Genomic DNA, 55986 nt, shown 5'->3' on the forward strand with positions numbered 1-55986 from the left:
CGAGCCCCGAACTCACCGACGACGCCCGACACGTCCTTCAGCGAGTGACACACTAAAGAGGTCCAAGTCAGGTTGAAGGAAGAACTCGACGTGGCCCTCGCGCCCGATGGCTACAACGTCGGCTTCAACGCGGGAGAGGCAGCAGGCCAGACCGTCTTTCACGCGCATATCCACGTGATCCCGCGGTTCGAGGGCGACGTAGAGAACCCTGTCGGTGGAGTACGGCATGCTGTCGTCGGGCGCGGACACTACGACGCTCGGTGACTGACCGTGACTTCTCCGTCGCCGGGGGCACGGCTGGTTGCCTGTTCGCCGCGCTAGTGCCCACATCGGACCGTTTATGGCGCACCCCCTAGGGCCGTGGGTCAGGGTGCCTCGAGAGCAAAGAACAGGAAACACACGAAGGCGGTTCGCTCACTCGCGTTGGGCGGCAGCAGGTCGGTGGGCGTGTCGGGCGACCACGGCGGCTCACTCACAGCGGCGATCCGAAAGCCTTCCTCGGTGAAAGCGTCCGTCATAGCGTGGAGTGGGCGATGCCAGTACGTGAGGGTGGCACTCTGCCCCGCGAACTCGAATTCCTCGGAGTACTGGGTGAGCGCGAAGTAGTCCCGCTCTTGGTAGTTGAACAGGTAAACCACGGGGTGGGGCACGGAAAGCACCAGCCGACCGCCAGGGCGCAGTACGCGCCGAAGTTCGGCCAGCGGGCCGGCCCAGTCCTTGAGGTAGTGCATCGTCAGCGAACAGACCACGATGTCGAACGCGTCATCGGCATAGGGCAGCTGCTCACCGAGGTCTGCCACCCGCAGGTCAGCATCATGGCCCAGCCGCTCGCGGGCCAAATCGACCATGACGGGACTGAGGTCGAATCCGCTCACAATGGCGCCACGGTCCCCCAATGCTGAGGCCAAGGGGCCAGACCCACAGCCAGCGTCGAGGACACGAAGCGCGTCCACCTCCCCCGCCAAGTTGAGCATCGCTGGTCGCTCATACCAAGCGTTCAGCAGATTGTCCTCGTTAGCACTGGAGTAGGCCTGCGCGAATCCTTCATAGTCAGTCAAATCTCTCGCCCTCCACTGTGAGATATCGGTCCCGCCTTACCGCGACAGTACCCAATGGCTCAGGCCAAGTTGGGACCGTTTATGGTTCACGCCCAAGTTGGCTATGCGCGGTGCGGCAGTCCCACGAGGCTCGTGAGAACGCGCGCAAGGAGGCGTGGTGGCGTCCGCAGGGGCACGCGCGTCGAGGGGCGCAGCCGAACCATGACGACGTCGTCGCGCAGCTGTGGGACTGCTGCACGAGTTGGCGACACCTCAAGTAGACACATCTGCCACATTGAGCACCACCCTGCGTGACAGCTACGGCACCGTAGGCTCCCCCGTCCCACAGGGTCCGAATCGGCAGTTTCGTGACAGATCTGCGCCGTGGGGTATACCCCAAAGTGTCGCGATCAGCTCTGCTTCGGCCCTCGGCTTCTTCATTCACTTGGAGGGAGCTCGTTTGGGTGCCTGAGCGCCCGTTCGATCTCAGGGGTTGTCCCGTTTGCGAGGTGTTGGCGGACTGCGGATGAGACCTCACTGATGGACCTTGGGGGGAGATATGCGGAGGCCCCGGCTGCCAGCATCCTCGCGACGGGGCCGCTGTAGTGGACGCCGGCCTCGTCATCGTCGATCTCCACGATGACGATTCGGGCTCGCTCGAACTGGCTTCGTAGAGCGGCGATGAGCTGGGGGCTCGCAGGTGGCACAAGAAGGACGTCAGCGGTGGGAGGTGCATCGGCGAGGTCCAGAACGACAAACCCCTCGCTGAGCTCTTCTGCGACTTTCGCGCGGGCCGCGTCCGATAGTTCCATGGCCGTGACGACAACCGTCACCCCATCCGATTGTCGATTTGGCGTCACGGGGGCAGTGCTAACTGGCAGGATCGCTCCATCTTGGACGAGACCCCTGAACTCGAGAGATCCAAGGGCAGTGCCGGAGCGCGTTACGGTGACGCGATGGCCCGCGACTGCTGCCTCTATGGCTGACCTGACGTGTGGCGGCAGCTGGTCCAAGTCGATCTGCAGTGTGCGTTTACGGGCCATCAGCTCGTCCAGCTAGGAGACTTCAGCTCTTCCAGGGCGGCCATTGTCCAGCGTGCAGGCTCTTCGTTCGGGGGAATCATCGCCGCTGAGTACCACAACACGAGGACGGGGAGCCAGCGCGCTTCTGCGGGTGTCAGGGGGCCGACAGACTCATAGCCTGCGAACAGATCGGCGCGTACTTCGCGAGTTACCGGGCCCCACTCGCGATACGCAGTGCCCAAAAGCACCGATGAACGCGCGATCTCGTCCACTCTCGGTCCGAGCCGGGCTTCGTCGAAGTCGAGTACCGCACTGATCTCGGATCCGGACCACAGGATGTTCGTTGAGCGAAAGTCTCCGTGAAGAAGCTGGACCGGAAGCTCGCAGTCGAGGAGGCTTATCGCGCTCTGTAGCTCGGAGAGCACTGCGTCCGGCACGTGGGGGCGATCAGCGTCCATCCAGTTCCGGATGGTGCCTAAGAGAGGCCCTGGCTGTGGGCCCATGCAGGTGATTGCGTGGGAATCCGGATAGGTCGCGAGCTCGGCGTGCATGCGAGCAAGCGTTGCGCCTGCCGCGCGCACCTGATCGGGGGACTCAGGGTCGAGGATCTCCCCCCGGATCGCCCGTTGCATGGCCAGCGAGAGGCCATCCGCTTCGATCTGCACCTCACCGTCCGTCGCGGGAATCGGCGCTGACACCGCCACGCCGCGTTGCCCCAGCCATGCCACGACCCGGGCGAGCGCATCCAGCCGTTCGAACTTCTCCTCAGCGGCCGACCATTTAGCGACCACCGACCCGGAGGGCCCATCGAGCCAAGCCAACGCATTGCGATCACTGATCGCAACCCGTTCGCACGACTGCACGTCCAGGCCCCATCGCAGCCGCGTGAGCTCGAGGATCCAGTCGCTCGCCTCTCGAGCGCTCGCAAAACCGAAGCGAGACATGAGCGCGTCACCGGGCTCGACGTCCTCCCAGAGCATCTCTACCGCGGGCGCGTCTGCCATATCCATGCATCAAGAACACCACACCGGAAGGTGGTTCCCGGGCATGCGCGCCCATCGAGGCCAAGGCGCAGCGGGCTGCTGAAGTACCCCGCCCACCCCAACTGCACAGTTCCGCCAAAGTGAGACCCACCCTGCGTGACAGCTACGGCACCGTAGGCTCCCCCGTCCCACAGGGTCCAAAACAGCAGTTCCGGGACAGATCTGCGCCGTGGGGTATAGCCCATAGTGACACTTGGGATCAAGCAGTGCGGACGTACATCAGCGGGAAGCTCGATTGTCACAGTCTGGTCACAGATCCAGTCGCTACGACGGCGAGATGATACCTTTCCCTAATCGAGACCAGGGGGGGGGCATGGAAACACATATCTGGAAGCTTGAAACTTCACGCAACCGTATTCTGTCCAAGGTTGTCGCCATAATGTGCGTGCTTGCATTCGCGATTGGTGGCGCCTCGGCGGCAAATGCCGACTATTTTGCGGGAGGTATGGCTTCTAAGAAGAACTCCGTAAAGTATGTTGGAGTCAACTCGACGTACGTCAACCATTTCGACAACGCGCGCTTTCGGTGGAACGCACTGTCGGGAGTTACGTTTGGCAAGTCGAATGCTGCAAAGAACACCATGACCGCCGCGCGATACTCCAGCTCATGGTACGGACTATACACCTCGAAGGGGCCACGGGATCGTTCGCGAACGTTCACTATTCAGGTGAACGCCCGCTCCATCCAGGAGGCCTCGGGTAGAAATATGTCAAAGTGGATTGCAAGCACGTCCACTCACGAGCTGGGCCATGCCCTCAGCCTGGACGACAATCCGAAGACCTCAAAGGCTTCGTTGATGAAGTACTCCCGGAACCGGTCAACGGTAATCAGCCCTCTGCCGTACGATGTATCTGAAGTGAAGAGGATCTACCGATGAGTACTCGTCGCGCACTAACTATACTTAGCACCGCCTCGACGGTGGTGCTACTCGGAGCCGCCTGTGCTGGTCAGCCGACCACCGAGGACCCTTCGAGCGAGTCGGTCGTCCATGTGTCAGCGGACTATCCAGATTACGGAAGCACCGAAGCCGCGCTCGAGGCGGCTGACGTCGTCCTTGTCGGCACCGTAGAGTCATCTCGCGAACGGGTCGAATATCCGGAAGTCGATGACTCTGGGACCGGTTTGGAGAACCCGCAGTCTGGAGTCGACATTTCCGACGAGGATCTCGAAGAAATGGGAGTTGTTACCACGGTGACAACAATCAAGGTTACCGAGGTGATCTCGGGAGATGTCGAGGTTGGCGATTCCGTCGAGGTATCCCAAGTGGGTGGAACAATCGATGGCGTGACTTACATTGAGGATAGCACCACATTCATCGAAGAGGTCGACTCGCCCGAACTCCTTCTCCTTCTGAACGATTTCGGGGATGGCGATTACGACCTAGTGAATCCCGTCGAAGGTGTTTACGAAGTCTCAGATGGCGAAGTCGAAGCGCTTCCCGGATCCGGCGTGCAGCCAGAAGTGAGTTCGCTTGAAGAGGTCCGCGAACTCACCGAGTGATCAACACTCCTTCGACGGGGAGGGTTCGCTGAGCTCCCCGGAATCGGGAGCCACGGCCTAGTCACTTTGGGTTGCTCTTGCGCCTCAAACGAGAAGGAGCCCGCGAGGCGTGGGCTCCTTCTCTTTGCCCGATAACCTCGTAGGTGCTGTTAAACGGTGTGCGAGTCGCCACTCGGCCAGGAACGACAGCGCCAGGTACTCCCACCACAAGCACGCCACCTACCGACAAGGTCCACGTGCCAGGCTCCCGCGTTTATACGGAGACACCACCTTCCCGCCGTGCAGGTAGCTCGCGGCGTAGCAGTTTCTAGACTGGCGGAACGCTCCTGACTTAGGACATCGTTAGTGCCCCATCTCGGGGTTGATGGCGGTGATGATGTGCTGGGCGTCGGCAGTGATCTCGGGTGGGAAGTCCTGGGTGGCGCCGTTGATCGCGATGCGTGCGGTCCGGAGGGGCCGCAGGGTCTGGATGATCTTCTTCAAGCTCAACCCGGTCGCGTTTTGCATGTAGCGCGCGATGGCGAGAGCGGTGAACACGATGGTCAGGTGTGCTTCGATGGCGTCGCGTTGGTGGTGGAACATGGGGCGGGCCTGCAGGTCTGTTTTGCTCATCCGGAACGACTGCTCCACGTGCCACAGGTCATGGTAACTGGAGATCACCTCGCCCGTGTCCCGTGTCAAGTTGTTGGCAGGATTATGGGGCCAGCAAAGTTGGGGGTGTCGGGGCTGGCGTGCCCCGGGGCGCGAAAACCAGATGCCCGCCGACCGGAGAGGTCCATAGTCTCAGCGCCGTGCCGCGCTCCAGCGCACCACGCCCCGTGCCCGTGGAGGACCACCATGCCCAACGATCTGCTCACCCTGCCCCTGACCGGCGCTGCCGCCCGAGAGTTGCCGGAGTCCCCCATCGACCTGCGCCCCCTGGAAGCGGCCGATATCGACTCTCTCGCCGCGCTGTACCTGGCCGCCTACCCGCCCGGTGTCGCCGCCGCGGATCTGGCCGAGGCGCGTACCGAGATGGAGGAGAGCTTCGCAGGCGACTACGGGATCCTGCGGCCCGATGCGTGCGCCACCGCGTGGATCGAGGGTGAGGCAGTCGGCGCGATCATCGTGGTGGAGCGCTCGATCTGGGACGAAGACCTCGTCGGCCCCTTCATCATCGACCTGTTCGCCTCCCCCGCTGCACGCGGGCATGGGGTCGGGACGGCGCTCGTCGCCCACGCCGTGCGCGCGTGCGCAGCGGCCGGAGCCCCCGCGCTCAGCCTGCGGATCGGCGAAGGCACCTCCGCGGCGGCGCTGCACATCTACCAGCGCCACGGCTTCACGCCCCGCGAGACGAGCTGACGATTCTGATGCGCTGGTGACCGATGCGCCGCCCCACATCGGTCACCGCCGCATCACAATCGTGGGGAGTCAGGGGTTGGGCAGAGCGGCGCGGGGGCAGAGGGAACGGCGGCGTGCGCCCGCCTCACTCCCCCAGCATCGCCCGCCGCTGCCAGAAGACGACGGCGCTGGCCGCGGCGACGTTGAGGGAATCCACTCCCCCGGCCATCGGGATCACCACGTGCTCATCCACCGCCGTGAGCGTCGCGGGCTTCAGCCCGTGCCCCTCCGCGCCCAGCACCAGTGCGACTTTCCGGTCCGGTCCCAGGTCCGCCTGGTCCAGCGGCACCGCGCCGTCGGTGAGGGCGAGGGCGAGCACGTCGAAGCCGGCGTCGTGCAGCAGGTCCACGCCATCGGCCGACGAGCCCGTCCCGCTCTCCCCCGTCGCGCGTGGGGCGTGCGGCCAGGCGTCGAAACGGGTCCACGGCACCTGGAACACCGTTCCCATCGACACCCGGATCGAGCGGCGGTACAGCGGATCGGCGCACTGCGGGGTCACGAGCACGGCATCGACCCCGAGCGCCGCAGCGGAGCGGAACATGGCGCCGACGTTCGTGTGGTCCACGATGTCCTCGAGCACCGCGACGGTCCGCGCGCCCGCGAGCAGATCCCGCACCGACGGCAGCTCGGGCCGCTGCATGGCCGCGAGCGCCCCGCGGTGCAGATGGAAGCCGGTCAGCTCCTCGAGCAGCCCCTCAGCGCCCACATACACGGGCGCCTCGGGGAAGCGCTCATACAGCGGCGCGAACTTCGCGAGCCACTTCTCGCTCATGAGGAAGGAGCGCGGGCGCATCCCGGCGTCGATCGCCCGGGAGATCACCTCGAAGCTCTCGGCCATGAACAGGCCGCGCTCCACCTCCACGCGCGAACGCAGACGCACATCGGTCATTCTCAGGTAGTCATCCAGCGCCGGATCGGCCAGATCCTCCGCCGAACCCAGCCGACGCCGCTGACCGCCTTCTACAGCCTCCATGCGCTGTCAGTTCAAAGACAGCGAACGGGCAGTGTAGCGTTCGCCGCGCTGCTCGGCCACGAGCGGCAGCCCGAACGTCGCGGTGAGGTTCTGCGAGGTGAGGGTCTCCTGGATCGGGCCGGCGGCCACCAGCTGCCCGCGGCGCAGCAGCGCCGCATGGGTGTAGCCCGGCGGGATCTCCTCCACGTGATGCGTCACGAGCACGGTCACCGGGGTCGCGGGATCCTTCGCGAGCCGTCCCAGGGTGCGCACCAACGATTCTCGCCCGCCGAGGTCCAGGCCCGCGGCCGGCTCATCGAGCAGCAGCAGCTCCGGGTCGGTCATGAGCGCCCGGGCGGCCAGCACGCGCTTGCGCTCGCCGGTGGACAGGGTGCCGAACATGCGAGAGCCCAGCTCCCCCACCCCGAAGGCGGCGAGCAGCGTGCGGGCCCGCTCCAGATCCACCTCGTCGTACTGCTCGCGCCAGCGCCCCACCACGCCGTACCCGGCGGTGACCACGACGTTCTCGCAGGTCTCCTGCAGCGGGATGGTCTCGGCGAGCTCCTGGGAGGCTAGGCCGATCAACGGTCGCAGCTCGAAGATGTCGACCTTTCCCAGGCGCTCCCCGAACAGGTCCACGGTCCCAGCAGTGGGGTGCATGCGGGCGGCGAGCAGCTGGATCAGGGTTGATTTCCCGGCGCCGTTGGGGCCCAGGATCGCCCAGCGCTCCCCCTCTCCGATCGTGAGGGATACGTCGTCCAGGATCGTCGTCCCGGCGCGGCGGACGGTGACATCGGTGAGGGATGCTGCTGCGAAGGCCATGGCCAGAAGCCTACCCGCCGCGCCGGGTGACACCGGGGATCAGAAGCGCTGCCACACCCCCGCGTGCTCCACCTGGCCACGGCCGGGCTGGGAGTAGTCGCACACGCCCTCGGGGAAGGTCCGCTGCAGGCGCTCCCACTGCTCATCGGTGAACTCCACGGGGTAGTCCTCGCGCACCGGCGCCACGGTCGTGCAGGCGATGATGTCCGCCGCGATCGATTCCCCGGCCACCTCGCGCGGGAAGCTCGCCGAGGGGTAGAGCTGCTCGCACTCGGAGGCGGGATCCCGGTTCAGCTCCATCGGCAGGAACGTCGGTTCCTCCTCGCGCGTCATGCAGCCCTCCACCAGCGCTTCGGGACGGGCCGCGCCGATCTCCTCGAGGCTGGGGCGCTGGGTGTGATCATCGGGCGGCTCCAGCCCCGTCAGCCACGCATCCATCTGCTCGATGCCGTGCATCACCAGCGGGCTGTTGGTGCTGAGTCCGCCGTAGCGGTGATCCTCCAGCAGGCTCACGTGGTTGACCGCGGTGCCGTTGGCCTGGCGCATCCGCTCGCGCATGGAGTTGGTGTGGTAGCGCACGTGGATGTCGCCGTTCTCGAAGTCATCGGCATAGGCGCGATAGTCGATGACCGGGGTCGAGGCCAGTCCCTGCCCGCCATCGGTGAGACGGCCGGTGCGGTACGCAGCCTCGACAGCCGGCAGATCCGCCTCCGTGCGCTCGGCGATGAAGTTCGCGTCATGGTCGTAGCCTCCGATGCCCTCATTGAGATTCAGGAACTGCTCCACGCTGATGGTCCCGTCGGCCAGGGCCCCCAGGCCGTACTGGATGCCGATGTTGTCCAGCGGACGCAGGGCGAATCCGGTCTCTGGGTCGGTGCCGTAGATGTTCTTCGTGTGGTCGTAGACCGAGCAGCGCACGCCGTCAGGGTTCGTCTCCGGGTCGTAGCGCTCCTCCTCTGGCATCGTGGGCGGGCAGAACACCCGCGGGTCGATGCGCTGCGCCCCTTCGGCGACATTGTCCATGGTGGCGAGCGTCTCGAAGCCCGTGACCGCGCGCTTCTGCTCATCGGTCCAGGCGCCCTCGTCGGCGCCCTCGAAGTAGTGCTGCAGCAGGCGGGCGTCGGTGATCATGTGGATGGTGCCGAACCCGACCTCTGGGAAGGAGCAGCCCACCACGACGCCGTCGAACACCCCCGGATAGTTGTCGGCGGTCTGGTGGGCCTGGTACGAGCCGCCCGAGCAGCCGAAGCCGATCGTGAACTGGTCCCGGCCGTAGGTCTCGATGAACTTTTCCTTGGTCATCTGAGCGCTTTCGGAGGCCAGCAGATCGTTGCAGTTGAAGCCGAAGACGTTCAGCGACGAGGACGCCATGGCGTACCCCTGCCCGAGCAGGTTCGTATCGAGGGTGCCGCCGGTGCCCGGACCCTGCCGGTACCAGCCGCCGGTGCAGCCGCCGCCCAGGGTGTAGATGAGCTTGCCGTTCCAGCCGTCGGGGCGGTTCGTCGGCGTGACCTCGTCCTCGACCAACGGATCGTGCAGGGCGGTGTGCTGGTAGATGGAGCGGTTGGTGGTGCCGTGCGCCATGCGGATGATGAAGGGACGTTCTACCCCGTCGGCCGTGGTCGTGTACGCCATATCCGCGGGGTAGTCCGTTGCGTCGGCAGGGAACTCAGCCCAGCTGTCGTCGGTCGTGAAATAGATGTGGTCCACCCGATCGGCAACCGAGCAGTTCTCATCCAGCGGCGGTCCCAGCGGCTCCTCGAGGCCCGGGATGATGAACTCCTCGCTCTCGCAGGCGAAGGGGTTCTCATGCGGTCCGCTCAGCAGCGGCCCCTCCCCCGGATGGTTCGTGAGCGTCAGGCTCGCATCGGGCCGACCTTGCCGGGCACGGTCGCCTCCACGACGTGCTCGCCGGTGTCCATGCCCTCCACGAGGCCCACCAGCACATCCCGCTCGGCGTCATAGCCGAACGCATCGGTGACGTCCTGCCCGTCCAGCAGGACGGTCACCTGGTGGTGCGGGATCGTACGGTCCCAGGACACCTCCACGAGCGCGTCACCGCCGGTGACCAGATCGGGTGCACTCGAGAGCGTCGTGACCGACAGTCCCCCGTGCCCGCCGTCGTGGTTCGGGGCGGCGATCGCCGGAGCGGTGGTCAGCAGCAGCAGACCGGCCCCAGGGCGAGCGACTGGCGGACGCGCGTTCTCAGGGAGGGGCGAGGAGAGGAGGGCATGGGGGGATTCCTTCCAGGGGGTTGGGGAGAGGGAAGGGTGGTGCGACGCTAGACATGCTCGTGAGGCATGTCTCAAAAACGGCCGCATCCGTGACCATTCCGTGACCTCACGGTGAGGGGCCCGCGGAGCGCACCCGAGCTGGCCCGTCCCCCTACACTGGCCGCACCGTCGTGCCCCTCACCAGGAGGTCCCTGTGCTCCTTCGGCCCCTCACCCTGCAGGCCCCGCGCGGCTCCGTCGCCGCCGATGAGATTCGAGCGGGCATCGACGCACTGATCGCCGACCGCGCCGACGACATGCCCGTCGAGTTCCCGGCCGATGTCCTCGCCGCCGCTGAAGAGGCCGCCGGACGCGCCGCCGATGAGGATCGCGCAGATCGCACGGACATCCCCTTCATCACCCTGGACCCCGCCTCGTCCACGGACCTGGACCAGGCGATGCACCTCTCGCGCACGGATGGCGGCTATCGCGTCCTCTACGCCATCGCGGACGTGCCCTGGTTCGTGCCGCTTCACGGGCCGATCGATACGGAGGCGCGGCGCCGCGGGGAGACGGTGTACCTGCCGGATCGTCGCATCCCCCTGCACCCCGAGGTGCTCTCCGAGGGCGCTGCCTCCCTGCTGCCCGAGCAGCCCACGCCCGCCTTCGTGTGGGATCTGCAGCTCGATGAGCGTGGAGAGGTGCGGGAGGTCGGGCTCGAGCGCGCCATAGTCCGCTCGGTCGCGAAGCTCGCCTATGACGAGGTGCAGCAGCAGTTGGATGCCGGCACTGCTGACGAGATGATGCTCCTGCTGCAGGAGATCGGTCAGCTGCGCGCCCAGCTCGAATCCGAGCGCGGCGGGGCGAGCCTCAACGTTCCTGAGCAGGAGGTGGAGGCCGACGGGGACCATGTGCGCCTCACCTGGCGCCAGCCCAACCCGATCGAGGACGCCAACGCCCAGATCTCGCTGATGACCGGGATGGCTGCGGCGTCGGTGATGCTCGAGCACGGCGCCGGGATCCTGCGCACCATGCCTCCGGCGCAGGACCAGGCGGTGGCGCGTTTCCGCCGCCAGACGGAGGCTCTGGGCGAACCCTGGCCCACCGCGCAGCGGTACGGCGACTACCTGCGTTCGCTGGACTGGCGGAACCCCTCCCACCTTGCCCTGCTGAACCAGGCCACGTCCCTCTTCCGCGGTGCTGGCTACCACGCCTTCACGAGCGCCGAGCAGATCCCCGAGGATCCCGCCCAGGCGGCGATCGCGGCACCCTACGCGCACACCACCGCGCCGCTGCGCCGCCTGGTGGACCGCTTCGTGCTGCTGATCTGCCACCACCACCTCACCGGCACCACCCCGCCTGCCGAGCTCCTCGCTGCGCTCGCGGAGATCCCCGAAGCGATGCAGTCCGCCGGATCACGGGTCGGCCAGCTCGAGCGCGAGGCCATCGACCTGGTGGAGATGCTCGCCCTGCGCGCGTGGGTGGGCGAGACGTTCCCCGCGGCGGTGATCGAACGGCGCGAGGCCAGCACGAACTCGGACGGGAATGGCGGCGCCCCCACCCGCGTGGAGGTTCAGCTCATCGACCCGCCGGTGACCGCCTGGGTGCCGCTGGATGCGCAGATGGGGCAGGTCGTGCGGGTGCGGCTCGAGAATGTCGATGTCGCAGAGCGCAGCGTACGGTTCGTCGCCGCGGGCGAGTCGGAGCCGACGACCGAAGACGCAGAGCCGACGACCGAAGGCGAGGGGGCGCCGTGACCGCCCCGGATGCCGGACGCGATCTCGTCGCCCTGCCCCGGGCGGCGGTGCTCATGCTGTGGACCGCCCAGTACCTGCGCGGTGCCATCGGGCCCGATGACGCTGCGCAGCTGAGCTTCGGGGCGGACCGTTCCGGGCCCAGCGGGCACGGCGAGGACCTCTTCGACTGGATGGTGTCCCTCAAGCAGCTGCCGCTGGTGCAGCTGCGGCTTGTCCTGCCGGTGCCCGGGCGCCTCGCGGGCCTCGTCGGACCACCCGAGGTGGTGCCGGCCGCGCTCGAGGCCGAGCAGGCGATCGTGGTGACCGCCGCGGGCATCGCCGACCACACGCTCGTGCCGATCCTCTCCCCCGGCGAGCATCAGGGACGCCCCGTCACCGCCGTGACCTGGGCCCGCACCCCCGCCCCGGTCGGCGCGCAGATGGCCCCGCCGGCGTCGGGCGGAGCCCGTGAAGAGCTGCTGCACGCCCTGCGGCGCACCGCCGGGGGCAGCACCGACGTGGACCTGGTGCCGGAGGAGCCGGTGGAGCCCTCGCGCATCCCCGCCACCTGGATCGCGACCGGCCTGCCCAAAGACATCGACCTGCCGGCCGCGCATCTGCTCATCCTTGCCGCCCGCACCCTGCTGCTCTCGCGCGCCGAGATCGAGGAAGGGCACGGTCATACGGTGCACCTGGCCGAGGCGCTCACCCGACGGGGGCTGCTCGATGAGCTGCACGACGCCGCCCGCGTCGCCCTGGTGGAGGCGGTAGAGCAGCTCAGTGCGATCGACCCGGCCTGAGCTGGCCGTCCCGATCCCGCCGCTGGCAGTCCCGATCCCGCCGCAGCACGCTGCGTCGGATCCGCGCTGAGCCTGCCCACAGCGCATGGGGCGGGCATGCGGAGGATCAGCCGGCGAGCACCTGGCGGTACACCTCCAGGGTGCGCTCGGCGATCGAGGTCCACGAGAAATGCTCCGCAGCCCGACGCCGGGAGGCCTCGCCCATCTGCGCCGCCCGCTCGGGATCGGAGACCATGCGCACCAGTGCATCGCGCAGATCCGTCACGAAACGATCGGGGTCCACCGGCGTGCCGGTCCCATCGCTCAGCTGCTCGAGGGGCACCAGGTAGCCGGTCTCACCGTCGGCCACCACTTCGGGGATCCCTCCGGTGGCGGAGGCGACCACCGGGGTGCCGCAGGCCATCGCTTCGAGGTTCACAATCCCCAGCGGCTCGTACACGCTCGGGCACACGAACGTGGTCGCATGCGTGAGCATCTGGGTGAGCTCCTGGCGGGGCAGCATATCGGTGATCAGATGCAGGCCCTGCCGGCTGCTCTGCAGCTCGGTGACCAGCTCATCCACCTCGCGGGCGATCTCGGGCGTATCCGGGGCGCCGGCGCACAGCACCACCTGATAGTCCTCCGGCAGCTCCCGCACGGCGCGCAGGAAGTACGGCAGGCCCTTCTGTCGGGTGATCCGGCCGACGAACACGATCATCGGCGCCTGCGGATCGATGCCGCGGCTGGTCAGCGCCGTCGTCTCCGGATTTGGCGCCCACTGCTCGAGGTCGATGCCGTTGTGGACCACATGCACCCGGTCCGGGTCCACCATCGGGTAGGAGCGCAGAATGTCCTCACGCATGCCCCCGGAGACGGCGATGACCCCGGCGGCATGCTCGTACGCGGTCCTCTCGGCGAAGGAGCTGAGGCGATAGCCGCCGCCCAACTGCTCGGCCTTCCACGGCCGCAGCGGCTCGAGCGAGTGAGCGGAGAGCACATGCGGCATGCCGTGCAGGGTGGAGGCGACGTGCCCGGCGAAGTTCGCGTACCAGGTGTGGGAGTGGACCAGATCCGCCCCCTCGCAGTCCTGGGCCATCAGCAGATCGGTGCCCAGGGTGCTGAGTGCAGCATTGGCACCCTCCAACTCCGCGGGGGTGCGGTACGAGGTGGTGTCCTCCTCGGTGCGATCGGCGCCGAAGGCCCGCACCTGCACCTCGATGTGCCGACGCAGCACAGCGGTGAGCTCGGCGACGTGAACGCCGGCACCCCCATACACCTCCGGCGGGTACTCCTTGGTCAGCAGATCGACGCGCATGGACTGCATCCTTCCTCTTCCGGCCCGGGCATGGGGCGGGGCGTCCGGTCGCGGCGATCCGGCGGGACCCCCGCAGCGTGATGGACGCCACCGCTGGACTATCCTCGCATCATGTCCTCCCCCAAGGTTCTTGCCATCGTCCTCGCCGGCGGCGAGGGGAAGCGGCTGATGCCGCTGACCGTCGACCGAGCCAAGCCGGCCGTGCCCTTCGGCGGCATCTACCGGCTGATCGACTTCGCCCTGTCGAACATCGTCAACTCCGGCTACCTGAAAATCGTGGTGCTGACCCAGTACAAGTCCCATTCGCTGGACAAGCACATCGCCCAGACCTGGCGAATGAGCTCCCTGCTGGGCAACTATGTGGCACCGGTGCCCGCCCAGCAGCGCATGGGCAAGCACTGGTACCGCGGCAGCGCCGACGCGATCGCCCAGTCCCTGAACCTCATCGATGACGAGAAGCCCGACTACGTGGTGGTTGTCGGGGCCGACAACATCTACCGCATGGACTTCTCCCAGATGCTCGATGCGCATATCGAGTCCGGGAAGTCCTGTTCGGTCGCCGCGATCCGCCAGCCCATCGAGCTGTCCGACCAGTTCGGGGTGATCGAGACCGACCCGTCGGATCCCACCACCATCAAGGCGTTCGTGGAGAAGCCCACCCAGACCGAGGGCCTGGCCGATGACCCCTCCGCGATCCTCGCCTCGATGGGCAACTACATCTTCACCGCCCAGGCACTCATGGATGCGGTGACCGCCGATGCGCAGGATGACTCCTCCCGGCACGACATGGGCGGAGACATCGTGCCGGCCTTTGTGGACCGCGGCGATGCTGCGGTGTACGACTTCATCCGCAACGATGTGCCGGGCTCCACGGACCGTGACCGCGACTACTGGCGCGATGTGGGCACCCTGGATGCGTTCTATGACGCCCACATGGACCTCATCTCGGTGCACCCGGTGTTCAACCTCTACAACGCCGACTGGCCGACGTTCACCGGTCACCGCAATGTCCCGCCGGCGAAGTTCGTGCATGCCGGGCCGGGGCGCGTCGGCTCCGCGGTGGACTCCTTCATCTCCCCTGGCGTCGTGGTCTCCGGGGCGCAGGTCTCCAGCTCCGTGCTCTCCCCCGGGGTGCGCGTGAACTCCTGGTCCAACGTCTCGGATTCGGTGCTCATGGATGGCGTGATCGTGGGGCGCCACAGCCAGATCCATCGCGCGATCATCGACAAGAACGTTGTGGTGCCGCCGCGCACGCAGATCGGCCTGGATCCCGAGGAGGACCGGGCCCGCGGCTGGGTGGTCACCGAGTCCGGCATCACCGTGCTCGGCAAGGGCACCGTCATCACCCCGTGACAGCCTCGGTGCGTTCCACTTCCCAGCCCCCGACGGGCCTGCTGATCAGCGACGTCGACTCCACCTTCCTGACCCAGGAGGTCATCGAGCTGGTGGCCGATCACGCCGGAGTGCGTGACCGGGTGGAGGCGATCACCACCGCAGCGATGCGCGGAGAGCTGGACTTCGCCGCCTCGCTGCGTGAGCGCGTGGCCCTGCTGGAAGGGTTGGATGCCGCGGTGCTCGAGGAGGTGCGCGCCAGCCTGGTCCCCACCCCCGGGGTGCTCGAGCTGTTCGCCCGCGCCCGCACCGCCGGCTGGGTGACCGCACTGGTCTCCGGAGGCTTCCACGAGGCGATCGATGAGCTCGCAGCACAGGCGGGGATCGACCATGTGCGTGCCCATCGCTTCGAGGTCACGGAAGGGCGCCTGACCGGGCGGGTCGCCGGAGACATCGTGGATGGCGCGGTCAAGCGCCGCACCCTGGAACAGCTGCGGGAGCGCTACGGCCTGGCCCCGCAGCGAGTGGTCGCCCTCGGCGACGGCGCGAACGACCGGGAGATGCTGCGCGCGGCCGGGACCGGCATCGCCTTCCGGGCCAAGCCCGCGCTGCGCGAGGTGGCCGATGTGTCGCTCGCAGGGCCCTCGCTGCTGGATGCCTGGCCGTATCTCGAGGCGGCCGCGGGCCGCTGAGGTCAGGGCCGCACGATGGTGTGCAGCGTGAGGGTCTCCTCACCCAGCTGCGACCACTGCGGCAGCTCCCCGGTGAGCACAGCCATGCCCCCGGTGGGCATGCCGATGCGGGCCTGCGCGGCCGAGCCCGCATCCGAGTCCTCATCGGCCAGCTGATCGCTAAGAGTGGAGATCACCGGTTCGTGGCCGATGACCATGAGCACCTGATGCTCATCGTCCACCTCTCGGAGAAGACCCAGCAGGTCTTCGGTGCCGCCGCCGTAGATCTCCTCGTGGTAGCTGACCTCGCCGCTGAACTCCGGCATCTTCGCGCGCACCGCGTCCCAGGTCTGCTGGGTGCGGGTCGCTGTGGAGACCAGAACACGGGAGACCTGCACTCCCTGCGCGTCGAGGTACTCCCCCACCAGATGCGCCTGGGTGATGCCGCGGTCGGCGAGCTCACGCTCGTGGTCAGTGGTTCCGGAGCCGCTCTCCGCCTTGCCATGTCGCATCAGCAGCAGCAGACGGGGGTCGGGGTCGGAGGATGCCATGGGGGCTGGTTCACGCCTTCGGGTCGGTCGAGGAATCGGGCCCGCCAGGGGGACGGGCCGCGGGGGCGGGATCAGTGTCCCATGCCCAAGCCGCCGTCCACGGGGATGACGGCGCCGGAGATGTATGCCGCATCATCGCTGGCGAGGAATGCGACCACGCGCGCCACCTCCGCGGGATCCGCGAAACGCTCGGCGGGGATGGCCTTGCGGTAGCTTTCCTGCAGGTCTTCGGGCAGGGAGCGGGTCATCTCGGTGTCGATGTAGCCGGGGGCGACGACGTTCGCGGTGATGCCGCGCGAACCGAGCTCGCGCGTGATCGCCCGCGCCATGCCGATCAGACCGGACTTCGAGGCGGCGTAGTTGACCTGGCCGGGCGAGCCATACAGCCCGACGACGGAGCTGATGAGCACGATCCGTCCGTACTTCTTGCGCATCATCGACTTCGTCACCCGCTTGATGCTGCGGAACGCGCCGGTGAGGTTGGTGTCCAGCACCCTCTCGAAGGAGTCATCGCTCATGCGCAGCAGCAGCTGGTCATCGGTGATCCCCGCATTGGCGACGAGCACCTCGATGGGGCCGTGCTCCGCTTCCGCAGCGCTGACCGCGCGGTCCAGGCTTTCGCCATCGGTGACATCAGCAGCGAGCGTCAGCACACCGTCGGGGCCGCCCTGGCCGGAGCGGGAGGTGACGGCCACCTTGTCGCCGCGACGCAGGAGCTCCTCGGCGATCGCCCTGCCGATGCCGCGGTTGCCTCCAGTGATCAGGACGCTGCGGGGGGTGGTGGTCTCGCTCATCGGTTCTCCTTCACGGCGGGGCGGGTAGCTGGCTGCGGTCGACGCGATGTACTCGGCGCACGTGCGGTGGTTGCTGTGTGAGCGCCGCGTCATCAGGCCAGGGGTGTGCACTACGATACGGCCAGAACAGGGTCGGGTCTCGCTTGGGGGGAACCCGGCTGCCCGCACAGCAGGAAGGTGCCCGCTGATGGCTTACCGCTTCAATCCGCCGCCGAACTGGCCGATCAAGGATGCGAACTGGAGCCCGCCTCCGGGGTGGCAGCCGGACCCGTCCTGGGGTCCTGCGCCCGAGGGCTGGAACTTCTGGGTCGAGGAATCTGCGCCGCAGGGACCGGCCGCCGATACTGCGGGGCCCTCCGATACGTCTGACAGCGATGCGTCCACCGGCGATGCGTCCGCTGCGGCGGCCCCGGCCGAGAGCGGGGAGAGCAGCGGGCAGAGCGCTGCTGCCGATGATGACGCCACGCATGTGACGAACTCCGGGGAGCAGCCTGCCCCGCTGCAGGGCGAGCCCTCGATGCAGGGCGAGGACGACGCGACGCGTGTGGCGAACTCCGGGGAGCAGCCTGCCCCGCTGCAGGGCGAGCCCTCGATGCAGGGCGAGGACGACGCCACGCGTGTCGCGCACTCCGGGGAGCAGCCTGCCCCGCTGCAGGGTGAGCCTTCGTTGCAGGGCGAGGACGACGCCACGCGCGTCGCGAACTCCGGGGAGCAGTCCGCAGCGGCGGCGCAGCCCGCCGACGATCAGAGCTCCGCGGCCGCGCCCGAGACCGCGCAGTATGAGGGCCCTGACCTCGAGACGGATCTCGCCCAGCAGGCCCCCTACGAGACCGGCCTTCCGGCGGATCAGTCTGCCGGTGGTGTGCAGGGTGCCGATGCCTCCTCGGAGCCGGCCGACGGGGCCGGTGCAGCCGGAGCGGCCGGTGTCGCAGGTGCCGCAGGAGCCGCCGGGGCGGCTGCTCACGGCGCACAGGGTGAAGGACAGAGCGCCGGCTACGGCCAGGACCAGAGCTACGGCGAGGCCTCTCCCGCACTGGGCTACGGTCAGGATCAGGCCTACGGCCAGGCCTCCCCCGCACAGGGTTACGGCCAGGCCTCTCCCGCACCGGGCTACGGCCAGGGGTCTGCGGCGGATTACCCCGGACAGGGCTCTGCCGGCGAGTACTCCGATTACGGCACCGCCTCTCCGGCCGGTGCGGGGAGCAGTGGGTCCTGGACGGCCTCCACCGCTCCCGGTCAGGGCCAGCAGAAGAGCTTCCTGCAGCGTTTCTGGTGGCTGGGCTGCATCCTTGCAGCACTGCTCGCGCTGCTGCTCATCGTCGTGGGCGGCCTGGTGTTCCTCAACCGCGGTGGTGGTGACACCGAGGGCGGAGATCCCACCACGACCGTCGAGGAGACTCCCTCCGAGGACGAGACCCCGACGGGGGACGAGACCCCGACGGAGGACGAGACCCCGACGGAGGATGAGACTCCGACCGAAGACGAGGAGGAGACGCCGACTCCCACCAACACCCCGACGATCAGCGGTGACGCTGAGGAGAGGGCGGTGGCGGGCATGGACGGCTCCGGGAAGGTCGCCATCGAGATGGAGTGGCTGCCGGCCTCGAAGCTGCCCGGTGATATCACCGACACCGTCAACGAACCCGAGAACGGCGACGAGTACCTCGTGGTGACCGTGAAGCTCACCGTCGAGGACGGGGAGATGGGCAACAATCCGCATCAGCTGACGGTGAAGACTCCCTACGGCGGCGATATCAGCCCCGCGAGCGCCAGCTACTCGCTCAAGGACGGCGGGGCGTCTGGCGCTCCGTTCGATCTGAAGGCCGGGGATGAGTACACGATGCGAGTGCTGTTCGATGTGAAGCGGGCCGGCGGGTTGACGCTGAACTACACGACCTACAGCGACGACTACACCTGGAAGATCCCCAAGTGACCGTCACCCGGAGCTTCAACCCCCCGCCGAACTGGCCGGAACCGCCGCACGACGGCTGGATCCCCCCGACAGACTTCGTGCCGGATCAGCGGTGGGGCCCGGTCCCGGCCGGGTGGAGGCTCTGGACCCGTGAGGATCGCGCGGGCGGCCCCGCGCCGCTGCAGGCGTCCGAGGATGTCCCTGCCAGCGGCGCGCGGCCGCGTCCGCGCGTCGAGCAGTACCCCGTCGCCGTCCTGAACCCGGGGATATGGACGGAGAATCACCCGGGGAACGAGGACTACGGATTCCCGGAGCCGACCCCGCGCCCCGATCGTCCCCGGGTGCGGCTCGGCGTCACGATCGCGGTGACCGTGCTGGGCTTCCTCATCGCCGCCGCGACCGCAGTGATGTTCGTGATGCTCGTGAACTTCGCGGTCGAGGACCTGCTGGGCGTGCTCGAAAAGCGTGCCGCCGGACACCTCACCGGTTCCTTCACACCCGCTGATGGCTTCCTGGCCGATGTCCTGACCGCTGCGATCCGCGGGGACGGATGACCCGCTCCCCCGCCCGTAGCGTGCTCCTCAGCCGTGACACGCTGCTGTGGCTGCTGATCGTGCTGATCCTGGCCGGCGTGTGTGTGATGCTCGGCCGGTGGCAGTTCGGCCGATATGAGGACCGCCGAGCGCACGCCGATCTCGTCGCGTCCCATTACGACGCAGCACCGGTGGACCGCGAGAGCATCCTTCCCACTCCGGATGCCTCGCTCCCGCCGGATGCGGAATGGTCACCCATCACTCTGCGCGGCAGCTACTGCACCGACCCGGAGTGCATCCTGTACGTGCGCAACCGGACCCTCGCGGGAGACGTCGGCTACTGGCAGCTGGCTCCCTTCACCGCGGAGGACGGCACCGCGCTGCTCGTCGTGCGGGGATGGGTGCCCCAGGACGGCGACGGGCAGGTGCCCGCCCAGCCCGCTGCGGTGCCCGAGGACACGGTCACGATCACCGTGCGGCTGCGCCCTCCCGAACCGGTGCTGGACCGAGAGCGGCCCGAGGGACAGGTGCACTCCGTCTCTCCGCAGCAGATCGAGACGATCCTGCCTCCCCTAGATGCGGCGATGATCACCGGCGCTTACGGAGAGCTCGATGCTGAAGACCCCGCCGGGGAGCGGCCCATCCCCCTGCCGCGGCCGGACACCGGGCTGGGGCCCCACCTGTCCTATGCCGTGCAATGGTGGGTGTTCGCCCTGTTCTTTCCGGCGGCCTGGATCTACCGCACCCGTCGGCAGATCCAGGACCTGCGCACCGAGACGAACCCTGATCCGACGCCGCACCGCGTCGACCATCGCCCGCGCAGCGCCGCTCGAACCCGCCGCCGCGGCCATGACGAGGAGGAAGAGGATGCCCTCATCGATCAGCACACGCTCTGACCGCCGCCCGCGCGGCACCCGCTTCCTGCCCGGACCGCGACCGCGCTGCATCGCCCACCGCGGTCTGGCGCTCGAGGCCACGGAGAACACCCTGGACGCCTTCGCCGCCGCGATCGCAGCCGGCGCGGACCTTTTGGAGACCGACACCCGAGCGACCGCCGACGGCCTCGCCCTGGCGGTGCATGACGCCGACCTGCAGCGCATCGCCGCCGATCCCCGCCGCATCGACGACCTGGCCGCCCAGGAAGCCGGGGCGATCACGCTGCACGGCGGAGAGCGTCTGGCCATGCTCGAGGACGTCCTGGGAACCTTCGCCGACGTCCCGGTGAACATCGACATCAAGGCTCCCTCGGCGATCGGGCCCGCGGTCGCCGCGATCTCCCGCACCCGCAGCGCCGATCGGGTGTGCATCGCGGCCTTCGATGACGTGGTGGGCCGACGGACCGCTGCGACGCTTGAGGCTGCGACCGGTATCCGGGTGCAGCGCTCGCCCGGGCGCCGGACCATCGCCGCGTTCCTTGCGGCTCGCGCCGTCGAAGCGCCGCAGGGCGTGATCCGTCGGCTGCTGGCCCCTTATGGCGCTCTCCAGGTGCCGCTCACCTACCAGGGGGTGCCCATCATCACCCCCGCGAACGTCGCTGCCGCTCACCGGGCCGGCTGCGAGGTGCATGCCTGGACGGTCGATGACCCCCAGACCATGCAGGACCTGCTGGTCATGGGCGTGGATGGTATTATCACCAACCGCGTCGATACGCTCGCTGCGTTGCTGGGGAGGGTGTCTGAGAGCTCGTGATCCGCGTGCTCGACGCCACTGTCTGAGGTCTTGGAGGGTCCGCCCTGCGGCGGTGCGCCCGATGTCTGGGACACTGGGAACAATTCCTGCTCGCGCGGCGTTGTATTGGTTCGGTGAGGTCCGCGTCCTGCGCACCGCGCCGATCATCGCGAGGTGAAGACCGCGTCGATCCAGAGATCACGTCGACGCGCTCACCACGTCGACCCTTTGACCGATAACGGGCCCGCCGCGCCCTACCCCATCCCGGCAGGAAGCGAGAACCGCATGAACAGCCGCAGCCTGCGAGGCACCCGACTGGGCTCCCTCTCCATGGAGACCGACGAGGGAGTCCTCGCCGCCCCCCGCCAGGAGGCCGTCTACGACTGCCCCAACGGACACGCCATCGTGCTGCCCTTCTCCGTGGAAGCCGATGTTCCCGCGGTGTGGGAGTGCCGCTGCGGCGCGACCGCTGTGCTGCGTGACCACGAGAAGCCGGAGGAGAAGCCCGGCAAGCCGGTGCGCACCCACTGGGACATGCTGCTGGAGCGGCGCAGCGAGGAGGATCTGCAGGTGCTGCTGGATCAGCGCCTCGAGCTGCTGCGCGCCGGAAAGCTGCACCAGCGCCGCGACCTCTGACCTATCCCCCCGCGCGCGAGCTCGCCCGCCGCGACCGGCAGCTGCAGGCTCGCACGCCCGCGCTCACGCCCCGTTCCCCGATCTGCGGGGACGGGGCGTTCTGCTGTGCGGCGACAGGCGGCGCGGTCGCGGGCCTGTCAGCCCTGGGCCCGCGCCTCTCAGCCCTGGGTGATGGTGGGCGGCGTAGCCGGTCCCGGGTCCTCGGGCCGCCGCGGCTCGCTGTCGATGATGATCTCCCCGTCGATCACCCCGCCGCTGCGAGTGGTGCGCCGGAAGAGCACATGGTTCGCCCCCGCGGAGCCGCTGCCGAGCCCCATTGCCTTCACCGCTCGGCGCTGCACCGGGGTGATGAGCAGCAGCAGCCCGGCAATATCCGTCAGCAGACCGGGGAAGAAGAACAGCAGTGCCGCCAGCAGTGTGAAGGCCGGGCGGGACAGATGCTTGTGCACATCCCCGCGGCCGCGCACGGCGCGCACCAGGGAGCGCAGACGGATGAAGGACTGTTGCCCGGCGGCGACCACAAGCGCCACGCCGATGATCCAGCCCACCACGACGACCAGCACGGCCCACCACAGACTGGTGTTGATGCCGATCGCCACGAGGATCGCGAGCTCGGAAAGGCCCACCAGCACGACCCCCAGCGGCACCAGCGTGCTCCAGCGCGAGCGGCGTTCGCCCGCGTGCGGTGCTCCGGTCATGGGCGTGTCTCCTCCAGCTGGTCCTGCGCGGTCTGCCCGTCGGCTGCGGACCCGTTCAGGCTAGCGCAGCAGTCCGCGAAGCTGCTGGGTGCGGCGGGCGAGCCCCCAGGCGGTGACCTTCACCAGCGCTTCGCGCACGATGTCGCCGCTCATCTTGCTGGCCCCCTCGGTGCGCTCATCGAAGTCGATCGGCACTTCGGTGATCAGCGCCCCGAGCTCACGCGCCCGCCGGGTCATATCCACCTGGAAGCAGTAGCCCTGCGAGGCGATGGTCTGGTCCATCAGGCGCTGCAGCAGCTCAGCGCGGAACACGCGGAAGCCGGCGGTCGCATCGGCCACCCCGATCCCCAGCCAGAGCCTCACATAGGTGTTCGCCCCGCGGGAGAGCAGCAGGCGGCGCAGCGGCCAGTGATGGACCTGCCCGCAGGGCACCCAGCGGGAGCCGATCGCCAGATCCGCGCCGCGCCGCACCGCCTCCACCAAGCCCGGCAGCTGTTCGGGCCGATGGGAGGCGTCTGCGTCCATCTCGGCGAGCAGGGCATAGCCGCGCTCGAGCCCCCATGCGAAGCCGGCGAGGTAGGCGGGGCCGAGCCCTTGCTTGCCCTCGCGGTGCAGCACATGCACCGCCGGATCGGTCTGCGCCTGCTGCTGGGCCCACTGCCCGGTTCCATCGGGCGAGGCGTCATCGACCACGAGGACGTGCGCGGCGGGCACGGCGGCGCGCAGACGCTCGAGGGTGCCGGGCAGCGCCTCGATCTCGTCATAGGTGGGGATCACCACCAGCAGCGGGAGCGGCGGGTGATTCGAGGGACGAACTCTCATCGACGATCTTTCGAGGTGCGGGACGAGCGGGAAGAACGGGAGGTGCGCGCGAGGGCACGGTGCGGTGAAGCAAGCGACGCGAGCAGGCCCAGCAGCCCCAGCGCGCTGAGCCCCACGGCGATCCACGGCCCGGCGGCCACCGCAGGCGTGGTGGCGGTGCGCAGCGGCACATCGGCCAGCAGCGCCCCCTGTTCCCAGTGGTCCACGACATCGATCCGGCGTCCCTCGGGGCTGAAGATCGCGGAGTGGCCGACGGTGGAGATATGCACGACGGAGCGGCCGGACATCACGGCCATCACCTTGGCTTCGGCGAGCTGTTGGATCGCCTCATGAGAGTGTCCGAACAGCGCGTTGTTGGATTGCACGATGATCACCTCGGCACCGTCGTCGACGACGTCGTGCACGAGGTTGTCGTAGGCGATCTCGAAGCAGATCAGCACCCCGGCGGTGTCCTCCCCCAGTCCGAGAGCGGCCAGATCCATGTCTCCGACCTCCTCACCGGGGAGCATGTCCATGGAGACCAGGTCCACTTTGTCGGTGATCTTGCGGAACAGCTCCCGCTGCGGGATGTACTCGCCGAACGGCACGGGGTGGCGCTTGGAGTAGGTGTAGGGAATGCTGCCATCGGGGGCGAACAGCACCGCCTGGTTCAGTCGGTGGTTGTCGTCGACGGCGGCTTGGGTGCCGACCAGCAAGGGGGCGTCGGCCTCCCGGGCAATGGCGGTGAGCTGCTCTGCCATCAGCGGATCTTGGCGCGGGTCCCAGCCCGTGGAATCCTCCGGCCACACCACGAGGTCCAGGTCCATGTCCTGCTGCTGTGCTGTCGCGAGCGTCTGGTGGGTGATCTCCAGATGGTTGTCGAACACGTCGTCGGGCATGGCGTAGGAGACCGGGTCGATCTCTCCCATCGAGCCCTGGATCGCGGCGATCGTCATCGAGGGACGCTCGGATGGAGCCCGGTTCACGGGATGCGGCACCACGAGGGTCAGTAGCACCAGGGCGACCGCGGCGGCGCAGGGCCACACCCCGGCGAAACCGACCAGGCCAGTGCGGCGCCGCCCCAGCAGCGCCAGCACGCCCAGCAGCAGCAGCTGGCCGATGACGGCGACGGCGAAGGCGAGTCCCGCCATCCCCACCCAGGGGGCGAGGCTCAGCAGCGGCGAGCTCGACAGGGCGAAGCCGCTCGCCCCCCACGGCAGTCCGCCCCAGGGCCAATGCGAGCGCAGGCTCTCCACCGCCACCCACAGCCCAGCCACGATCACCAGGGTGCTCGGACCCAGACCCCGCCGGACCATCACCGTGCGGGCGAGCCCCCCGAACAGGACGATGTACAGCGCCTGCACGGTGCCGAGCGCCAGCCACGGCATGGCTCCCGCGTAGGTACTCGCCCATTCGGTGAGCGGCACGAAGAACGCCAGCCCCCACAGCAGCGATACGAAGACCGCGAGGAGCGCGGAGCGCACCAGCAGCCCGCCGAGCAGCAGGGCGAGGGCGATGGGCAGCAGCATCCACAGGTCGTAGGGCGGGAAGGCCAGCACGGCGCACAGTCCGCCGAGCACCCCCATGAGCAGTGCGGCCGGCCAGGGCGTCGGGGTGAACTCATCGCGCGCAGCAGCGCGGCCGCGCTGCCGGGCCGGGGGTCGCGCGGCGGTGGCGCGGGCTGAGCTGCGGCTCATGCCTCAGCCTTCGGCAGGCTGTCGTGCACGATGCGCCCGTCGATCACCGTGCGCAGCGCACGGGGGCTGCCCTGGTCCAGATCCGGCAGCAGTGGCGTGCGTGAGCGCGGATCGGTGGACCAGGTGTCCACGCCTTCGGCCTCGGAGCGGACCGTGAGGTCCCACGGCTCCCACACCACGAAGGTCGCGGGAAGGCCGGTGCGCAGGTCCCCGGGGTGACGGTGCCCGGCGGCGCGCTGCCCGCCGCGGGTGGCGGCGAGGAAGGCGGCACGGTCACCCACCCGCTGGTCAGGGTCGGGATCATGCGCAGCAGCACGCACCCAGCTCCAGGGGTCCTGCGCCTGAGGGGCGCCGCCGGAGCCGAAGGTGAAGGGAATCCCGTCGCGCACATAGTCCCGGTACGCGACCGGCTCATCGCCCGGCACGATCACCCGGACACCGTCACGGGTTCCGGCCGGGCCGGGCAGACGCAGCACGATGCCGCGGGCCGCGGCGGCCTGCTCCTGATGGGGTGCGGGGAGGGACCCGTCGGCCGTGGCGGCGGCATCGACGAATCCGGGAGTGACCAGGCATCCGGTGGCATCGATGCGCGGGGTGTCCGGGTGCAGCACCGCGGCGGAATCCGCGGTGCCGATCCACGCGATCATGCCGTCCGCGATCAGCATCGCGTCCGCTTCAGGATCGGCGGTGCTGTACAGCACGATGCCGGTGTACAGCTGGGCGGTCGGCAGGTCCGGGGCGAGGTCAGTGGTGCTCACACCGCTCAGCTTCTCGCGGTCACCTGGGAGCTTGCTCATCGGTCAATCTCTTGGGCCACGAGTCCACGACGCACCGCCCGGATCGCTCGGTGCGCCGTCTGGCCCAGCACCGGATCGGCGGTCAGCTGATCCAGCAGATCGATGACCTGCCGACAGTGGCGCACGAAGTCACCGGGCGGCAGATCACTGCCATCGAGCGCCGCCGCGAGATGGCTGCCGCGGGCCCAGCGGTGGACGATCGCCGCGAGCGCCGGATCGGGGGCATCGGTCGGATCGATGCCGTGCCGCGCCTCGGCGGCCTGCAGCGCCGTGGCCAGACGTGTCGAGGCCTCCAGAACGCCGTCCACGGCCGGATCGGGGATCAGCTCGGGGGCACGGTCATCCCGCCGGGACTCATGCACCGCAGCGGACACCACAGCGGCCAGGCCCGCGGCGTCCAGCCCCGTCCAGGCGCCGTGCTCGAGGCACTGGGCGATCAGCAGGTCACGGTCGCTGAACAGGCGGCGCAGCCGCATACCGCTGTCTGTGGGATACAGCTCGCGCGTACTTCCCGCGTCGGCGCCGGATACCTCCGTGAGGTAGCCGAGCTCGAGCAGCAGGGCGGTGAGTCGGTCGAAAGCACGGGCGAGGGTGCTGGTGCGTCCGCTGATGCGATGCTGCACACCCTCGAGCTCCCGGCGGGTGCGACGCCAACGCCCCACCCAGCGCAGATGCGAATCCAGGTCCGGGCAGGCCGCACAGGGATGCGCAGCCAGCTGCTCACGCAGGGCGATGAGCTGGGCATCCGTCGCCGCGGTGGAGGGACTTCGCCGCGCTCGGCGACGCACCGCGGCACGGGCATCCTCCTCCTGGCCGGACAGGCGCTGGCGCAGCGCCGCGGCAGTGTCCTTACGGACCTTGCCCTTCGACAGGGTCTCCGGGCGCGGCAGCCGCATCGTGTCGATGACGGCGGGGGCGGAGGGCACATCCCCAAGGCTGATGGTGCGGCGTCTGCCCTCGGCGTCCAGCAGCTCCACCTGAGGACCGCCGAGGACGGCCCGGTCCACGTCGAGGACGACAGCGTAGCCGCGACGTTTCCCACCGGGCAGGGCGATGATCTCCCCGCGCCGCAGATCTCCGAGGATGCTGCGGGTGCGGTCACGGTCCTTCGCGGCCCGGGCCTGGGAGAGGCTCTTCTCACGGGCGGAGATCTGCTCCTGCAGCTGCGCATACTCCAGCAGGTCTCCCCGCTCGCAGGTGATCGCCCGCTGATAGTCGTGGACCGTGTCCTCGAGCTCCCGGGCCCGGCGGGCCAGCCCCACCACGGAGCGGTCGGCCTGGAACTGGGCGAAGCTGGTCTCGAGGGTCTCCCGGGCGCGGGCGAGGTCGAAGCGGTCCAGCAGGTTCACCGTCATGTTCGGGGTGGGCCGGAACGCAGAGCGCAGCGGATAGGTGCGGCGCGAGGCGAGGGAGGCAACAGCCTGCGCGTCGAAGCGCGGGCCCGCGAGGACCACCGCATGGCCCTCGGTGTCGATGCCGCGACGTCCGGCCCGTCCGGTCAGCTGCGTGTACTCCCCCGGGGTGAGGTCCGCGTGCTCCACGCCGTTGAACTTCACGAGCTTCTCGAGCACCACCGAGCGGGCGGGCATGTTGATCCCGAGCGCCAGCGTTTCGGTGGCGAACACCACCTTGATGAGCCCGCGGGAGAACAGCTTCTCGATGACCGTTTTCAGCAGCGGCAGCATCCCGGCGTGATGTGCCGCATAGCCGTCGAGGGCCGCGCGCCGGAACGCGGCGATGCCCAGCACGTCCTCATCCTCCACGCCGATCTGCGCGAGCTCTTCGTCCAGCACAGCGCGGATCTGACGGCGCTCAGTGTCATCGGTGAGGCGCAGGTGCGCGCGGGCGCACTGCTGGACCGCACCGTCACAGCCGGCGCGGGAGAAGATGAACATGATGGCGGGCAGCAGCCCATGGCCATCCAACAGCTCCACCACATCGGTCCGACGGGGCGGGCGCACTCCCCCGCCGGGACCGCGGCCGCCCCCGCGGTGGTGACGGCGCGGATCCTCACTCCCCCGTCGGCCCTGCCCCCGGTGATCCCGGTGCTCCTCGCGCGGACCGCGACCGCCGCGTCCGCCGCGGCCGCGACGCTGCGCCGAGCCGCGGGGGCGGTGCCGTCCGCTCGTGCCCTTGCGGTCCCGGTGCCCTCGACCGTGATGCCCGCCGCGGCGCTCACCGACTGGCAGGGAGAAGGACGTGATGCGTTCGATCTGCGGGTTGACCTCGCGGTGCGCCGCCGCGCCGGGGCCATGGGAGACCACGGCGTCCCCGTCGGCGTCGACGAACAGGTCCAGCAGCTCATCGCCCACGACGACGTGCTGCCACAGCGGCACCGGACGGGTCTCGGAGACGATGATCTCGGTGCTGCCGCGCACCTCCTGCAGCCACGCCCCGAACTCCTCGGCGTTGGAGACGGTCGCGGACAGCGAGACGAGCTGCACCTCGCGCTCCAGGTGGATGATGACCTCCTCCCACACCGGTCCGCGCAGCCGGTCGGCGAGGTAGTGGACCTCGTCCATGACCACAAAGCCGAGCCCGTCCAGCAGCTGCGAGTCCGCGTAGAGCATGTTGCGCAGCACCTCGGTGGTCATCACGACCACCTCGGCGTCCGGCCGCACCGAGGTGTCTCCGGTCAGCAGACCCACCCGGTCGGCGCCGAGCCACTCCACGAGCTCCCCGAACTTCTGGTTGGACAGCGCCTTGATGGGGGCGGTGTAGAAGACCTTGCGACCTGCGGCCAGCGCCAGGTGCACCGCGAACTCGCCGACGACGGTCTTGCCCGCTCCGGTCGGCGCGGCGACGAGCACCGAGCTGCCGGACTCGAGTGCGCGTCCCGCCGCGAGCTGGAAGTCATCCAGCTCGAAGGGGTAGCGGGCGGTGAAGGCGGCCAGCTCGGAGCGTTCGTGCTGCTGCTGGGCGGCCCACTGGGCGTAGCGTTCGGCTGGCGAGGTCATGCCTCACCTCCGGTCGTGCTCCCCCCGGCGGGATCCGGCGGCAGTTCGGCGAGCAGCCGCACCGCACCGGGCAGGATCCGCGCGGTGATGGGCAGGACTGAGCGCGGCTCACCGTCGGCATAGGCGCGCAGGCCCCGGCCGGAGCGGACGCCCACGGTGATCTGGCGCACCGGCTGGATCTGCACCTCGTCCAGCTCAGTGTGGGTGCCGCGGAAGACGCGGGGGAAGAACCGCAGCAGCCGGGTGCGGCTGATGTCCGTGACGGCCGCGAGCTCGAGCTGCCCATCGTCCACCCGAGCTTCCGGTGCCATGCGCATGCCGCCGCCGAACACGCCGGTGTTGCATAGGGTGAGGATCGAGGCGTCGAGCTCTTGGCGCTCGCCGCTGTCGATCTCGATCCAGAACGGCAGCGGGCGGAAGGCCGGCAGCTCGCGCAGCACCGCCGTGGTGTAGCGCATGGTGTGGTGGCGGGCGCTGTTCGCGCGTGCGTTGACGAGGGCATCGAAGCCCAGGTTCACGTTGCCGAGCGCGAGAGAGCGGTGCGGCAGGGCGTGCTCCCCGGTGGCGAGCACCTCGATCGCGTCGATTCGCACCGCGGGGCGCGAGAGGGCGTGCAGGAGGATGCGCGTGGCCTCCTCCGGGTCGTTGATCGGGATGTCGAGGGCGCGGGCGAAGTCATTGCCGGATCCGGCCGGGACGATGCCGAGCCGCACCGGTGTGCCGGCCACGATCTCTGCGCCGAGCGCCACGGTGCCGTCCCCGCCGATCACGACCAGCGCCGTGAGGGTGTCGCGCACGTCCTCCGCGCGGGCGCGGGCTACATGGGCGGAGGGTCCGGAGAGGTCCACGACGGACAGTCCGGCCAGGCGCAGCAGCTGGGCGACCTGCCGACCAGTGCGGCGTCCGGCACCGTGGGCGGCAGCGGGGTTGGTCAGCAGGCCCACCCGCAGGCGGCTCACCGGCGCTCCTCAGTGTCCTCGTCGATCTCGTCCAGACGCTTGGCGCGTTCGATCGGGGCGGGGGCGTCATCGATCCGGCTGGCGCGGTCCACGTCCTGGGAGGTGCCCTCCCTCTTGTCGCGCCGTCGGTCGTTGAGCATCGCGATGACGATCGCGCCGAAGAACAGCGAGGCGATCGAGCCGGACATGGCGATGAGGGTGAGCGGCTCCGGAGTGGGCACCATGACGGCGGTGAACAGGAAGCTGAGGAAGATGATCCAGCGCCAGCTCTTGAGCATGGTCCGCCCCCGAATCAGGCCCATGAGGTTCAGCACCACCATCACCACCGGGATGACGAAGGCGATGCCGAAGGCGAGCATGGTCTTGACCAGCAGCGCCAGATACTCGTCGTAGCGGATCAGCTGCTCGACCTGATCCTCCTGCGGGGTGAAACTCAGCAGGACCGGGATCAGCTGGTTCACCGCCCAGTACCCGGCCACACAGCCTAGGAAGAACAGCGGGATTGCGGCGCCGAAAAACCCCAGCGCGTAGCGGCGCTCGTTCTTGTGCAGCCCGGGCATGACGAACAGCCAGGTCTGCAGCATGATCATCGGGGAGGAGAGGATCAGCCCCATGTACGCGGCCAGCTGCAGGCGGACATTCAGACCGGTGCCGGCTCCCTGGAAGTTCAATGCCGCGTTGTACCCCTTGCGGGAGGCGATGATGAAGGGCCGCTGCAACACGTCCCACACCCACGGGAACAGGAACCAGCCCACGATGGCGAGCACCAGCACCGTCACCGCGCAGATCATCAGACGGTTGCGCAGCTCGGTCAGGTGCTCGCCGAGGGACATGCGCCCCTCGGGGTCCTTGCGCGGCTTCTTCGCCGGCTTGGCCGGGGCGCTGCGGCCCCGGTCCCGTGTCTCATCCGCCACGGATTCGCCTCCTCACACGCTGCGGGGTCCGAGCGGTCAGCCGCCCGGACCCCGCCAGCACAACGTCGATCGAGTGCTCAGTCGCGCCGGTAGGAGTCGTCGTCCTCGCGGACGCGCAGCCGCTCGCGCTCGTCCTCGCCCTCGCGCGGGTCGTACTCGCGGTCCTCGTAGCGGTCGCGACGATCCCGCTCACGGTCGTCGTAGCGGCGATCACGATCATCGTGGCGACGGTCGCGGTCCCGGTCGTCATAGCGCCGGTCGCGATCACGATCGTCATAGCGACGGTCACGGTCATCGGCCGCGTCCTCGTCGTCACGGTCTCGATCTTCCCCGCGCATCTCCTCGACCTCGCTCTTGAAGATGCGCATCGACTGGCCCATGTTGCGAGCCAGGCCCGGCAGCTTGTTCGCCCCGAACAGGAGGATCACCAGGACGATCAGCAGCACGATCGCCCAGGGGTTACGCATGAATCCCATTGAAGTACCTTTCGACAGCGCCGCATCGGCGGCACGGGCGCCCCCTATCATTCCACAGCGGAGCGAGCGCCGTTCGGGCCGTCGCATCGACGAACCGCCCCACCTGGAGCGGGCCGTCCCAGGGTAGCTGCTCTCAGGTGTCGTGCCGTGCAGCGGCGTCCCGCGCCACAGTCACGATCGTGTCTCTCAGATCACTCGGCGTGAGCACCTCCGCCGCCCCGGCGGCCTCCAGCACCGCATCGACGAGGGAGGCTCGGACGGGCGCAGGCAGATGCGCGTACGTCACCCCGTCGGCTCCATCGCGCAGTTCGGTGGCGTCGAAGGATTCAGCGATCCAGCGGGCCGGTGCCTCCAGGCGCAGCCAGGCGCCGTCCTGCACCCGGCCGGACAGCACGGGGCCTGCAGACCCTGCGGGGCGGTGCATCGGCGCATCGGCATCCAGCACCTCCACCACGCGATCCAGGCGGAAGGCGCGCTCCGCCTCGGCGAGCTCGCAGTAGGCCCGCAGGTAGGAGCGGGTGCCATCGGTCTCGATCGCGAGCGGTCGGATGCGGCGCACGCTCGTGCCCGCCCGATCGGCGGAGGAATAGCGGATCACGAGGTGTGCCTCCTCGCTGCCCTCGTCGGCACGCAGCGCCCCCTGCACCGCAGAGAGCACCGTCTCGGCACGATCGGCGGTGCGGGCGGCGGACTCATCGGCGGCAGCGGCTTCCGCGAGCTCCTGGGCCGTGGGCGCTACGGAGGCGTCGGAGGGATCGCTGCCCGCGGCGAGGGCATCCAGGAGCTTCTGCCGCGCGGAGGCGACGGTCTCCTCGGCCTCCCCGGCCGCGGGTTCGAGGGCCGCGAGCCCTGCCAGCAGGGCGGTGGTCTCCACGGCAGACAGCCGCAGAGCTCGGCGCAGCGGCTCGGCGTTGCGCACGCGCACGATGCCGTGTTCGTACTCCGTTTCGATGAAGTCCTCCCAGCCGGTGCCCATGTCGCCGCAGACGAACAGCACCTCGAGGTCTTTGATGAGCTCCGCGGGAGTGATGCCGAGCTCTTCGGCGAGTTGCTCGAGATCCACCTCGCCGCGGCGCATCACGGAGGAGGCGGTGGAGATCAGGCGCGAGAGATGATCGCCGCTCTGCTGCGTGCTGCGGATCCGCACCGCAGGCCGGGCTTCGGCCGTCTCCAGCGGGGCGAGGTCCGGTGCGGCCGCGTGGCGGTCGCGGATGTCGCTCAGCACCTGGGCGATCTCGGTGCGCCACGCGGCGGGCTCGAGCAGCTTCGCCCAGCGGGCTTCGGCGAGGATGAGGCGGCGGGCCGCGGGGCGCGGCATCTGCGGCAGCTGCACCTCGGGCTCCTCAAGTCCGGCACCGGCGCGGTCCCGCAGCGCGAGTGCCTTGTACGGCTCGAGCCGCACCCGGGCACCGGCGCGATCATCGCTGTCCAGCATCGTGGTGAGGACCTCCCCGAGGTCGAGATCGGCCGGGCGCTCTGCCGTCGCAGCGCTGCCGAGCACGGGGAAGGATTCGATGCGCGAGGCTCGGAAGGAGCGCGGCGCCGAGCGCTCGCGGTCGAAGCCGTGCAGGTACCAGTGGCCGTGGTGGACGCCCACCACCCACGGCTCGACGTGCCTGTCCGCAGGCTCGCCCGTCGCGGGACGGTAGCGGAATCGCACCGACCGCCCCGTGACCACGGCCTCCAGCAGCGGGCTCAGCACGGGCAAGGATTCCACCGCCCCGCGCGGGGTGCGGCGCAGCAGATCCGGGTCGGCGTCATGACCCAGGCTCAGCAGCTTTGCGCGCACCCGGCGGGCGGCACCGCCGGCGGTCGCATCGTCCCAGGCGCGGCTCGCGGCCAGCAGCACCGTGTATTCCGCGGTGCTGAGGTCCAGCACCGCTCCCCCGGCGGGCGAGTCGATTCGGTAGTAGACGATGTTCTCGTCCAGCACATCCTTCTCGGTGATCAGCGGCAGGCCGAGCGCGAGGATCGCTGCCTTGTCGCGCTCGAACATGCGCTCCGCCGCCTGGTCGGAGGTTGCCTCGGCATAGGCGGGGATCACGGCGAACAGTTTGCTGCGGTCGATTCGGCGCCGCGAGCCGATCGTCATGATGACGTTGAGCAGTCTCTCCACACTCTTCGAAGCCACGCCGCCAGACTAGGGCACCGGGTCAGCTGCGGTCGCGAGCGTGATGTGATGTCGCAGGTGCGGGCGCCGGGTCGCGGCACGGTCCGGCCTAGGCTGGTGGGCATGCTGCGATGGGAACGAGGACACGTCCGCGCTGAGCTGGCCTCCTGGGCGGGCGCCGTCCAGCTCGAGGTCGAGCTCGAGGGCGAGGCCGACGGGACACGGGAGACGGTGCGTGCCCTGGCCTACCCTGAGCTGACCGGAACGCCGGAGGTTGGTGAGCTGGTGCTGCTGAACACCAATGCGCTGCGTCGTGAGCTCGGGACCGGTGGGGATGCCCTCGTGGTGGCCCGCCCCGAGGCCCTCCCCGAGGCGGAGGCGGTCGACGGGCACATGGTCAAGGCTCGATACACGCCGATGCAGACGCTCGTCGATGCGCTCGATGACCCCGCGAGCGAGCACTACGAGACCCTGCGCGACGCCAAGGGCCTGGAGGCCATGCCCGTCGTGGTCGCGGATCTGCACTCCTCTCTGCCCGCGATCATCGCCGGGATCCGCCGCCAGAAGCGTTCGGCGCGCATCGCCTACATCCACACCGATGCCGCGGCACTGCCGGCCGCCTATTCCCGCAGCGCCGCGCGTCTGCGCAAGGCCAATCTGCTGGCTGCCACGATCAGCGCCGGACAGTCCTTTGGTGGCGATTACGAGGCGGTCACCGTGCATTCTGCGCTGCTGGGCGCCAAGCACGTCGTCGGCGCCGATATTGCGATCGTCATCCAGGGCCCAGGGAATCTCGGCACCGGCACCGGTTGGGGATTCTCGGGGGTGCAGATCGCCGAGGCGGTGCATGCCGCCGCGGTGCTCGGCGGATGCCCGGTGGCGACCCTGCGGGTCTCGGAGGCCGATGAGCGCACGCGGCACCGGGAGCTGTCCCACCACTCAGCGACCACCTATGGGCAGGCGCTCCTGGCTCCGGTGCGTCTGCCCCTGCTCCCCCGCACCTACTCGCGGTACAACAAGTTCCATGAGTGTGTGCGGAAACAGGTGAAATCATCGATTCTCAAGCCGGCGCAGAAGCGCGGGATCCTGCACGAGATGGTCGAGATCGACGCCAAGGGGCTGCGGGACGCGCTCGAGGAGATGCCGGTGCGGATGACGTCGATGGGCCGCACCCTCGCCGAGGACTCCTCGTCCTTCCTCTACGCGGCGCTCGCCGGGCGCTGCGCGGCGCAGCTGCTGGACGCCGATCCGGACGACTGAGCGGCTCAGCCGCCCGGCGCCTCGCCGCGGTCACGCGCGAGATCGCGCAGCAGACGTGCATCGGCGATCGCACGCTGGCCGTCATAGCGCTGGATTGCCTGCACCGGGTGTGTGCGCCCATCGGCGAGATCCAGATGCGCCCACGGATCCCCCATCGGGAAGCTGATCCCCAGCACCTCCGGCCAGTCCAGCGTGCGGGAGCGCATGAGGTTGCGGATCTCGAGGTGCTCGGGCCGCGCCACCACGCGCACCGAGGCGTACAGGTGGCACAGCAGCGCCAGCAGCAGCCCGATCATCACCAGCGCCAGGCGGCCGCCCAGCTGGAAGGACGTGATGAGCACGGCCCCGGCGATCATCCCGCCCAGCACGATCACCGCCGTCACATAGGCCGCCACGCGCACCGCCCGCGGGCGGATCACCACCGTCGCGGTGCGCTCAGGAAGCTCGGGGCCGAGCTGGCGGGAGCTGATGGGCATCTCAGATGCGGCAGGCCTGGATCGCGGTCACCAGGATCGCGCGGGCCCCGACCTCGTAGAGGTCATCCATCATGCGGTGCGCAGAGCGCCGATCCACCATGGCGCGCACCGCGGACCACTCGCCACCGTGCAGCGGGGAGACCGTCGGGGACTGCAGCCCCGGGGTGATCTCCACGGCGCGCTCGAGCTGGGCAGTGGGGATGTCGTAGTCGAGCATCACGTACTCGCGGGCGACGAGCACACCGCGGATGCGCCGTTCGAGCACCTCCAGGGCATGCTGGCCCTGCTCGTCGAGCTCCATGCCGGGGCGGGAGAACAGCACCGCCTGGCTGGTCATGATCGGCGCGCCGAAGGGCTCGAGACCCGCCTGACGCAGGGTCGTGCCGGTCTCGACGACATCGGCGATGACATCGGCGACGCCGAGGCGGATCGCGGATTCCACCGCACCGTCGAGGTGCACCACCTGGGCCTCGACGCCGTGCTCGGCCAGGTGGTCGGCGACGAGCGACTCGTAGCTGGTGGCGATGCGGGCACCGGCGAGGTCGGTGACATCGCGGTGGGTACCGGCGGGAGCGGCGAAGCGGAAGGTCGAGCGAGAGAAGCCGAGCTCGAGGATCTCGCGGGCCGGGGTGCGGGAGTCGCGCAGCATGTCCTGCCCGGTGATGCCCACATCCACGGTGCCGGAGCCGACGTACACGGCGATGTCCCGGGGGCGCAGATGGAACAGCTCCACGCCGTTCTCCTCATCGACCACCACGAGCTCCTTGGCCATGCCGCGGCGGCGGTATCCGGCCTCTTGCAGCAGCTCGGCGGCGGGTTCGGACAGGGCTCCCTTGTTCGGGACGGCGATGCGCAGCATCGGTTCCTCCTTCACCGCGCAGGCGGTGGATGGCTCGGCGGGACAGATCAGGGGCGGCAGGGGCGCGCCGCGCGCTGGGCGCTGGACGCTGGGCGCGGGCACGGTGCTTCAGGGCTTCAGGGCCGTGGGGCCCGGTGCTCACAGGTGTCGGTAGACGTCCTCGAGGGTGATGTCGGTGGCCAGCATCATCACCTGAAGGTGATACAGCAGCTGGCTGATCTCCATCGCGGCGGCGTCCTTCGACTCGTGCTCACAGGCCATCCACACCTCGGCGGCCTCCTCGACGATCTTCTTGCCGATGTGGTGCACTCCGGCATCGAGCTCCGCGACGGTGCCCGATCCCTCGGGGCGGGTGCGGGCCTTCTCGGCGAGCTCGGCGTACAGGCTCTCGAAATCCTTCACCCGGCCAGGGTACGCGCCACGCCAGGTAGCGCGTCCCTGGATCCCGGGCTGCGGGATGGACCGCTCAGCGGCGCTGCACCGTGGGGTCCAGATGAGCGGTCTCGACGCTGACGGTCTCCTCGGGAGCGTCCTCGCGGCGGCGACGCACGCGCCACCACACGAAGAATCCCGTCAAGGTGAACACCCCGTAAAACAGGTACATGAAGGCGCTTGCGTAGTAGCCAGCGGACAGCAGCAGGGGCACGCCGACGATGTCCACCGCCACCCAGATCAACCAGAACTCGACCCAGCCCTTGGCCATGCCGTAGGTGGCCAGCAGGCTGCCCATGAAGATCCAGGCATCGGCCCACACCGGCTCATAGGAGCCGAGCGCGCGGAACAGAGGGGTGAGCGCGGCGGTGCCGCCGACCATCGCGGCGATCAGCAGCGCCCTGGTGCCCCAGGACGCCCATTCGGGTTCGACCGCGGTCCCGGCCCCGGATTCCTTGGTGCGGTGCCAGCGCACCCAGCCGTAGACGCTGGTGGCGATGAACATGACCTGGCGCCCGGCCTGCCCCAGCAGGTCCACGTGGGAGGCGTCGCCGAACAGGCTGCCCAGGAACACGGTCAGCAGCAGGACGTTGCCGATGATGCCCACCGGCCAGGCCCAGATCTTGCGGCGCATGCCGCCCAGTGCGCTCAGCAGGCCGAAGACATTGCCCAGTACCTCGCGGAGCATGAGGAACTGTCCTCCGGCGAATTCGATCTTCGCGTCGAAGAGCCACTGCAGAAATTCCATGACGGTCCTTTCTCCCGTGGAAGCAGTGGCTCCGGGGAAAAAGGTTTCCTTCATGGACGACGGGCGTGTCAGGGCGCGCACGTCGGCATCAAGGACGTGCGCCTCTCATCCAGGCTTTGACTGTCGGTGCCGGAGTTCCACCGGCTCCACCGCCGTAGCGGGTCGCGGACTATCACCGCCGGCTCGGACTTTCACCGACCCCGGAGCACGTCACGATGTGTGACCGCTCAACCATACTCGAACCGGAGCGGGCAGAAGAACGGACGCGCTGGTCGTGGCCCGTTCGACGATCCGGCGCGGGCTCCGCCAGGACGTCCGTGCCGCGGGAATCAGTGCGAGGGGATCGGGCCGGCGGGTTCAGTGCGGGCGGTGGGCGGCAGCGAGCTCGCGCAGCGCCGCGATCTCCTCCGCCGCATCCTGGGCGCGGTAGATCGCCGAGCCTGCGACGAACACGTTGGCGCCCGCCTCAGCGCAGCGCTCGATCGTCTCGCGGCTGACCCCACCATCCACCTGGATCGACACCTCGAGGTTCGCCTCGGAGATCGCCTGCCGGGCCCGTCGGATCTTCGGCAGCATCGTCTCCAGGAAGCTCTGCCCGCCGAATCCGGGCTCGACGGTCATGATCAGCAGCATGTCGAACTCGCCGATGATGTCGAGGATCGGCTCGACCGCGGTGGCGGGGCGCAGCCCCACACCCACCTGGACGTTCTTACGGCGCAGATCGCGGGCGAGCTTCACCGGGGCGCGGGAGGCCTCGAGGTGGAAGGTGACCGAGCTGGCGCCGGCTTCGGCGTAGGCGGGGGCCTCCCGATCGGCGTCTTCGATCATCAGGTGAGCATCGATGCCGATGGTGCTGCGCTCGACGATCTGCTCGACCATCGAGGGACCGAAGGTGAGGTTCGGGACGAAGTGGTTGTCCATGACATCCACGTGCACGGCATCAGCACTGGAGATCTTGTCGATCTCGGTGCCGATGCTCATGAAGTCGCAGTTGAGGATCGACGGGTGGATGTAGTGGCTGGCGGTCGAGTAGGCGGTCGTCATGACTGGTCCTTCCCATCGTCGGTGCCCTCACGGGCGGTGGTGTCGGTGCCGCCGCCGTGCTTGCGCAGCAGCGCGAGATACATCGCATCAGTGCCGTGCACATGGGGCCACAGCTGCACGGCCGGCCCCTCCCCCAGGTCGATCTGCGCGGCGCGCTCCGGCAGCACCCCGGCGCGCAGGGCCTCGCGCGCATCGAGCTGCTCCACATCATCGCGGCGCTTGAGCGCTTCCTCGACGATGAACCGGGTCTCCGCCAGGTGCGGGGAGCAGGTCACGTAGGCGACGACACCGCCGGGCGCCGCGGCATCCAGGGCCGAGGCCAGCAGATCACGCTGCACGGTCGAGAGGTGCCCGATGTCCCCGGGCTGCCGGCGCCAGCGGGCCTCGGGCCGTCGCCGCAGCGCACCGAGGCCCGAGCAGGGCACATCGGCAAGCACCCGGGAGAACGTCGCGGGCAGCTCGGTGCCGATGGTCGTGCCGTCGGCGGTGCGGGTAGTGATCTCGGCGCCGGCCTCGCGGAGGGTCGCGACGGCGCGGTCCACCAGCTCGGTGCGGTGCTCCTGCAGCTCCACGGCCAGCAGCTGCGCGTCATGGCCGACGGTGAGCCCGCCGAGCAGGGCGGTCTTGCCGCCGGGGCCGGCACACAGATCCAGCCAGCGGGCGTCATCCGCGAGCACGAGGTCATCGGCGCCGAGCGCGAGAGCGAGCGCCACGAGCTGGCTGCCCTCGTCCTGGACGGCGGCCCGGCCCTGCTTGAGGACATCCGTGCCGCCGGGGTCGCCCGAGGGCCAGGAGGCGGCGAAGATCGACCAGCGGCCCGCGGTGGCGCCCTCGTCGATCATCTCGTCGAGGTCCGTCAGCCCCGGCCGCATCACGAGAGCCACGGCAGGCGCGCGATTCTGAGCGGCCAGCAGCTCCTCAAGCTCGGCGACATCCCGGCCGTGACCGAGCAGAGCATCGCGCAGAGCCCGCACCACCCAGCGCGGATGGGAGTGGACGATCGACAGGTGGCCGATGAGGTCCTTCTCGCGCGACGGTGCGACCGCCGCGAGCCACTCCTCGAGGGTCCGCTCGCCCACGCGGCGCAGGACGGCGTTGACGAAGCTCGCCGCCCCCGCCCCGACGGCGGCACGGGCGAGGGCCACCGTCTCGCTGGTCGCCGCATGCGGGGCGACGCTCATCTCCACCAGCTGATGGGCGCCCAGCCGCAGCACGTCCAGCAGCACCGGTTCCACCTTCTCCAGGGGACGGTCCACGCAGGCGGCGAGGATCGCATCGAGCCGTCCCTGGGCGCGGAGGGAGCCATAGAACAGCTCGGTCGCGAAGGCGGCATCGCGGCCGCTGAGGCGGGCCGAGCGCAGCAGGCGCGGCAGGACGAGGTTGGCGTAGGAATCCTCCTCGCGGACCAGGCGCAGCCCTTCGAGGGCGACCTCCCGCGATGGGGTGGCGCGGCGGGCCCGCTCCGAGGGACGCGAGGCGGACCAGCCCTGCCGGGGGCCACCGCGGCCCCGAGAGCCGGAGCGCTGGCGGCCCTTGGCGTCGCGGCCCTGACGCGAGGAGCCGCCGCGGCGATGCTGTCGGTCCGCGCTCATGCGTCCTCCTCGGCAGGGGCGAAGGTGGTCTCAGGGCTGAGGTTCGCGCCGCGCGCCCAGTCGGCGCCGCGCATCGCCTTCTTCCCAGGCGGGGCGATGATCGAGATCGCGATCGGCCCGGTCCCGGTGCCGACCAGCAGGTGCTTCTTCATCGCATGGAGGCGTCCCGGGGGCAGCTCCACCTCGGGAAGCTGCGGGGGCAGCGGCTCGGTGCCGAGGATGCGGGTGCGCGCCCCGTCCAGCAGCGTCCACGCACCGGGGTCGGGGCTCATACCGCGGATATGGGCGCCCACCTGCTCGGCGGGTCGGGTCCAGTCGATGCGGGCCTCGGCCGGGGTGAGCTTCGCGGCGTGCGTAGCGGCGGCGTGGTCCTGTTCGGTGAAGGTGGCAGTGCCGGCGGCGAGGGCGTCGAGGGCTTCCAGCAGCAGCGGCGCACCCTCGCGCGCGAGACGCTCGAGCAGCTGCCCGGAGGTCTCATGCTCGCCGATCACCGCCGGAGCGGCCCTGATGAGATCCCCGGTGTCCAGGCCCTCCGCGAGACGGAACACGCTGATCCCGGTGTGTCGCTCACCGGAAAGCACAGCCCGCTGCGCGGGCGCGGCACCGCGCCAGGCGGGCAGCAGCGAGAAATGCAGATTCACCCAGCCGTGGGTGGGGATGCTGAGCGCGGCGGGTGGGACGAGGTTCCCGTAGGCGACCACGGGTGCGGCTTCTGGCGCGAACTCCCGCAGCTGGCCGAGCACCGTGTCATCGCGCAGCGTCGCCGGGGTGAGGACCGGCAGGCCCGCGTCCAGGGCGAGCTGCTTGACCGGGGAGGGCCGCAACTTCCGGCCCCGTCCGGAGGGGGCATCGGCGCGGGTGAGCACTCCCACCACCTCGTGCGGGGAGTCCAGGAGGGCCTGCAGGGACGGGAGGGCCACCTCGGGGGTGCCGGCGAAGAGAACACGCATGATGCCCTGAGTCTACGGGCGCGGAGGTCAGAACACGTCGGGCGGATCCAGGCGCACCCGGAGGGACCCGCGGTCCTTGCGGGCGCTGCGGGCGGCGACCGCGGCACGCAGCACTGCCGCGAGCTCCCGCGCCCGTTCCGGGGCGATCCGCAGCACAGCGCGGGCGCGGCCCGCATCCTCGGGGCGTTCGAGGTCCACGGGCCCGAACACGTCGGTGCCTCCGGGCAGGTCGAGGGCATCCACGAAGCGCCGGCAGGCATCCCGCTCCCCCATCACCTCGGCGACCCGGGCGAAGGGCGGCAGGTCCAGGTCGCGGCGATCCTCGAGCACCCGGTCGATGAAGACGCGGGAACGATGGGCGACGAGCTCGCGGATCGCCGGGAGCGTGGAGGTTCCGACGACGAGCACCTCCCCGTCCTGCTCGGCGGACCGCACGAGCGCGATCGCGTTGCGCCACCGCCGCACGGCCTCGACATCCGCGTCGAAGGCGGCGCGGGCGAGCATCGCATCGGCATCCAGCAGCAGCGCAGCAGCGTATCCGCCGGCCGGGTCGGGTTCCGCCCCGGGGGTGGCGACGACGATGCCGTGCTTAGGCACCGCAGCATCCTCGAGCGGCCCATGGGCGCCACCGGCCAAAACGAGCTCCGCGTGGGGGAAGGCGCGGTGCAGCTCCTCGGCGGTGCGGGTGGATCCTATGACCACTGCTCGGACCTCGGGCCGGTCGCATTCAGGGCAGCGGTAGCCGTCCTCGCGCTTCCCGCAGACCGCGCAGTGCAGGGGGCCGCCGCGCCCGCGCAGGGACAGCGGGGCCGAGCAGGTGGGGCAGCGGGCGCGCGTGCCGCAGAAGGTGCAGGAGATTGCGGGGATGTACCCGGAGCGCGGAACCTGCACAAGCACCGGCCCGTGTGCGAGACCCCGGCGCAGCACCCGCAGCGCCTCCTGCGGCATGCGGGAGCGGCCCGAGGGGCCTTCGCGCTCGCGCAGGTATTCGTCCATCGCGACGATCCGCGGGCGCACCTGGGTGATCGGCGCGGGAACGGGCTCCAGGGCAGCGAGGTAGCCGGCATCGGCCAGGGCTCGCAGCGGCACGGACAGGCTCGCCGAGAGGAACAGCAGGGCGCTGCGCTCTTCGGCGGAGCGGCACTGCAGCACTGTGCGGGTGTGCGGGTAGGGGGCGCGCGGCTCCTCGAGCAGGTCATCGGCCTCATCCACGCAGATGATGAGGGCGAGGTCCTGGACGGGGGCGAAAGCTGCGGAGCGGTTGCCGAGCACCACCCGGGTGGCGCCGCGCAGGATGCGACGGAAGGTGCGGTAGCGCTTCTCGGGTCCTTCGGCACCGGCAAGGATCTCGTGGTCGATGCCGCGCGCGGTGAGGACGCGGGCCAGGCGTGCGACGTCCCGCCCATCGGGGGCGATGACAAGGGCGCCGCGGTCCGGACCGAGGTCCGCGATCGCATCTGCGGCGACGATCGTCCAGGGATCCGCGGCATCGAGGATCAGGTGGGCGCGGGGCACCGGGCCCTCGGGGCTCCCCGCCCGGGAGAGCAGGGCGGCAAGCCCCGGATACCGGTCACCGGGACGTCGGGGGGCCGACGGAGGCGTGTCCGCTGCAGGGGTGTCGGCGGGATCTTCGGCCTGCTCGTCCTGTGCCTGATCGGCCTCTTCCGCAGCTTTCTCTGCGGCTTTCTCCGCGGCCGCGCGGTCGGCCTTCTCGGCGCGGGCATGCCGCGGCGGCAGCGCGAGGCGCAGCACGTCCCCGACGGTGCCGGCGCAGCGCTCAGCGATCTCCTCGCACACCCGCATCATCGCGGGCGGCACCACCACATCATCGGAGACCAGTCGGGCCAGCGGCGCAAGCGCCCGGTCGGTCGTCGGCTCCGCGTGTCGACCCAGCACAATGCCCTCGGTGTCCTTCCCCGAGAACCGCACCCGCACCCGCATCCCGGCCTCCGCCGCGGCGGTCGCCGGGGTGACGGCGTACTCGAAGGGCCGATCCAGATGCGGCAGCACTCCGATCAGGCGGACGCTCGCCACCGGACGCTCGGCGACCACGTCGAAACCTGCGGTGGTGCGCAGATCACGGGCCCGCCCGGGGTGCTCCGCGGGCGGGTCGGGAACAGCGACGGCGGGGGGCGCGAACAGACCCTGCTGGGCCTCATCCGGCTCCCCCGCCGCCGCGGCGGAAGGCGTGGTGCTCAGCGCTTGTGCACCGCCACCAGGTCGCACACGAACACGAGGGCCTCGCCGGGGGCGATCACCGGCGGGGCGCCCTGCTCGCCATAGGCGAGAGAGGCGGGGATCTCGAGACGACGGCGGCCGCCCACCTTCATACCCTGAACGCCCTGGTCCCAGCCGGCGATGACCTGGCCCACGCCCAGCTGGAAGCGCAGCGGCTCGCCGCGGTCCCAGGAGGCGTCGAACTGCTTGCCGGTGGAGTGGGAAACGCCCACGTAGTGCACGTCCACGATGTCGCCGCGGCCGGCCTCCTCGCCCTCCCCGAGAATCTCGTCGATGCTGACGAGCTCAGTGGGGGTCTCGGACTCGGGGCGGGCGACCTCGGGCTTGCTGCGATCGGTCATGATGCTCCTCCTCTGTGCGGTGGTTCGGGGTGGTGGATCAGATCAGAAAAAGGGGGTGGTCAGCCCTTCACGGGCTCGGCGTCCAGCACGTCGACGACGAAGATGAGGGTCTCACCGCCGAGCTCGTTCTTCTCGGGGTCCTCCCCGTAGGCGTCCGCGGGAGGGATGACGAGCATGACCTGGCTGCCGATCGGAAGGCCCGTCAGGTTCTTGTCCCAGCCGGGGATCACCCGGCCCTGGCCCTGGACGAAGGAGAACGGAGCACCGCGCTCCCACGACGAGTCGAACTGGCTGCCGTCGGACCACTTCCAGCCGGTGTATTGCATGACCAGGTAGTCGCCTTTGCGGGTCTTCTCGCCGTTGCCGGTGATGAGGACCTCCCGCACCGTCTCCGCGGGCGGCTCCCCTTCCGGTGCACCCTCGAGGCTCGGTGCGCCGTCCTCGCCGAGGGTCACGGCGGGGAAATCACCTGAGGGCTCGCCGGGCTCACCCTCGGCACGCAGTGGGGAGACGACGCGCTGCACATCGGCCACCTGGATCAGGGCATAGCGCTGGCCGTCGCCGCCCTGCTGCCAGCCCGCCATCGCGAAGCGGGAGCCCACCGGCAGTGCGGTGAAGAACTCGAAGGCATCCGGGCCGAGCGCCTCGGCCTGCACGGTGAGGCCGCCCGCGGGGGCGCCCTGCCACCAGGATTCGAGGGTCTCTCCGGAGGAGGCATCCACATACATCTGGTGCCAGATGATCGTGTCGCCCTCGGCGATGACATCCCCGTCGCCCTCGGCGATGACCTCGGCCTGCGGGGCGGTGATGGACAGCGGAGCCTCGAACTCGAGCGTCGGTTCCGCGCCGAGATCCTCGCTGATGCTGACGCTGTCCAGGGGGCGCTCGCCGCCGCCGTCGGAGGTGCCTCCGGCGTCGGAGGGACCGGAGCCGTTCTCGTCGCAGGCGGCCAGGCCGATGGCGGCGGTCGCGGCAAGGGCGGTGGTCAGCAGGGTGCGACGGCGCAGGGGTGAGGTCACGGAGGGCAGGCCTTTCAGGTCGAGTCCCCGGGTCGGGGTCGGAACCAGGGTACGGGTCGGGTGCAGGGTGCGCGCTGGATGTGGCGCGGCCCTCAGGCGAAGGGCGGCGGATCCGCGGTGGCGCCCTGGGCGCGGATCTCGGCGATCAGCGCCTCGACGTCCGCGGAGGTGGTGGTGAAGGGGTCGAGGATCTGCACGGGCATCGCCCCAGGGCGGGTGAGGCGCATGGTGGTCCAGTCCACGGCGTGGTCCACGTCGTGCTCCTGGGCGGCGGTGACCACCTGGCCGCGCAGGTGGGCGCGGGTGGTGGTCGGTGCGGTGGTGCGGGCTCGCTGGATCTGCTCGGCGCTCAGCACCGTGGGTGCGAGGCCGCGGCGGCGCAGGGAGTCGAACAGGCCCCGCTCGGGATCCAGATCGTGGTAGGCGAGGTCCAGGCGTTCAAGCGCCGGATCGGACATGTCCGTGCCGCGTCGCTCGGTGACCTGGGTGAACAGTCGCTCCTTGATCGCCCAGTCGAGGTGCTGCGCGGCCCAGGTGCGGTCCCCGGTGCGGACGGCATCCAGGGCCTTCTGCCAGGTCTCGAGGGTTTCGTGCTCGGTCTCGTCCTCGGCGAGGTCGCTGACGTGGTCCAGCCAGCGCTGCTGGATCTCGAGCGCGGTGGTGGTGCCCCCGTCCTCGAGCGGCAGCGGGGTGCTGCCGGTGAGGTCGCGGGCGACGGCCCGGATCGCTGCGATGTCATCGGCGAGGGCGACGTCCGGCAGCGTGCGGCCGGATTCGATGGCGCGCAGCACGAGGTCGGTGGTCGCGAAGCGCAGGTGGGTGGAGACTTCGCTCATCGTGGAGTCGCCGACGATGACGTGCAGGCGGCGGAACCGGCTCGGATCGCCGTGAGGTTCATCGCGGGTGTTGATGATGGGACGGGTGCGAGTGGTGGCCGAGGAGACTGCCTCCCACATGTGGTCGCTGCGACGGGAGAACACGAAGCGCGCTGCCCCAGCTGCTGCGTCGGCGTCTGTCTTGTCACCACGGTTCTTGTCGTCACTGTCCTTATCGCCGATGCCGTCATCGGTCACGACACCACCGGCACCGGTGACGATCTGGCGGGTCACGAGGAACGGCACCAGGAATCGGGGCAGGCGGGTGAACTCGCCGCGACGGTCCACGAGGTAGTTCTCATGGGAGCCGAAGGCGTTTCCCTCGGAGTCCACATTGTTCTTCAGCAGGTGGATTCGGGCATCGTGCCCGGCCTCGGCCAGGCGGTCATTGGCTTGAGCGGTGAGGTCGGCGAAGATCTGCTCCCCGGCGCGGTCCTGGGCGACGAGCTCCCACCAGTCATCGCATTCGGCGGTCGCGTATTCGGGGTGGGAGCCCACATCCAGGTAGAGACGGGCGGCGTTCTTCAGGAACACGTTGGAGGAGCGGCCCATCGCGACGACCGGCCGGAACAGCTCCCGGGCGGCCTCTTCGGGCTCGAGGGCGCGCGTGCCGTCGGCGCGCACGCACACCAGACCGAATTCGGTCTCCAGTCCTCCCACGCGGCGTTTCACGGGCTCACTCCCCGCCCTTCTGCACGAAGGAGCGCACGAAGGACTCGGCGTTCGCCTCGAGCACCGAGTCGATCTCATCGAGCAGGTCATCGGCCGCTTGCGCGGAGGCGAAGGTCTGGCCGCCGGTGAGGTTCTCCTCGCCGGGGTTCTCGTCGTCGCCGGGGCCGGGGGCGTTCAGGGACTGCTGGGACATCGCTCCTCCTGGGGTGCTTAGCGGGTGGTCAGTCGGTGCTCACGGCGCGCTGCAGCGCCGCGAGCGTCTCATCGATGGGGGCGGCGGGGTCGATGCCGTGGTGGGAGCACCACTGCTGTGAGCCCAGGCGCGGATCGGCGAGCCGCAGCCGCATGCTGCCCTCGCTGCCGCGCAGCGTGATCACATCCCAGCCGGCGGAGGGCACATCGGCCCGGTGCGCGGCGACGAGGGCGCCTCGCAGGTGGGCGCGGGTGCTCGCGGGCGGCGTGGTGATCGCCTGCTGCACCTCCTGCTCGCTGACCAGGGTGGGCACCGCACCGGCGGCCCGCAGTCTGCCGAACAGTCCGCTGCTGGGCCGCAGGTCAGAGAACTGCAGGGCCATCATCGCCAGGCGCGGATCCTCCCAGCCCAGGCTGTGGCGGGCGCGGTAGCGCTCGAGCAGCTGCAGCAGCGTCACCCATTCCACGCGGCCGGCCGCCAGCATCGGGTCGCGTTCGAGCAGATCGAGGATCTCGCCCCATGCGGTGAGGACCTGCGCGGTCTCGGCGTCGTCGAGGTCGGCGGCTGCGCGGATCGACTCGAGGTGGGCTCGCTGGATCTGGAGGGCGGTGAGCTCGCGCCCGTCGGCCAGCGGCACTGTGGTGGTGAGGCTGGGGTCGTGGCTGATGTCGCGCACGGCCTGGACCGGGTCGGCGAGGGTGAGGTCCGGGAGGATGCGGGTGCCGCTGCGGTGCTGGGCCTCGAGGGCGGCGAGCAGCAGGGAGGTGGTGCCGAGCTTGAGGAAGGTCGATTCCTCGAGCTGATTGGCGTCCCCGATGATCACGTGCAGGCGGCGGAAGCGCTCGGCGTCGGCGTGGGGTTCATCGCGCGTGTTCACGATGGGCCGGTTCAGGGTGGTCTCCAGCCCCACCTCGGCCTCCATGAAGTCAGCGCGGGAGGAGATCTGGAAACCGGGCTGCTCGCCGCGCAGGCCGATGCCCACCCGGCCGGAGCCGACCAGGATCTGGCGGGTGACCAGGAACGGCAGCAGCGCAGCGACCACGTCCTCGAAGGGCACAGCGCGGTCCAGCAGGTAGTTCTCGTGGGTGCCGTAGGAGGCGCCCTTGCCATCGGTGTTGTTCTTGTACAGCGCCACGGCGGGCACCCCGTCGGTGCGGGCAAGGATGTCCATGGCGCGCCGCGCGATCTCCTCCCCGGCCCGATCCGCGATGACCGCTTCGCGGGCGCGCAGCACCTCGGGGGCGGAGTACTCGGGGTGGGCGTGGTCCACGTACCAGCGGGCCCCGGAGGTGAGCACCGAGTTGCCGATCGAGCGCTGCGCCGCCCAGGCGAGAATCTCCTGGTCATCACCGTCCGGCGGGACCTCCGGGCCCTGCAGCGGCAGGTCCAGCTCGATGCTGGGGACGTGGGCGTCATGCACCTCATCGGTGAGCTGACTGGGGTGGGCGGCGGCGCGCTCGAGCTCGAAGCCGCGAGCATCCCGCAGCGGCGTCTCATCCCCGTAGTCCCAGCGGACGCGCCGACCCCGCTCCCCCTCGTTCTCATCGAGCAGGGCGTAGGCGCCCACCACGAGGTGGGACAGCAGGATCGAGCTGCCAGTGCCGGCCTGGGCCCGCTCCTCAAGGTCGGCGTGGAGGATCCCGAACTCCGTCTCGATGCCCATCACCCGCTCGGTGGTGAGACGGGGGGCCGACGGGTCGCGGGGCGGGCGGGTGGGGCTGGTCATACGGTCCTCTCCCGCTCGCCGCTGAGGTCCCGGGCGGTCAGCGGCACGATCGCCTCGATGCGGCGCCGTCCCCCGACGCCGCTTACGCGCGCCCAGTCCTCAGCCTGCCCGGAGGCGGGCATGTCCTCGTTCTCCTCGAACTCGGCGCGGATGGCGGCATGCAGATGCGCGGCGCCGACACCGACCTCCCCGGTGGCGATCTGGTCCTTGACGGCGAGCTTCTTCGCGCGGTCGACGATGTTGCGCAGCGTCGCCCCGGAGACCACGTCGTGGAAATGCAGGGTCTCGTGGCTGCCATCGGAGAAGTCGATGCGCACGAACGCCGTCGAGGGATCCTCGGCGTAGATCTCCTGTACGGCGAGGTCCAGCAGCGCCTCGCGGTCCTCACGCACCGGCACCTGATCATCGAGGTACAGACCCAGGATCTCGCGGGCGGCCTGCGCGTCAGGGCGGCGCACGCGGATCTTCACATCCAGGCGGCCGGGCCGCAGGATCGCCGGGTCGATCATGTCCTCGCGGTTGGAGGCACCGATGACGATGACATTGTCCAGGCCTTCGACGCCGTCGATCTCCGCCAGCAGCTGCGGCACGATCGTGGTCTCCACATCGCTCGAGAGCCCTGTGCCGCGGGTGCGGAACAGCGCCTCCATCTCATCGAAGAAGATGACGACGGGGTGATCGGCGGCGGCCTTCTCGCGGGCCCGTTCGAACACCAGGCGGATCGAACGCTCGGTCTCTCCGACGTACTTGTTCAGCAGCTCGGGGCCCTTCACGTTGAGGAAGGCGGAGTTCGCGAGCGCCTCCTCGGTGCTGATACCCCGCACCTCGGCGCTGCGCAGCACCAGCTCATGCGCGACCGCTTTGGCGATCATGGTCTTGCCGCAGCCGGGCGGGCCGTACAGCAGCACGCCCTGTGGGGGTCGCAGGCCGTAGGTGCGGTAGAGGTCCTGCTGCAAAAACGGCAGCTCCACGGCGTCGCGGATCGCCTCGATCTGTGGGCCGAGCCCGCCGATCTGCTCGAAGGTCACTTCCGGCACCTGCTCGAGGACGAGGTCGGTGATCTCCGCGCGCTCGATCCGTTCGAGTACGAGCTGCGCGCGCAGATCTACCAGGACGTGGTCGCCCGGGTGCAGGGGCTCGGACCCGAGGCCGCCGGCGCGGCGCAGCAGGCGGTTGTCATCGGGGGCGACAGCGACGATCACGCGCTCATCGGCGAGGGATTCCAGGACCGTGACCACGTTCCCGGCATCGGCCGCGGGCACCGCCTCGATCGCGGCGAGGGCCTCGTTCAGCCGCAGCTCGGTGCCGGGGGTGAGGGCCTCGAGGTCCAGTTGCGCGGCGGTCGCTACGCGCAGGCGGCGCCCGTTGTGGAGCACGTCGATGGTGGTGCCCTCACAGCGGCGCAGGAAGGTGGCGTAGGAGTTCGGTGGATCGCCGACGCGTTCGAGGTCGGCCTTGAGCTCGACGATCTGGGTGCGGGCGGAGCGCAGCGAGGAGATCAGCCGGTCATTGTGGGCGGCGAGCTGCTCGAGCTCCGCGGTCATCTCCGCGTAGGTCTTCATCGCCATGTCTCCTCCTTCATCGGCTGGGTGGGGATCGACGGGGTCCGGGGCGGTGCTGGCACGCGGCTCAGCGGTCCCGGCCCTGGCGGATGTCCCGCAGGGCCCGTTTGATCTTGCGCGGGGCGACGCCCCGCTCCCCCAGGTCCTGCGGGGTCCACTCGTTCGTGGAGCCGCCGAAGCCGTCGTTGTCGGGGTGGTTCAGCTCCGCCTCATCCCGGGACCCGGGGGCGGGACGGGTGATGCGGCGCAGCGCCGGAGTGCCATGCGCGGTACGGCGGGCGGTCAGCAGGAAGCCGGTGTGGGCATTCATGCGGTGCTCGGGCCGCACGGCGAGACCTTCGAGGTGCCATGGCCGCACGAAGGACTCCCAGGCAAAGGGCTCGGTGAACTCGCCGTGGTCGCGCAGGGCCTCGGCGGTGCGGGACAGCTGGGTGACGGTCGCGACGTAGGCGAGGAACACGCCACCGGACACCAGTACCTCGGCGGCGGCATCTACGCATTCCCAGGGGGCCAGCATGTCCAGCACCACGCGGTCCACAGCGGGCGTGCCGGGGCTGAGCGTCGGAGCGATGTCCTGGAAATCGCCGACGCTCAACTGCCAGGCAGGGTGGTCCCCGCCGAAATAGGTCTCGACGTTCTCGCGGGCCACCTCGGCGAAATCTTCGCGCCGTTCGATCGAGTGGACGCTGCCCTCGGGGCCGACAGCGCGCAGCAGCGCGGTGGTGAGCCCGCCGGAGCCCACCCCGGCTTCGAGCACGCGCGCACCGGGGAAGATATCGGCCCACATGAGGATCTGCGCGGAGTCCTTGGGGTAGATGATCGCGGCGCCGCGCGGCATGGAGAGCATGTAGTCGCTGTACAGGGGGCGCAGCGCCTGGTAGCGGGTGCCGTGGTTGTCCTCGATGACCACGCCGTCCTCGGCGCCGATCAGCTGCTCGTGCAGGATCACGCCGCGGTGGGTGTGGAAGCGGCCGCCGGGTTTGAGGGTGATGGTGTGCAGGCGGTTCTTCGCGTCGGACAGCTGCACCTTGTCTCCGAGGGCGAAGGGGCCGGTGCGATCCAGGCCGCGGCGCGGGGCACGGGGGGCGGGAGCAGAGGCCCCGTCGGGCTGCGGCTGATCAGTCATACTCTCCAGCATAGGTCTGCGCCGGGGTGAGACCGCCCGGTGTTCACCGTCCGCGCAGGCGGGCGTTGACATCCGCGCTCATGATCACACCGCGGACCGACCCGTCGGCCTCCCGCACGAGGTACACGGGGGCGGGCGCATCCAGCATCGCGGACAGCAGCGCATCCCCGGCAAGGTCTCCGGGCAGGGAACGCACGGGCCCGATCGGCATGGCGATAGCGCTGACCGCGGTCGCCTCGCGGCGCGGCGCGGGCACCGCCGCGAGAGCCCCGGTATCGAGGCGGTAGGCGCGCCCGAGGCTGCCGGGTGCCGCCGGATCCGGGGCGAGGTCCACCACCAGCACCTGCTCGGGATCAACCTGGGCGGGCAGCTGGCCGAGCGGGGTCTGCGGCGCGCAGATCAGCATCGAGCGCAGCAGGTCCCCAGCGTCCAAGCGCTCGGCACGTTCCTGGACGCGGGCGCCCTCCAGGGCGCGCGAAGCCCCGGACCACAGCAGGGAGGCGATGAGCACAGCCCACACGATGGTCAGCAGCTGTCCGGTCATCGAGGCGTGTCCCCGGGCGGCGCGCCACAGCGGCACCAGGACGACGGCGATCGCCAGACCGCGGCCGATCCACGCAGTGACCCGGGTGCCGACGGTCGGGCGGCGCAGGATGCTGCCCAGCAACGCTTCGAGGGCGCGCCCGCCGTCCATCGGCAGCCCGGGCAGCAGATTGAATAGGGCCAGCGCCAGGTTCAGCCAGGAGCAGAAGCCCCAGAACAGTGCTGCCGGAGTCCCCGGGTCAGTGGCCAGTGCGGTGATCGCGAACGTGAGAGCGGCCAGCAGCAGATTGCTCACCGGTCCTGCGAGGGAGATGAGGATCGAGCCGATGCCACCGCGCGGTCCGCCGCGGTATTGGGTGTGCCCGCCCCACAGCGTCAGTGCGATGTGCTCGACGCGGGCGCCGAAGGCTCGGGCGATGAGGGCGTGCGCGGCCTCATGCACCAGTACGGACAGGACGAGGAACCCTCCCACCCCGATGGCCAGCAGGATCGCGCGAGAAGGGATCTCGGAGACGCGCTCGAGCGCCGGGTACATGAGCACCGCCAGCACGAGCACCATGATCACGGTGCCGGGGCTGACGCGCAGTGGCGGTAGGGAGCCCAGGCGCAGGGCACGGCCACTCATCGGCGCCTCCTCACGGTTGTGGCTGGGGTGATCGACGCTGTTTGGGCGATCTCGGAATCATCGTGGTCGTGGCGCGGTCTGCGCCGGAGGCAGGATACGGGCCGCACCTGCGCGGAGCGCCGCGGCGCCGCTTAAGCCACCCTGCCTATGATGGATCGATGAGTCGTATCGCCATCACCGCGTTCTCCGGCTGGAATGACGCCGGTGAGGCCGCCACCGGTGTGATCGAGCACCTGTTGGAGGTGTGGCCTTCGCGTCCGGCCGGGGCGGTGGATGCTGAGGAGTTCATTGATTTTCAGGTCAATCGGCCGGAGATCCGCACGACCGAGGATTCCCGGCGCGTGGTGGATTGGCCGGATACGCAGCTGCGGCTGATCACTCCTCCGCGCGGTCAGGAGATCATCACCGTGTGTGGGCCCGAGCCGTCGCTGCGGTGGAAGCGCTTCTGCGATGAGGTGCTCGAGCAGCTGCAGATCCTCGATGTGAGCTCCGTGGTCTCGCTCGGGGCGCTGCTGGCCGATGCCCCGCACAGCCGCCCGTTGCCCACGTCCGCTCTGGTCGAACCGGTGCCAGCGCAGCAGGTGGAGGAGAGCAGCCTGTACGAGGGTCCGGTGGGGGTGCCGACGATCCTCGCCCGCCGCACCGCGGCCGCGGGCCTGCGCACGACGAGCATGTGGGTGCAGGTCCCCCACTACGTCTCGCAGAACACCTCCCCGAAGGCGGTCCTGTCGCTGCTGCGGCAGGTGCAGGAGCACATCGGGGCGCCGATCCCGCTCGAGGAGCTAGTGGAAGATGCCGAGGCGTGGGAGCGGGGCGTGGATGAGCTGGCCCGCACCGATGAGGACATCGCCGACTATGTGCGGCGCCTGGAGCAGGCGCAGGATGCGGCCGAGCTGCCGGAGGCCAGCGGCGATGCGATCGCCAAGGAGTTCGAGCAGTTCCTGCGCCGTCGCCGCGAGGACGGCTGAGCCACCCGGGCAGCTGAGCGACCCCGGCAGCCAAGCGCCCGGGCGCTCAGGTGCTCAGCTCACGTCAGATCAAGACCGAACAGCGCATCGGCCGCTGCCGCGACATCCGCGGGAGCATCCGGCCCCAGCTCGAGCGTCGGCGGTTCCTCCCCGGCGGCCCAGGCGTCGAGGACTGCCAGCGCCTGCGGGGTGTCGAGGTCCTGGCGCAGGGACGCCCGCAGGGCCTCCACCACGGCCGGGTGCTGCCCGCCCCGGCGCGCCGCGGCACGGTAGGTCTCCAGGCGCTGCCGGGCGGCGTCGAGCTCGGCGTCGGACCAGGCCCAGTCCGAGCGGTAGTGGTGGGCCATGAGCACCAGACGGATCGCCATCGGCTCCACCCCGTCACGCACCAGACGGTGGACGAACACGAGATTGCCCAGCGACTTGCTCATCTTCTCGCCCTCGTAGGCGACCATCCCGGCATGCGCATAGGCGACGGCGAAGGGTCGACCGAGCGCCACCGCGTGTGCGGCGGACAGGTCGTGATGGGGGAAGATGAGATCGCTGCCCCCGGCCTGGATGTCGAAGGGCAGACCCAGTCCCTGGTCGGCGATGCATACGCACTCCACGTGCCAGCCGGGGCGGCCGCGGCCGAGCATCGGTGCGTCCCAGGCGGGCTCCCCGGGCCGGGCGGCGCGCCACAGCAGCGGATCGAAGCGCCCCCGCTTCCCGCGACGCTCCGGATCCCCGCCGCGCTCGGCGAAGACCTCGAGCATCTGCTCCTCACTCCAGCCCGATACGTCCCCCAGAGCGCCGTCCTGCGAAAGATCCAGGTACCAGTCCGCATCGGCCACATCGTCGTTCTCGACGCGGTAGGCGCGCCCACGCTCCACGAGGGCAGTGACCGCCGCGATGATCTCCTCCATCGCCTCGCTCACGGAGCGGAAGGTGTGCGGCGGCAGCACCCGCAGCGCCTCCATGTCATCGGCGAACAGCGCCACCTGAGAGGCGGCGAGCTCACGCCAGTCCACGTCATCGCGCGCGGCTCGCTCGAGCAGCGGGTCATCGACGTCGGTCACGTTCTGGGCGGTCGTGACCCGATACCCGGTGTCCGCGAGGGCCCGGTGGATGAGATCGGCGGCGTGATACGTCGCGGCATGACCCAGGTGGGTGGCGTCATACGGCGTGATCCCGCAGACGTAGAGGCGAGCGTGCCCCTCCTGCTGCGGCACCACCGGCGCAATGCGGCCGCTGCGGGCGTCGAACAGGCGCAGCGGCAGGCCGGAGGCGGGCAGAGGGGTCCAGGCAGGGGCATTCCAGGAGTGCACCCATCGATCATACGGGCGGGGACTGAGGCCGAGCCGTGACTCCGCCGCGGCAGCGACCTAGCCCAGAGCTGCACCTTCGCTCAGGCGCTTCCTGCCAGGCGTCTCAGGCACCGGCCAGGGGGTCGACCGCCCCGGCTCCCAGTAGGGCCAGCAGCACCAGGCCCGCCACGACGCGGTAGATGACGAACACGAGGTAGGAGCGGTTCTCGATGAGGCGCATGAACCAGACGGTCACGGCGTAGCCCACCGCGAAGGCGATCACGGTCGCGACGATGATCGCCATGAGGGACGGCTCCCCGGCAGCGGCAGCGGCCGCCCGCCCATCGGCCGTGAACAGCACCGGCACATCCTTCACAGCTTTGTAGAGGCCGGAGGCGAACACCGCGGGGATCGCCAGCAGGAAGGCGTAGCGGGCGGCGGCCTGCCGGGTGTAGCCCATGAGCAGACCGGCGGTGATGGTGCCGCCGGAGCGGGAGACCCCGGGGATCAGGGCGAGGGCCTGGGCGAGACCGAACAGGATGCCGTCACGGATGTTCAGCTCCCTCAGCTCCTTGCGCTGCGGGGCGATCCGGTCCGCGAGTCCCAGCAGCAGGCCGAAGACGATGAGCATCGTCGCGGTGATGTAGAGGTTGCGCAGGGAGTGGTCGATCTGGTCCTCGAACAGCAGGCCCAGCACGCCGATGGGGATCGAGCCGATGATCACCAGCCAGCCCATGCGGACATCGGGGTCCGAATGCGGCAGCTTGCCCGCGAGGGCACGGAACCAGCGGCCGATGATGCGGGTGATGTCCTTCCAGAAGTAGATCAGCACCGCCGTCTCGGTGCCCAGCTGGATGATCGCGGTGAATGCAGCGCCGGGATCCTGGCCGGGGTTCAGCAGCTCCCCCACCACGCGCACGTGAGCGCTGGAAGAGATGGGCAGAAATTCCGTCAGGCCCTGGACCAGACCCAGGATGACGGCCTCGAGGAAGGACATGGCACTCCTGTTGCATCAGCAGGGCACCCGGTGCTCCGGGGCCCGGAACAGACTACGCGGCGCCGGGCTGCATGCCCGGCGCCGCGCGGAGTTCAGAGGGTGAAGGGTCCGTGGATATCCCGCGGATGCGATGACGACTCAGCGGTCGTCGTCATGGTCCTCGTCGTCGTAGTCCTCGTCATCATCGTCGTAGTCGTCATCGTCGTCGAACTCGTCGAAGTCATCGAAGTCGTCGTCATCGTCCTCATCATCGCCGTCGAAGACGATCAGCGGCGTGGCGATGTCGAACTCGTCGAACAGTGCGTCGTCGTAGGCATCGAACGCCGTGGTCAGCCGCTCGGTGGCGGCATCCAGGGCGGGATCGTCGTCACCGCGCGAGGCGGCAGCGGCCTCGTAGTGACGTTCCAGGGCAGCGATCAGCGCAGCGAGGGCGGAGCGAGGATCCGTGTTCATGCGCTGACCGTACCTCGTCCATCCCCGAATTGGACAGGGGAAGGGCCCGCGGCAGGTCACGAATCCATCGCGGGATGGCTGGGAGCGCCGGGGCGGGATCCTGTACCGTGCGGAGCCATACCGTGCAGGTCAGCGCCGCCAGGAGGAGCCGATGATCACACCGCGCACCGAGCTCGTGGCCGGGATCCAGCATGTGCCCGATCCGCGGGGCTGGCGGGATCTGCCGCTCGAGAAGGGCCGCCGCCCCGAGGACTACGAGTTCCAGATCATCACGGTGCCGCGCGGCGCGAGTGTGGGGCAGGTCCGGGCAGAGCTCGCCGAACAGTCGGAGTACGGCCGCTGGGAGCATGCCCGCACCCGGGTGTACCTGGGCGGCGGGCGGAAGGTGTGGATGCGCCGACGGATCATTCGCGTCACCTCGACCCTGTGAGCTGACAGGCGGGTTAGGCCTTGCGGCGCTGCCGGTCGATCTCGTACAGCGCGATCGACCCGGCCGCCGCGGCGTTCAGCGAGGAAGCAGAGCCCTGCATCGGGATCTCGGCGATCACATCGCACGCCTCCCGCCAGGCGCTGCTCATGCCCACCGTCTCGTTGCCGACGACGAGCACGAGTCCACCGGTGAGGCCGGTGTCCGCGAGCAGGTGACCGCAGGCCTCATCGAGCCCGATGATGCGCCGCTCCTCCCCGGCGGCACGGC

General features: G+C 69.7%; 53 protein-coding genes, 2 pseudogenes and 1 riboswitch (1 of these 56 only partly in view). Of the genes and pseudogenes, 16 read left to right on the forward strand and 39 right to left on the reverse strand.

Annotation, left to right across the window (positions count from 1 at the left end; genetic code table 11):
* Positions 1-72 precede the first annotated feature (72 nt).
* A complete protein-coding gene (locus CJ197_RS08080) occupies positions 73-264 on the forward strand; it encodes an HIT family protein (RefSeq protein WP_102236243.1) in 192 nt (63 codons plus the stop codon).
* 101 nt (positions 265-365) lie between these two features.
* Here the strand turns inward: CJ197_RS08080 and CJ197_RS08085 are convergent, their stop codons facing one another.
* The 3 genes from CJ197_RS08085 to CJ197_RS08090 form a co-directional block, all read right to left on the reverse strand.
* Positions 366-974, reverse strand: coding sequence for a class I SAM-dependent methyltransferase (locus tag CJ197_RS08085; RefSeq protein WP_102236244.1), 609 nt, complete (start codon positions 972-974; stop codon positions 366-368).
* A gap of 500 nt (positions 975-1474) precedes the next feature.
* Entirely contained in the window at positions 1475-1870 is a 396-nt protein-coding gene (locus CJ197_RS14885) for a response regulator transcription factor (RefSeq protein WP_146007732.1), read from the reverse strand.
* A 209-nt stretch (positions 1871-2079) separates the two neighbouring features.
* Positions 2080-3069: a phosphotransferase enzyme family protein gene (locus tag CJ197_RS08090; protein ID WP_102236245.1), complete on the reverse strand. Its 990-nt coding sequence runs from the start codon at positions 3067-3069 to the stop codon at positions 2080-2082.
* A 346-nt stretch (positions 3070-3415) separates the two neighbouring features.
* On the opposite strand from CJ197_RS08090, the gene CJ197_RS08095 reads away from it, so the two are divergent.
* Complete coding sequence (locus CJ197_RS08095; RefSeq protein WP_233190750.1) at positions 3416-3979, forward strand: hypothetical protein; 564 nt, start codon at positions 3416-3418, stop codon at positions 3977-3979.
* On the forward strand, positions 3976-4602 hold the full coding sequence (locus CJ197_RS14890; protein ID WP_146007733.1) for a hypothetical protein: 627 nt from the start codon (positions 3976-3978) through the stop codon (positions 4600-4602). The genes CJ197_RS08095 and CJ197_RS14890 overlap by 4 nt, the downstream gene beginning before the upstream one ends.
* Before the next feature lie 342 nt (positions 4603-4944).
* On the opposite strand, the pseudogene CJ197_RS08105 reads toward CJ197_RS14890, so the two are convergent.
* Positions 4945-5265: pseudogene (locus tag CJ197_RS08105) on the reverse strand (IS1634 family transposase); the annotation flags it as partial.
* Between the two features lie 174 nt (positions 5266-5439).
* Between CJ197_RS08105 and CJ197_RS08110 the strand changes: the two are divergent.
* On the forward strand, positions 5440-5943 hold the full coding sequence (locus CJ197_RS08110) for a GNAT family N-acetyltransferase (RefSeq protein ID WP_102236248.1): 504 nt from the start codon (positions 5440-5442) through the stop codon (positions 5941-5943).
* 124 nt (positions 5944-6067) lie between these two features.
* Here CJ197_RS08110 and CJ197_RS08115 read toward each other — a convergent pair whose 3' ends face one another.
* The 3 genes and pseudogenes from CJ197_RS08115 to CJ197_RS08125 form a co-directional block, all read right to left on the reverse strand.
* Positions 6068-6955, reverse strand: coding sequence for an RNA methyltransferase (locus CJ197_RS08115; RefSeq protein ID WP_102236249.1), 888 nt, complete (start codon positions 6953-6955; stop codon positions 6068-6070).
* A 6-nt stretch (positions 6956-6961) separates the two neighbouring features.
* Positions 6962-7756: an ABC transporter ATP-binding protein gene (locus tag CJ197_RS08120; protein WP_102236250.1), complete on the reverse strand. Its 795-nt coding sequence runs from the start codon at positions 7754-7756 to the stop codon at positions 6962-6964.
* A gap of 39 nt (positions 7757-7795) precedes the next feature.
* Positions 7796-10077: pseudogene (locus CJ197_RS08125) on the reverse strand (DUF6351 family protein).
* 106 nt (positions 10078-10183) lie between these two features.
* Here CJ197_RS08125 and CJ197_RS08130 point away from each other — a divergent pair.
* Positions 10184-11725: an RNB domain-containing ribonuclease gene (locus CJ197_RS08130; protein WP_102236251.1), complete on the forward strand. Its 1542-nt coding sequence runs from the start codon at positions 10184-10186 to the stop codon at positions 11723-11725.
* Positions 11722-12504, forward strand: a complete 783-nt coding sequence (locus CJ197_RS08135; RefSeq protein WP_102236252.1) for a hypothetical protein — start codon at positions 11722-11724, stop codon at positions 12502-12504. Before CJ197_RS08130 ends, CJ197_RS08135 begins: the two co-directional genes overlap by 4 nt.
* A 106-nt stretch (positions 12505-12610) precedes the next feature.
* On the opposite strand, the gene glgA is transcribed toward CJ197_RS08135, so the two are convergent.
* Positions 12611-13798, reverse strand: coding sequence for a glycogen synthase (gene glgA / locus CJ197_RS08140; protein ID WP_102236253.1), 1188 nt, complete (start codon positions 13796-13798; stop codon positions 12611-12613).
* Between the two features lie 111 nt (positions 13799-13909).
* Here glgA and glgC point away from each other — a divergent pair, with 111 nt between their 5' ends.
* Together glgC and serB are read left to right on the forward strand one after the other, a co-directional pair.
* A complete protein-coding gene (glgC, locus tag CJ197_RS08145) occupies positions 13910-15151 on the forward strand; it encodes a glucose-1-phosphate adenylyltransferase (protein WP_102236254.1) in 1242 nt (413 codons plus the stop codon).
* On the forward strand, positions 15148-15822 hold the full coding sequence (serB, locus tag CJ197_RS08150; RefSeq protein ID WP_102236255.1) for a phosphoserine phosphatase SerB: 675 nt from the start codon (positions 15148-15150) through the stop codon (positions 15820-15822). Before glgC ends, serB begins: the two co-directional genes overlap by 4 nt.
* 2 nt (positions 15823-15824) lie before the next feature.
* Here the strand turns inward: serB and CJ197_RS08155 are convergent, their stop codons facing one another.
* Together CJ197_RS08155 and CJ197_RS08160 are read right to left on the reverse strand one after the other, a co-directional pair.
* Entirely contained in the window at positions 15825-16352 is a 528-nt protein-coding gene (locus CJ197_RS08155; protein WP_102236256.1) for a histidine phosphatase family protein, read from the reverse strand.
* 71 nt (positions 16353-16423) lie between these two features.
* Entirely contained in the window at positions 16424-17146 is a 723-nt protein-coding gene (locus tag CJ197_RS08160; protein ID WP_102236257.1) for a beta-ketoacyl-ACP reductase, read from the reverse strand.
* Between the two features lie 187 nt (positions 17147-17333).
* Between CJ197_RS08160 and CJ197_RS15135 the strand changes: the two genes are divergently transcribed.
* The 5 genes from CJ197_RS15135 (at position 17334) to CJ197_RS08185 (ending at position 21895) form a co-directional block, all read left to right on the forward strand.
* Positions 17334-19079: a hypothetical protein gene (locus CJ197_RS15135; protein ID WP_102236258.1), complete on the forward strand. Its 1746-nt coding sequence runs from the start codon at positions 17334-17336 to the stop codon at positions 19077-19079.
* Positions 19076-19612 (forward strand): hypothetical protein, encoded by a 537-nt coding sequence (locus CJ197_RS08170; RefSeq protein WP_233190751.1) that lies wholly within the window; start codon positions 19076-19078, stop codon positions 19610-19612. The genes CJ197_RS15135 and CJ197_RS08170 overlap by 4 nt, the downstream gene beginning before the upstream one ends.
* A complete protein-coding gene (locus tag CJ197_RS08175; protein ID WP_102236259.1) occupies positions 19609-20487 on the forward strand; it encodes an SURF1 family protein in 879 nt (292 codons plus the stop codon). The genes CJ197_RS08170 and CJ197_RS08175 overlap by 4 nt, the downstream gene beginning before the upstream one ends.
* Positions 20459-21280: a glycerophosphodiester phosphodiesterase family protein gene (locus CJ197_RS08180; RefSeq protein WP_102236260.1), complete on the forward strand. Its 822-nt coding sequence runs from the start codon at positions 20459-20461 to the stop codon at positions 21278-21280. The genes CJ197_RS08175 and CJ197_RS08180 overlap by 29 nt, the downstream gene beginning before the upstream one ends.
* 264 nt (positions 21281-21544) lie before the next feature.
* A complete protein-coding gene (locus CJ197_RS08185; protein WP_102236261.1) occupies positions 21545-21895 on the forward strand; it encodes an RNA polymerase-binding protein RbpA in 351 nt (116 codons plus the stop codon).
* Between the two features lie 158 nt (positions 21896-22053).
* Here the strand turns inward: CJ197_RS08185 and CJ197_RS08190 are convergent, their stop codons facing one another.
* The 9 genes from CJ197_RS08190 to CJ197_RS08230 form a co-directional block, all read right to left on the reverse strand.
* A complete protein-coding gene (locus CJ197_RS08190) occupies positions 22054-22593 on the reverse strand; it encodes an FxsA family protein (protein ID WP_102236262.1) in 540 nt (179 codons plus the stop codon).
* Positions 22594-22653: 60 nt separating this feature from the next.
* Positions 22654-23415 (reverse strand): polyprenol monophosphomannose synthase, encoded by a 762-nt coding sequence (locus tag CJ197_RS08195; protein ID WP_102236263.1) that lies wholly within the window; start codon positions 23413-23415, stop codon positions 22654-22656.
* Positions 23412-25091 carry an apolipoprotein N-acyltransferase gene (gene lnt / locus CJ197_RS08200; RefSeq protein ID WP_102236264.1) on the reverse strand — a complete coding sequence of 560 codons (1680 nt, stop codon included), beginning with the start codon at positions 25089-25091 and terminating at the stop codon, positions 23412-23414. The genes CJ197_RS08195 and lnt overlap by 4 nt, the downstream gene beginning before the upstream one ends.
* The gene (locus tag CJ197_RS08205) at positions 25088-25888 is read right to left on the reverse strand and encodes a hypothetical protein (RefSeq protein ID WP_102236265.1); all 801 of its coding nucleotides are present in this window, start codon (positions 25886-25888) and stop codon (positions 25088-25090) included. The genes lnt and CJ197_RS08205 overlap by 4 nt, the downstream gene beginning before the upstream one ends.
* Positions 25885-28845: an RNA helicase gene (locus CJ197_RS08210; protein WP_102236266.1), complete on the reverse strand. Its 2961-nt coding sequence runs from the start codon at positions 28843-28845 to the stop codon at positions 25885-25887. Before CJ197_RS08210 ends, CJ197_RS08205 begins: the two co-directional genes overlap by 4 nt.
* Positions 28842-29804 carry a diacylglycerol kinase family protein gene (locus CJ197_RS08215; RefSeq protein WP_102236267.1) on the reverse strand — a complete coding sequence of 321 codons (963 nt, stop codon included), beginning with the start codon at positions 29802-29804 and terminating at the stop codon, positions 28842-28844. The genes CJ197_RS08210 and CJ197_RS08215 overlap by 4 nt, the downstream gene beginning before the upstream one ends.
* Positions 29801-30718 (reverse strand): twin-arginine translocase subunit TatC, encoded by a 918-nt coding sequence (gene tatC, locus CJ197_RS08220; protein ID WP_233190752.1) that lies wholly within the window; start codon positions 30716-30718, stop codon positions 29801-29803. The genes CJ197_RS08215 and tatC overlap by 4 nt, the downstream gene beginning before the upstream one ends.
* A gap of 77 nt (positions 30719-30795) precedes the next feature.
* A complete protein-coding gene (gene tatA, locus CJ197_RS08225) occupies positions 30796-31194 on the reverse strand; it encodes a Sec-independent protein translocase subunit TatA (RefSeq protein WP_102236268.1) in 399 nt (132 codons plus the stop codon).
* A 133-nt stretch (positions 31195-31327) separates the two neighbouring features.
* The gene (locus CJ197_RS08230; RefSeq protein WP_233190753.1) at positions 31328-33325 is read right to left on the reverse strand and encodes a YafY family protein; all 1998 of its coding nucleotides are present in this window, start codon (positions 33323-33325) and stop codon (positions 31328-31330) included.
* Positions 33326-33427: 102 nt separating this feature from the next.
* On the opposite strand from CJ197_RS08230, the gene CJ197_RS08235 reads away from it, so the two are divergent.
* Positions 33428-34564, forward strand: a complete 1137-nt coding sequence (locus CJ197_RS08235) for a DUF3866 family protein (protein ID WP_102236270.1) — start codon at positions 33428-33430, stop codon at positions 34562-34564.
* A gap of 5 nt (positions 34565-34569) precedes the next feature.
* On the opposite strand, the gene CJ197_RS08240 is transcribed toward CJ197_RS08235, so the two are convergent.
* The 16 genes from CJ197_RS08240 to CJ197_RS08315 form a co-directional block, all read right to left on the reverse strand.
* Positions 34570-35040, reverse strand: coding sequence for a PH domain-containing protein (locus tag CJ197_RS08240; protein WP_102236271.1), 471 nt, complete (start codon positions 35038-35040; stop codon positions 34570-34572).
* Position 35041: 1 nt separating this feature from the next.
* Positions 35042-35899, reverse strand: coding sequence for an ATP phosphoribosyltransferase (gene hisG, locus CJ197_RS08245; protein WP_102236272.1), 858 nt, complete (start codon positions 35897-35899; stop codon positions 35042-35044).
* Positions 35900-36037: 138 nt separating this feature from the next.
* On the reverse strand, positions 36038-36301 hold the full coding sequence (locus CJ197_RS08250; protein WP_102236273.1) for a phosphoribosyl-ATP diphosphatase: 264 nt from the start codon (positions 36299-36301) through the stop codon (positions 36038-36040).
* Between the two features lie 64 nt (positions 36302-36365).
* The gene (pnuC, locus tag CJ197_RS08255; RefSeq protein ID WP_102236274.1) at positions 36366-37079 is read right to left on the reverse strand and encodes a nicotinamide riboside transporter PnuC; all 714 of its coding nucleotides are present in this window, start codon (positions 37077-37079) and stop codon (positions 36366-36368) included.
* A gap of 93 nt (positions 37080-37172) precedes the next feature.
* Positions 37173-37291, reverse strand: a riboswitch (FMN riboswitch).
* Positions 37292-37436: 145 nt separating this feature from the next.
* A complete protein-coding gene (gene rpe, locus CJ197_RS08260) occupies positions 37437-38123 on the reverse strand; it encodes a ribulose-phosphate 3-epimerase (RefSeq protein WP_102236275.1) in 687 nt (228 codons plus the stop codon).
* Positions 38120-39715, reverse strand: a complete 1596-nt coding sequence (locus tag CJ197_RS08265) for an RsmB/NOP family class I SAM-dependent RNA methyltransferase (RefSeq protein WP_102236276.1) — start codon at positions 39713-39715, stop codon at positions 38120-38122. Before CJ197_RS08265 ends, rpe begins: the two co-directional genes overlap by 4 nt.
* Complete coding sequence (gene fmt, locus CJ197_RS08270) at positions 39712-40665, reverse strand: methionyl-tRNA formyltransferase (protein ID WP_102236277.1); 954 nt, start codon at positions 40663-40665, stop codon at positions 39712-39714. The genes CJ197_RS08265 and fmt overlap by 4 nt, the downstream gene beginning before the upstream one ends.
* Positions 40666-40692: 27 nt before the next feature.
* Entirely contained in the window at positions 40693-42891 is a 2199-nt protein-coding gene (locus tag CJ197_RS08275; RefSeq protein WP_158239413.1) for a primosomal protein N', read from the reverse strand.
* On the reverse strand, positions 42861-43244 hold the full coding sequence (locus CJ197_RS08280; protein ID WP_102236278.1) for an FKBP-type peptidyl-prolyl cis-trans isomerase: 384 nt from the start codon (positions 43242-43244) through the stop codon (positions 42861-42863). Before CJ197_RS08280 ends, CJ197_RS08275 begins: the two co-directional genes overlap by 31 nt.
* Positions 43245-43303: 59 nt before the next feature.
* Positions 43304-44263 carry an FKBP-type peptidyl-prolyl cis-trans isomerase gene (locus CJ197_RS08285; protein ID WP_233190754.1) on the reverse strand — a complete coding sequence of 320 codons (960 nt, stop codon included), beginning with the start codon at positions 44261-44263 and terminating at the stop codon, positions 43304-43306.
* Positions 44264-44355: 92 nt separating this feature from the next.
* Complete coding sequence (gene pafA / locus CJ197_RS08290) at positions 44356-45810, reverse strand: Pup--protein ligase (RefSeq protein ID WP_102236280.1); 1455 nt, start codon at positions 45808-45810, stop codon at positions 44356-44358.
* A 4-nt stretch (positions 45811-45814) separates the two neighbouring features.
* Complete coding sequence (locus tag CJ197_RS08295; RefSeq protein WP_102236281.1) at positions 45815-46003, reverse strand: ubiquitin-like protein Pup; 189 nt, start codon at positions 46001-46003, stop codon at positions 45815-45817.
* A 28-nt stretch (positions 46004-46031) separates the two neighbouring features.
* Positions 46032-47729 (reverse strand): depupylase/deamidase Dop, encoded by a 1698-nt coding sequence (gene dop, locus CJ197_RS08300; protein WP_102236282.1) that lies wholly within the window; start codon positions 47727-47729, stop codon positions 46032-46034.
* A complete protein-coding gene (arc, locus tag CJ197_RS08305; RefSeq protein WP_102236407.1) occupies positions 47726-49291 on the reverse strand; it encodes a proteasome ATPase in 1566 nt (521 codons plus the stop codon). The genes dop and arc overlap by 4 nt, the downstream gene beginning before the upstream one ends.
* Before the next feature lie 67 nt (positions 49292-49358).
* Positions 49359-50417 carry a tRNA (adenine-N1)-methyltransferase gene (locus tag CJ197_RS08310; RefSeq protein WP_199173897.1) on the reverse strand — a complete coding sequence of 353 codons (1059 nt, stop codon included), beginning with the start codon at positions 50415-50417 and terminating at the stop codon, positions 49359-49361.
* A gap of 43 nt (positions 50418-50460) precedes the next feature.
* Complete coding sequence (locus tag CJ197_RS08315; protein ID WP_102236284.1) at positions 50461-51585, reverse strand: M50 family metallopeptidase; 1125 nt, start codon at positions 51583-51585, stop codon at positions 50461-50463.
* 158 nt (positions 51586-51743) lie between these two features.
* Here CJ197_RS08315 and CJ197_RS08320 point away from each other — a divergent pair, with 158 nt between their 5' ends.
* Complete coding sequence (locus CJ197_RS08320; protein ID WP_102236285.1) at positions 51744-52553, forward strand: PAC2 family protein; 810 nt, start codon at positions 51744-51746, stop codon at positions 52551-52553.
* A gap of 59 nt (positions 52554-52612) precedes the next feature.
* Here the strand turns inward: CJ197_RS08320 and mshC are convergent, their stop codons facing one another.
* The 3 genes from mshC to CJ197_RS08335 all read right to left on the reverse strand — a co-directional run bounded on the left by mshC (position 52613) and on the right by CJ197_RS08335 (position 55289).
* Positions 52613-53860 carry a cysteine--1-D-myo-inosityl 2-amino-2-deoxy-alpha-D-glucopyranoside ligase gene (mshC, locus tag CJ197_RS08325; protein WP_102236286.1) on the reverse strand — a complete coding sequence of 416 codons (1248 nt, stop codon included), beginning with the start codon at positions 53858-53860 and terminating at the stop codon, positions 52613-52615.
* Positions 53861-53963: 103 nt separating this feature from the next.
* The gene (locus CJ197_RS08330; protein ID WP_102236287.1) at positions 53964-54836 is read right to left on the reverse strand and encodes an undecaprenyl-diphosphate phosphatase; all 873 of its coding nucleotides are present in this window, start codon (positions 54834-54836) and stop codon (positions 53964-53966) included.
* A gap of 138 nt (positions 54837-54974) precedes the next feature.
* Positions 54975-55289 carry a DNA primase gene (locus CJ197_RS08335; protein WP_102236288.1) on the reverse strand — a complete coding sequence of 105 codons (315 nt, stop codon included), beginning with the start codon at positions 55287-55289 and terminating at the stop codon, positions 54975-54977.
* Positions 55290-55440: 151 nt separating this feature from the next.
* Here CJ197_RS08335 and CJ197_RS08340 point away from each other — a divergent pair, with 151 nt between their 5' ends.
* Complete coding sequence (locus CJ197_RS08340) at positions 55441-55719, forward strand: DUF5703 family protein (protein ID WP_102236289.1); 279 nt, start codon at positions 55441-55443, stop codon at positions 55717-55719.
* 13 nt (positions 55720-55732) lie between these two features.
* On the opposite strand, the gene CJ197_RS08345 is transcribed toward CJ197_RS08340, so the two are convergent.
* Positions 55733-55986, reverse strand: the 3' portion of a protein-coding gene (locus CJ197_RS08345) for a TrmH family RNA methyltransferase (RefSeq protein ID WP_102236290.1). It continues 610 nt past the right edge of the window; the window shows 254 of its 864 coding nt (coding positions 611-864); the start codon falls outside the window, past its right edge; it ends in the stop codon at positions 55733-55735.

It is taken from the genome of Brachybacterium sp. UMB0905, from assembly GCF_002871795.1.
Classification (GTDB): Bacteria; Actinomycetota; Actinomycetes; order Actinomycetales; family Dermabacteraceae; genus Brachybacterium.

Excerpts from the sequence above, each read along its gene's own strand:
- CJ197_RS08085 (WP_102236244.1), bottom strand. The coding sequence starts at position 974 with ATGCTCAACTTGGCGGGGGAGGTGGACGCGCTTCGTGTCCTCGACGCT.
- CJ197_RS08090 (WP_102236245.1), bottom strand. The coding sequence starts at position 3,069 with ATGGATATGGCAGACGCGCCCGCGGTAGAGATGCTCTGGGAGGACGTC.
- CJ197_RS08095 (WP_233190750.1), top strand. The coding sequence starts at position 3,416 with ATGGAAACACATATCTGGAAGCTTGAAACTTCACGCAACCGTATTCTG.
- CJ197_RS14890 (WP_146007733.1), top strand. The coding sequence starts at position 3,976 with ATGAGTACTCGTCGCGCACTAACTATACTTAGCACCGCCTCGACGGTG.
- CJ197_RS08110 (WP_102236248.1), top strand. The coding sequence starts at position 5,440 with ATGCCCAACGATCTGCTCACCCTGCCCCTGACCGGCGCTGCCGCCCGA.
- CJ197_RS08115 (WP_102236249.1), bottom strand. The coding sequence starts at position 6,955 with ATGGAGGCTGTAGAAGGCGGTCAGCGGCGTCGGCTGGGTTCGGCGGAG.
- CJ197_RS08120 (WP_102236250.1), bottom strand. The coding sequence starts at position 7,756 with ATGGCCTTCGCAGCAGCATCCCTCACCGATGTCACCGTCCGCCGCGCC.
- glgA (WP_102236253.1), bottom strand. The coding sequence starts at position 13,798 with ATGCGCGTCGATCTGCTGACCAAGGAGTACCCGCCGGAGGTGTATGGG.
- glgC (WP_102236254.1), top strand. The coding sequence starts at position 13,910 with ATGTCCTCCCCCAAGGTTCTTGCCATCGTCCTCGCCGGCGGCGAGGGG.
- CJ197_RS08155 (WP_102236256.1), bottom strand. The coding sequence starts at position 16,352 with ATGGCATCCTCCGACCCCGACCCCCGTCTGCTGCTGCTGATGCGACAT.
- CJ197_RS08160 (WP_102236257.1), bottom strand. The coding sequence starts at position 17,146 with ATGAGCGAGACCACCACCCCCCGCAGCGTCCTGATCACTGGAGGCAAC.
- CJ197_RS15135 (WP_102236258.1), top strand. The coding sequence starts at position 17,334 with ATGGCTTACCGCTTCAATCCGCCGCCGAACTGGCCGATCAAGGATGCG.
- CJ197_RS08175 (WP_102236259.1), top strand. The coding sequence starts at position 19,609 with ATGACCCGCTCCCCCGCCCGTAGCGTGCTCCTCAGCCGTGACACGCTG.
- CJ197_RS08180 (WP_102236260.1), top strand. The coding sequence starts at position 20,459 with ATGCCCTCATCGATCAGCACACGCTCTGACCGCCGCCCGCGCGGCACC.
- CJ197_RS08185 (WP_102236261.1), top strand. The coding sequence starts at position 21,545 with ATGAACAGCCGCAGCCTGCGAGGCACCCGACTGGGCTCCCTCTCCATG.
- CJ197_RS08190 (WP_102236262.1), bottom strand. The coding sequence starts at position 22,593 with ATGACCGGAGCACCGCACGCGGGCGAACGCCGCTCGCGCTGGAGCACG.
- CJ197_RS08195 (WP_102236263.1), bottom strand. The coding sequence starts at position 23,415 with ATGAGAGTTCGTCCCTCGAATCACCCGCCGCTCCCGCTGCTGGTGGTG.
- lnt (WP_102236264.1), bottom strand. The coding sequence starts at position 25,091 with ATGAGCCGCAGCTCAGCCCGCGCCACCGCCGCGCGACCCCCGGCCCGG.
- CJ197_RS08205 (WP_102236265.1), bottom strand. The coding sequence starts at position 25,888 with ATGAGCAAGCTCCCAGGTGACCGCGAGAAGCTGAGCGGTGTGAGCACC.
- CJ197_RS08210 (WP_102236266.1), bottom strand. The coding sequence starts at position 28,845 with ATGACCTCGCCAGCCGAACGCTACGCCCAGTGGGCCGCCCAGCAGCAG.
- tatA (WP_102236268.1), bottom strand. The coding sequence starts at position 31,194 with ATGGGATTCATGCGTAACCCCTGGGCGATCGTGCTGCTGATCGTCCTG.
- CJ197_RS08235 (WP_102236270.1), top strand. The coding sequence starts at position 33,428 with ATGCTGCGATGGGAACGAGGACACGTCCGCGCTGAGCTGGCCTCCTGG.
- CJ197_RS08240 (WP_102236271.1), bottom strand. The coding sequence starts at position 35,040 with ATGCCCATCAGCTCCCGCCAGCTCGGCCCCGAGCTTCCTGAGCGCACC.
- hisG (WP_102236272.1), bottom strand. The coding sequence starts at position 35,899 with ATGCTGCGCATCGCCGTCCCGAACAAGGGAGCCCTGTCCGAACCCGCC.
- pnuC (WP_102236274.1), bottom strand. The coding sequence starts at position 37,079 with ATGGAATTTCTGCAGTGGCTCTTCGACGCGAAGATCGAATTCGCCGGA.
- rpe (WP_102236275.1), bottom strand. The coding sequence starts at position 38,123 with ATGACGACCGCCTACTCGACCGCCAGCCACTACATCCACCCGTCGATC.
- CJ197_RS08265 (WP_102236276.1), bottom strand. The coding sequence starts at position 39,715 with ATGAGCGCGGACCGACAGCATCGCCGCGGCGGCTCCTCGCGTCAGGGC.
- fmt (WP_102236277.1), bottom strand. The coding sequence starts at position 40,665 with ATGCGTGTTCTCTTCGCCGGCACCCCCGAGGTGGCCCTCCCGTCCCTG.
- CJ197_RS08280 (WP_102236278.1), bottom strand. The coding sequence starts at position 43,244 with ATGACCGATCGCAGCAAGCCCGAGGTCGCCCGCCCCGAGTCCGAGACC.
- CJ197_RS08295 (WP_102236281.1), bottom strand. The coding sequence starts at position 46,003 with ATGTCCCAGCAGTCCCTGAACGCCCCCGGCCCCGGCGACGACGAGAAC.
- dop (WP_102236282.1), bottom strand. The coding sequence starts at position 47,729 with ATGACCAGCCCCACCCGCCCGCCCCGCGACCCGTCGGCCCCCCGTCTC.
- arc (WP_102236407.1), bottom strand. The coding sequence starts at position 49,291 with ATGAAGACCTACGCGGAGATGACCGCGGAGCTCGAGCAGCTCGCCGCC.
- CJ197_RS08310 (WP_199173897.1), bottom strand. The coding sequence starts at position 50,417 with ATGACTGATCAGCCGCAGCCCGACGGGGCCTCTGCTCCCGCCCCCCGT.
- CJ197_RS08315 (WP_102236284.1), bottom strand. The coding sequence starts at position 51,585 with ATGAGTGGCCGTGCCCTGCGCCTGGGCTCCCTACCGCCACTGCGCGTC.
- CJ197_RS08320 (WP_102236285.1), top strand. The coding sequence starts at position 51,744 with ATGAGTCGTATCGCCATCACCGCGTTCTCCGGCTGGAATGACGCCGGT.
- CJ197_RS08330 (WP_102236287.1), bottom strand. The coding sequence starts at position 54,836 with ATGTCCTTCCTCGAGGCCGTCATCCTGGGTCTGGTCCAGGGCCTGACG.
- CJ197_RS08335 (WP_102236288.1), bottom strand. The coding sequence starts at position 55,289 with ATGAACACGGATCCTCGCTCCGCCCTCGCTGCGCTGATCGCTGCCCTG.
- CJ197_RS08340 (WP_102236289.1), top strand. The coding sequence starts at position 55,441 with ATGATCACACCGCGCACCGAGCTCGTGGCCGGGATCCAGCATGTGCCC.